At 45.2% G+C, this 57,671-nt stretch carries 50 protein-coding genes, 1 tRNA gene and 1 other RNA gene (2 of these 52 running past the window's edge); 49 read left to right on the top strand and 3 right to left on the bottom strand.

What is annotated here, in order from left to right:
• From Q9R46_RS23025 to Q9R46_RS22950, 16 genes are all read left to right on the top strand, one after another.
• Positions 1 to 392, top strand: partial view of an ATP phosphoribosyltransferase regulatory subunit gene (locus tag Q9R46_RS23025; RefSeq protein WP_311281945.1) — the 3' portion only. Its footprint begins 802 nt before the window's first position; the window shows 392 of its 1,194 coding nt (coding positions 803–1,194); its start codon lies off the left edge, out of view; it ends in the stop codon at positions 390 to 392.
• 1 nt (position 393) lies between these two features.
• Positions 394 to 1,053, top strand: coding sequence for an ATP phosphoribosyltransferase (gene hisG / locus Q9R46_RS23020; RefSeq protein ID WP_311281944.1), 660 nt, complete (start codon positions 394 to 396; stop codon positions 1,051 to 1,053).
• Between the two features lie 63 nt (positions 1,054 to 1,116).
• Positions 1,117 to 2,421: a histidinol dehydrogenase gene (hisD, locus tag Q9R46_RS23015; protein ID WP_311281943.1), complete on the top strand. Its 1,305-nt coding sequence runs from the start codon at positions 1,117 to 1,119 to the stop codon at positions 2,419 to 2,421.
• A complete protein-coding gene (hisB, locus tag Q9R46_RS23010) occupies positions 2,414 to 3,055 on the top strand; it encodes an imidazoleglycerol-phosphate dehydratase HisB (protein WP_090924772.1) in 642 nt (213 codons plus the stop codon). The genes hisD and hisB overlap by 8 nt, the downstream gene beginning before the upstream one ends.
• A gap of 3 nt (positions 3,056 to 3,058) precedes the next feature.
• The gene (gene hisH, locus Q9R46_RS23005) at positions 3,059 to 3,679 is read left to right on the top strand and encodes an imidazole glycerol phosphate synthase subunit HisH (RefSeq protein WP_311281942.1); all 621 of its coding nucleotides are present in this window, start codon (positions 3,059 to 3,061) and stop codon (positions 3,677 to 3,679) included.
• 161 nt (positions 3,680 to 3,840) lie between these two features.
• Positions 3,841 to 4,575 carry a 1-(5-phosphoribosyl)-5-[(5-phosphoribosylamino)methylideneamino]imidazole-4-carboxamide isomerase gene (hisA, locus tag Q9R46_RS23000; protein WP_090924774.1) on the top strand — a complete coding sequence of 245 codons (735 nt, stop codon included), beginning with the start codon at positions 3,841 to 3,843 and terminating at the stop codon, positions 4,573 to 4,575.
• A gap of 30 nt (positions 4,576 to 4,605) precedes the next feature.
• Positions 4,606 to 5,367: an imidazole glycerol phosphate synthase subunit HisF gene (hisF, locus tag Q9R46_RS22995; RefSeq protein ID WP_311281941.1), complete on the top strand. Its 762-nt coding sequence runs from the start codon at positions 4,606 to 4,608 to the stop codon at positions 5,365 to 5,367.
• Positions 5,360 to 6,106, top strand: a complete 747-nt coding sequence (gene hisIE, locus Q9R46_RS22990) for a bifunctional phosphoribosyl-AMP cyclohydrolase/phosphoribosyl-ATP diphosphatase HisIE (RefSeq protein WP_397386406.1) — start codon at positions 5,360 to 5,362, stop codon at positions 6,104 to 6,106. Before hisF ends, hisIE begins: the two co-directional genes overlap by 8 nt.
• A gap of 14 nt (positions 6,107 to 6,120) precedes the next feature.
• Complete coding sequence (gene hisJ / locus Q9R46_RS22985) at positions 6,121 to 6,960, top strand: histidinol-phosphatase HisJ (RefSeq protein WP_311281940.1); 840 nt, start codon at positions 6,121 to 6,123, stop codon at positions 6,958 to 6,960.
• Positions 6,961 to 7,049: 89 nt separating this feature from the next.
• Complete coding sequence (locus Q9R46_RS22980) at positions 7,050 to 7,997, top strand: ribose-phosphate diphosphokinase (RefSeq protein WP_311281939.1); 948 nt, start codon at positions 7,050 to 7,052, stop codon at positions 7,995 to 7,997.
• A 268-nt stretch (positions 7,998 to 8,265) separates the two neighbouring features.
• Positions 8,266 to 10,527 carry a helix-turn-helix domain-containing protein gene (locus Q9R46_RS22975; protein ID WP_311281938.1) on the top strand — a complete coding sequence of 754 codons (2,262 nt, stop codon included), beginning with the start codon at positions 8,266 to 8,268 and terminating at the stop codon, positions 10,525 to 10,527.
• 496 nt (positions 10,528 to 11,023) lie between these two features.
• Positions 11,024 to 12,625 carry an extracellular solute-binding protein gene (locus tag Q9R46_RS22970; RefSeq protein ID WP_397386405.1) on the top strand — a complete coding sequence of 534 codons (1,602 nt, stop codon included), beginning with the start codon at positions 11,024 to 11,026 and terminating at the stop codon, positions 12,623 to 12,625.
• Between the two features lie 113 nt (positions 12,626 to 12,738).
• Positions 12,739 to 13,638: an ABC transporter permease gene (locus Q9R46_RS22965; RefSeq protein ID WP_311281936.1), complete on the top strand. Its 900-nt coding sequence runs from the start codon at positions 12,739 to 12,741 to the stop codon at positions 13,636 to 13,638.
• A gap of 73 nt (positions 13,639 to 13,711) precedes the next feature.
• Positions 13,712 to 14,584 (top strand): carbohydrate ABC transporter permease, encoded by an 873-nt coding sequence (locus Q9R46_RS22960; protein WP_311281935.1) that lies wholly within the window; start codon positions 13,712 to 13,714, stop codon positions 14,582 to 14,584.
• A gap of 55 nt (positions 14,585 to 14,639) precedes the next feature.
• On the top strand, positions 14,640 to 15,593 hold the full coding sequence (locus tag Q9R46_RS22955) for a sugar phosphate isomerase/epimerase family protein (RefSeq protein WP_311281934.1): 954 nt from the start codon (positions 14,640 to 14,642) through the stop codon (positions 15,591 to 15,593).
• A gap of 134 nt (positions 15,594 to 15,727) precedes the next feature.
• A complete protein-coding gene (locus tag Q9R46_RS22950; protein ID WP_311281933.1) occupies positions 15,728 to 17,470 on the top strand; it encodes a hypothetical protein in 1,743 nt (580 codons plus the stop codon).
• 128 nt (positions 17,471 to 17,598) lie between these two features.
• Here the strand turns inward: Q9R46_RS22950 and Q9R46_RS22945 are convergent, their stop codons facing one another.
• Positions 17,599 to 18,015, bottom strand: a complete 417-nt coding sequence (locus tag Q9R46_RS22945) for a hypothetical protein (protein ID WP_311281932.1) — start codon at positions 18,013 to 18,015, stop codon at positions 17,599 to 17,601.
• Between the two features lie 415 nt (positions 18,016 to 18,430).
• On the opposite strand from Q9R46_RS22945, the gene Q9R46_RS22940 reads away from it, so the two are divergent.
• The 10 genes from Q9R46_RS22940 (at position 18,431) to Q9R46_RS22895 (ending at position 29,665) form a co-directional block, all read left to right on the top strand.
• The gene (locus Q9R46_RS22940) at positions 18,431 to 20,173 is read left to right on the top strand and encodes a tetratricopeptide repeat protein (protein ID WP_311281931.1); all 1,743 of its coding nucleotides are present in this window, start codon (positions 18,431 to 18,433) and stop codon (positions 20,171 to 20,173) included.
• A gap of 191 nt (positions 20,174 to 20,364) precedes the next feature.
• A complete protein-coding gene (gene trxB / locus Q9R46_RS22935; RefSeq protein ID WP_311281930.1) occupies positions 20,365 to 21,324 on the top strand; it encodes a thioredoxin-disulfide reductase in 960 nt (319 codons plus the stop codon).
• 164 nt (positions 21,325 to 21,488) lie between these two features.
• Positions 21,489 to 22,520, top strand: a complete 1,032-nt coding sequence (locus Q9R46_RS22930) for an AI-2E family transporter (protein ID WP_311281929.1) — start codon at positions 21,489 to 21,491, stop codon at positions 22,518 to 22,520.
• Between the two features lie 410 nt (positions 22,521 to 22,930).
• The gene (locus tag Q9R46_RS22925; RefSeq protein ID WP_123066169.1) at positions 22,931 to 23,881 is read left to right on the top strand and encodes an ROK family glucokinase; all 951 of its coding nucleotides are present in this window, start codon (positions 22,931 to 22,933) and stop codon (positions 23,879 to 23,881) included.
• A gap of 52 nt (positions 23,882 to 23,933) precedes the next feature.
• Positions 23,934 to 24,833, top strand: a complete 900-nt coding sequence (gene rapZ, locus Q9R46_RS22920) for an RNase adapter RapZ (protein ID WP_090924789.1) — start codon at positions 23,934 to 23,936, stop codon at positions 24,831 to 24,833.
• 13 nt (positions 24,834 to 24,846) lie between these two features.
• Positions 24,847 to 25,833, top strand: coding sequence for a gluconeogenesis factor YvcK family protein (locus Q9R46_RS22915; protein WP_145335930.1), 987 nt, complete (start codon positions 24,847 to 24,849; stop codon positions 25,831 to 25,833).
• A gap of 6 nt (positions 25,834 to 25,839) precedes the next feature.
• Positions 25,840 to 26,778, top strand: a complete 939-nt coding sequence (gene whiA, locus Q9R46_RS22910) for a DNA-binding protein WhiA (protein ID WP_145335933.1) — start codon at positions 25,840 to 25,842, stop codon at positions 26,776 to 26,778.
• A gap of 219 nt (positions 26,779 to 26,997) precedes the next feature.
• On the top strand, positions 26,998 to 27,267 hold the full coding sequence (locus Q9R46_RS22905; protein WP_090924792.1) for an HPr family phosphocarrier protein: 270 nt from the start codon (positions 26,998 to 27,000) through the stop codon (positions 27,265 to 27,267).
• A gap of 173 nt (positions 27,268 to 27,440) precedes the next feature.
• The gene (locus Q9R46_RS22900; RefSeq protein WP_311281928.1) at positions 27,441 to 28,196 is read left to right on the top strand and encodes an SIMPL domain-containing protein; all 756 of its coding nucleotides are present in this window, start codon (positions 27,441 to 27,443) and stop codon (positions 28,194 to 28,196) included.
• A 371-nt stretch (positions 28,197 to 28,567) separates the two neighbouring features.
• Positions 28,568 to 29,665: a stalk domain-containing protein gene (locus Q9R46_RS22895; RefSeq protein WP_311281927.1), complete on the top strand. Its 1,098-nt coding sequence runs from the start codon at positions 28,568 to 28,570 to the stop codon at positions 29,663 to 29,665.
• A gap of 260 nt (positions 29,666 to 29,925) precedes the next feature.
• Here the strand turns inward: Q9R46_RS22895 and clpP are convergent, their stop codons facing one another.
• On the bottom strand, positions 29,926 to 30,522 hold the full coding sequence (clpP, locus tag Q9R46_RS22890; protein WP_090924795.1) for an ATP-dependent Clp endopeptidase proteolytic subunit ClpP: 597 nt from the start codon (positions 30,520 to 30,522) through the stop codon (positions 29,926 to 29,928).
• A gap of 180 nt (positions 30,523 to 30,702) precedes the next feature.
• Positions 30,703 to 30,777 (bottom strand) — tRNA-Arg (locus tag Q9R46_RS22885).
• A 496-nt stretch (positions 30,778 to 31,273) separates the two neighbouring features.
• Here Q9R46_RS22885 and Q9R46_RS22880 point away from each other — a divergent pair.
• From Q9R46_RS22880 to Q9R46_RS22770, 23 genes are all read left to right on the top strand, one after another.
• Positions 31,274 to 32,305 carry a sugar-binding transcriptional regulator gene (locus Q9R46_RS22880; RefSeq protein WP_145335939.1) on the top strand — a complete coding sequence of 344 codons (1,032 nt, stop codon included), beginning with the start codon at positions 31,274 to 31,276 and terminating at the stop codon, positions 32,303 to 32,305.
• 121 nt (positions 32,306 to 32,426) lie between these two features.
• Entirely contained in the window at positions 32,427 to 33,434 is a 1,008-nt protein-coding gene (gap, locus tag Q9R46_RS22875; RefSeq protein ID WP_145335941.1) for a type I glyceraldehyde-3-phosphate dehydrogenase, read from the top strand.
• A 149-nt stretch (positions 33,435 to 33,583) separates the two neighbouring features.
• Positions 33,584 to 34,765, top strand: coding sequence for a phosphoglycerate kinase (locus tag Q9R46_RS22870; protein ID WP_145335943.1), 1,182 nt, complete (start codon positions 33,584 to 33,586; stop codon positions 34,763 to 34,765).
• A gap of 33 nt (positions 34,766 to 34,798) precedes the next feature.
• Positions 34,799 to 35,551, top strand: a complete 753-nt coding sequence (gene tpiA, locus Q9R46_RS22865; RefSeq protein WP_123066176.1) for a triose-phosphate isomerase — start codon at positions 34,799 to 34,801, stop codon at positions 35,549 to 35,551.
• A gap of 1 nt (position 35,552) precedes the next feature.
• A complete protein-coding gene (gene gpmI, locus Q9R46_RS22860) occupies positions 35,553 to 37,097 on the top strand; it encodes a 2,3-bisphosphoglycerate-independent phosphoglycerate mutase (protein ID WP_311281926.1) in 1,545 nt (514 codons plus the stop codon).
• A gap of 243 nt (positions 37,098 to 37,340) precedes the next feature.
• The gene (eno, locus tag Q9R46_RS22855) at positions 37,341 to 38,627 is read left to right on the top strand and encodes a phosphopyruvate hydratase (protein WP_090924800.1); all 1,287 of its coding nucleotides are present in this window, start codon (positions 37,341 to 37,343) and stop codon (positions 38,625 to 38,627) included.
• Positions 38,628 to 38,895: 268 nt separating this feature from the next.
• Positions 38,896 to 39,129 carry a preprotein translocase subunit SecG gene (gene secG, locus Q9R46_RS22850; RefSeq protein ID WP_111270229.1) on the top strand — a complete coding sequence of 78 codons (234 nt, stop codon included), beginning with the start codon at positions 38,896 to 38,898 and terminating at the stop codon, positions 39,127 to 39,129.
• Between the two features lie 588 nt (positions 39,130 to 39,717).
• A complete protein-coding gene (gene rnr / locus Q9R46_RS22845) occupies positions 39,718 to 42,522 on the top strand; it encodes a ribonuclease R (RefSeq protein ID WP_311281925.1) in 2,805 nt (934 codons plus the stop codon).
• A 157-nt stretch (positions 42,523 to 42,679) separates the two neighbouring features.
• Positions 42,680 to 43,162: an SsrA-binding protein SmpB gene (gene smpB, locus Q9R46_RS22840; RefSeq protein WP_090924803.1), complete on the top strand. Its 483-nt coding sequence runs from the start codon at positions 42,680 to 42,682 to the stop codon at positions 43,160 to 43,162.
• Between the two features lie 517 nt (positions 43,163 to 43,679).
• Positions 43,680 to 44,044: a transfer-messenger RNA gene (ssrA, locus tag Q9R46_RS22835) on the top strand.
• 653 nt (positions 44,045 to 44,697) lie between these two features.
• Positions 44,698 to 45,543 carry a ParA family protein gene (locus tag Q9R46_RS22830; RefSeq protein ID WP_311281924.1) on the top strand — a complete coding sequence of 282 codons (846 nt, stop codon included), beginning with the start codon at positions 44,698 to 44,700 and terminating at the stop codon, positions 45,541 to 45,543.
• 2 nt (positions 45,544 to 45,545) lie between these two features.
• The gene (locus tag Q9R46_RS22825) at positions 45,546 to 45,902 is read left to right on the top strand and encodes a hypothetical protein (RefSeq protein WP_311281923.1); all 357 of its coding nucleotides are present in this window, start codon (positions 45,546 to 45,548) and stop codon (positions 45,900 to 45,902) included.
• Positions 45,895 to 46,578, top strand: a complete 684-nt coding sequence (locus Q9R46_RS22820; protein ID WP_311281922.1) for a hypothetical protein — start codon at positions 45,895 to 45,897, stop codon at positions 46,576 to 46,578. The genes Q9R46_RS22825 and Q9R46_RS22820 overlap by 8 nt, the downstream gene beginning before the upstream one ends.
• A 144-nt stretch (positions 46,579 to 46,722) precedes the next feature.
• On the top strand, positions 46,723 to 47,484 hold the full coding sequence (locus Q9R46_RS22815; RefSeq protein WP_311281921.1) for a hypothetical protein: 762 nt from the start codon (positions 46,723 to 46,725) through the stop codon (positions 47,482 to 47,484).
• Positions 47,485 to 47,694: 210 nt separating this feature from the next.
• A complete protein-coding gene (locus Q9R46_RS22810; RefSeq protein ID WP_311281920.1) occupies positions 47,695 to 47,892 on the top strand; it encodes a hypothetical protein in 198 nt (65 codons plus the stop codon).
• Positions 47,885 to 48,457, top strand: coding sequence for an ATPase (locus Q9R46_RS22805; RefSeq protein ID WP_311281919.1), 573 nt, complete (start codon positions 47,885 to 47,887; stop codon positions 48,455 to 48,457). Before Q9R46_RS22810 ends, Q9R46_RS22805 begins: the two co-directional genes overlap by 8 nt.
• 631 nt (positions 48,458 to 49,088) lie before the next feature.
• Complete coding sequence (locus Q9R46_RS22800) at positions 49,089 to 49,589, top strand: hypothetical protein (RefSeq protein ID WP_311281918.1); 501 nt, start codon at positions 49,089 to 49,091, stop codon at positions 49,587 to 49,589.
• A 72-nt stretch (positions 49,590 to 49,661) separates the two neighbouring features.
• On the top strand, positions 49,662 to 50,552 hold the full coding sequence (locus Q9R46_RS22795) for an AraC family transcriptional regulator (RefSeq protein ID WP_311281917.1): 891 nt from the start codon (positions 49,662 to 49,664) through the stop codon (positions 50,550 to 50,552).
• A 104-nt stretch (positions 50,553 to 50,656) separates the two neighbouring features.
• Positions 50,657 to 51,694 carry a linear amide C-N hydrolase gene (locus tag Q9R46_RS22790; RefSeq protein ID WP_311281916.1) on the top strand — a complete coding sequence of 346 codons (1,038 nt, stop codon included), beginning with the start codon at positions 50,657 to 50,659 and terminating at the stop codon, positions 51,692 to 51,694.
• Positions 51,695 to 51,732: 38 nt separating this feature from the next.
• Positions 51,733 to 52,095: a hypothetical protein gene (locus Q9R46_RS22785; protein ID WP_311281915.1), complete on the top strand. Its 363-nt coding sequence runs from the start codon at positions 51,733 to 51,735 to the stop codon at positions 52,093 to 52,095.
• A gap of 253 nt (positions 52,096 to 52,348) precedes the next feature.
• Positions 52,349 to 54,745 carry a histidine kinase gene (locus Q9R46_RS22780; RefSeq protein WP_397386404.1) on the top strand — a complete coding sequence of 799 codons (2,397 nt, stop codon included), beginning with the start codon at positions 52,349 to 52,351 and terminating at the stop codon, positions 54,743 to 54,745.
• Positions 54,733 to 56,352, top strand: coding sequence for a response regulator (locus Q9R46_RS22775; RefSeq protein WP_311281914.1), 1,620 nt, complete (start codon positions 54,733 to 54,735; stop codon positions 56,350 to 56,352). Before Q9R46_RS22780 ends, Q9R46_RS22775 begins: the two co-directional genes overlap by 13 nt.
• Positions 56,353 to 56,490: 138 nt before the next feature.
• Positions 56,491 to 57,671 carry the 5' portion of an extracellular solute-binding protein gene (locus tag Q9R46_RS22770; protein WP_145335964.1) on the top strand. The gene runs 136 nt beyond the window's last position, so 1,181 of the gene's 1,317 nt are visible here — the first part of the coding sequence; the start codon lies at positions 56,491 to 56,493; its stop codon lies off the right edge, out of view.

The following is a 57,671-nucleotide window of genomic DNA, read 5'->3' as shown; positions in this document are numbered from 1 at the left end:
CGATGATCGGGGATTTCTCCTATTACACAGGCATGACATTTGAAGGTTACGCGGCAGAGCTGGGATCACCTGTATGTAGCGGCGGAAGATATGACAATCTGTTGCAGCAGTTCGGGCGAGCTCTTCCGGCTACAGGATTTGCGTTAAAAACAAATCGGATTATTGATGGTGTTCATGGTGTTACTATTGAAGAGACGAAACCGGTACGGATTGAATATAGCCCGGATCGCCGTGCTGAGGCATTGACCGAAGCAGCGAGATTACGCAGTTTGGGTCAAAATGTAGTTACATCGCTTCTTGAAAAGGCAGAGTCGAAACATGGAACATATGAAACGACTGCAGATCAGGTTGAACAGGTCATCATCTATGGATCGAAAAAGGGAGGAAACTGAGATGTCGGATATTCTGAAGGTGGCGATGCCTAAGGGCCGCATCTATAAAAAAGCCTCCAAATTGTTTCGTGAGGCAGGTCTGGACATTCCGGAGGACGTGGACGATACACGCAAACTGGTCATTGAAGTGCCAGAAGCCGGGATGGAATTCATTATGGCTAAACCTGTGGATGTGCCAACCTACGTGGAGTATGGTGTTGCCGATATCGGCATTGTCGGGAAAGACGTGTTGCTTGAAGAGGATCGTGATGTGTATGAACTGCTGAATCTGGGCATTGCCCAGTGCCGTATGTCGGTTATCGGGTTACCGGACTGGAAGGCAGGTATCCAGCAGCGAGTGGCGACCAAATACCCACGAATCGCTTCCCAGTACTTCCGTGAGCAAGGGCAACAGGTCGAGGTAATTAAGCTGAACGGATCAATTGAGCTTGCGCCTCTAATCGGACTGGCTGATCGGATCGTCGATCTGGTGGAGACCGGGCAGACGTTGCGTGAGAACGGACTCGTGGAAATGACAGAAATTCTGAATATCACCAGTCGTCTGATTGCTAATCGGGTGAGCTACCGGATGAAAAATGCACGTATTCAGGCGCTGTGTGATGCACTTCAATCGGTCATTCCAAGTGGGAATGAGGTTTCTGCGGGAAGTGCGAGAAGATAGAGGATAGATAAGAAGGCCATTGACTATAGACAAGAGAAACAGATAGGCGAGGAGGTTGTATGGATGAAGATTGTATCAGCACGGGACTTTGACTTGAAACGGGAAGTGGAGTATGGTACACCGGAGCAAAATGAATCGGTACGGCGAATTGTCGCAGATATTCGCCGGGAAGGTGATGCGGCCCTGCTGCGTTACACGGAGCAGTTGGACCGCACGACGCTGACGGCTGCGCAGTTGCGCGTGCCGCAGGAGGAGCTCCAGGCAGCGTATGCAGCCGTTGAGCCATCTTTTGTAACGGCGATCCGCCAAGCCGCCGTCAATATCCGTGCGTTTCATGAGAAGCAGAAACGCAATTCGTGGATGGACTGGCAGCCGGATGGCAGTCTGCTCGGCCAGATTATTCGGCCGCTGAAGCGAGTCGGCGTGTATGTCCCTGGAGGGAAAGCAGCGTATCCATCGTCGGTGCTGATGAATGTCATTCCGGCACAGGTCGCAGGCGTGCCGGAAATTGTGCTTGTCACACCGCCGTCGACGAACGGCGGTGAGGGCATTAACCCGTACATTCTCGTGGCTGCCGCGGAAGCGGGCGTGAACGAGATGTACCGGGTTGGCGGCGCCCAGGCGATCGCCGCCCTCGCTTACGGCACGGAGAGTATTGCCCCGGTCGACAAGATCTGTGGACCGGGTAATATCTACGTGGCGCTCGCGAAGCGCGAGGTATATGGGGTGGTCGATATCGACAGTATCGCCGGGCCAAGCGAGATTGTGGTGCTCGCCGATGACACGGCGAACCCGGTGTATGTCGCCGCGGACTTGTTGTCGCAGGCGGAGCACGACGAGATGGCATCGGCCATTCTCGTCACGAGTTCGGCCACGCTGGCGGAAGCGGTGCAGGCCGAGGTGAAGCGGCAGCTGGATGTGCTGCCGCGGCGCGATATCGCGTCTGCTTCCGTGGAGCAGCATGGTGCGATTATTGTGGTCAATTCCATCGACGAGGGAATCGATGTCGTGAACCGGCTTGCACCGGAGCATCTGGAGATCATGGTGCAGGAGCCGATGGCTTACGCTGGCCGGATCGAGAATGCCGGTGCCATCTTCCTCGGGCCGTATAGCTCTGAACCGGTGGGCGATTATTTCGCCGGACCGAATCATATTATTCCGACCAATGGAACTGCCCGGTTTAGCTCACCGGTAGATGTGGATGATTTTATCAAAAAATCGAGTCTGATTTATTATAGTAAAGAAGCATTGTTGCAGAACGGAGCGGCCATTATCGAATTAGCCCGTCATGAGGGGCTTGAAGGACACGCTCGTGCAATCGCTGTACGTTTAGAACAGGAAGGAAAGGCGGAATCGGACAATGGATAATCAGAATAAGAGTGCAGAACAGGGTGGAGAGCTTCAAAATAATAGTGCAGTTCGCCAAGCGGATGTCGACCGCAAAACGAACGAAACCAATATTCAGCTGTCATTCAACGTAGATGGCTCAGGACAATCAAATATTGAAACGGATGTACCGTTTCTGAACCATATGCTCGATCTGTTCACAAAACATGGACAGTTTGACCTAAACGTACAGGCTCGCGGAGATATTGATATTGATGATCACCACACGGTTGAAGACATCGGCATTTGTCTGGGACAGACGCTTTATCAGGCGCTCGGCGACAAACGTGGTATTAAGCGGTATGCGAGCGTGTTTGTACCGATGGATGAAGCGCTCGCGCAAGTTATCATTGATGTGAGTAACCGTCCGCACTTTGAATATCGGGCCGAGTACCCGTCACAACAAGTAGGCAGCTTTTCTACAGAGCTTGTGCATGAATTTCTGTGGAAATTGGCGCTCGAAGCGCGGATTACGTTGCATGTCATCGTACACTACGGTCAGAACACACACCACATGATCGAAGCGGTCTTCAAAGCTCTCGGACGTGCGCTGGATGAAGCAACGATGATTGATCCACGAGTAACCGGAGTGCCCTCCACGAAGGGAGTGCTGTAGACGATGGCGATTGCAATTGTCGATTACGGTATGGGGAACCTGCACAGCGTCGGCAAAGCGGTCGAACGTCTTGGCTATGAAGCGCTGGTCACGGGTGAGCGGGAAGCTATTCTTGGTGCGGATGGTGTTATTTTGCCGGGGGTTGGTGCTTTTGGCGACGCGATGGTGCATTTGCGGGAGACGGGTTTGGATGTAGTCGTTAAAGAAGCGGCTGCTGGAACGAAACCGCTCCTTGGCATTTGTCTGGGCATGCAACTATTATTCAGCTCCAGTGAGGAGCATGGTGAGCATGAAGGACTGGACATTTTACCGGGAAAAGTAGTGCGCTTCGCACCAAGTGAGCTGAAGGTTCCTCATATGGGATGGAACCGTTTGGAATTTCTACATCCTGAAAATCCACTCTTTGCTGGCCTGGATGCAGGGCATGTTTATTTTGTACACTCGTATCATGCACTTACCGAGAACAAAGGTGATCTGCTCGCCGTTACGGATTACGGACATCCCGTTACAGCGATTGTGGGTAGAGGCTCGAACTTTGGCATGCAGTTCCATCCCGAGAAGAGCGGTGAGCTTGGCATGAAACTGCTGGGCAACTTCCTGTCTTTGACGAGCTCAGTAGTTTAACATCAATAAAGCCTAACCCTTATCGCGTATCAAGGTTATTCCAGTAAGCTGTATGTACTGTTATACTCATCTAAAACAAAATCAGTTATAAATATATTCAACTTGAAGCTACATGAAAGTTGAATCGAATTTCAATCGAATCCACACTCAGGAGGACTTGTATGTCATCTTTTATCTTATATCCCGCGATCGATATCCGGGACGGCAAATGTGTAAGACTGGTGCAGGGTGATTATAATCAAGAAACGGTGTACAACGATGACCCGGTTCAGGTTGCGCTTAATTGGGAGAAGCAAGGCGGTACATACGTTCATCTGGTGGATCTGGATGGTGCCAAAGCAGGATACCCGGTTAACGATGAGTTGATAGGGCGCATTGCATCCGCAGTGAGTGTACCTGTGCAGGTTGGGGGCGGGCTTCGTACAGTCACTGACGTTGAACGTTTATTGGGACTGGGTGTTAGCCGATTGATTATCGGGACAGCGGCGATTGAGGATCGTGCTTTTACGGAAGAAGTACTGGGACGTTACGGAGATAAAGTAGCGATCGGTATCGATGCGCGGGGCGGATATGTTGCCACTCGTGGCTGGCTTGAAACCTCCGAGGTACAGGCTGAGGTGCTGGCGAAGGAGCTTGCTGCTTATGGAGCGGAAACGTTTATCTTTACGGACATTTCCCGTGACGGTATGATGCAAGGGCCTAATGTTGAGGCGATTGTGTCTCTTGCCAAAGCAAGCGGACGGACAGTTATTGCTTCTGGCGGTGTCAGTGTCATGGATGATTTGCTTCGCTTGAGTCGTCATACAGATGACGGTGTTGGCGGAGCCATTGTAGGTAAAGCTCTGTATACGGGAAGTATTGATCTGGCTGAAGCAGTGCGTTTGGTTAACAAGTAACGGATAATCGGGTAGAGAGGAAGAAACAGTATGCTGGCAAAAAGAATCATTCCCTGTCTGGACGTGAAGGACGGCCGGGTCGTTAAAGGCGTGAACTTCGTCAATCTCCGCGATGCGGGTGATCCGGTAGAGCTGGCGGCACTGTACGACCGCGAAGGCGCGGACGAACTTGTATTTCTCGATATCTCCGCATCGGTGGAGGGCCGTCAAACGATGGAGGAAGTCGTAAGACAGACGGCAGGCGAAATTGCCATTCCGTTTACGGTAGGTGGCGGGATTTCCAAAGTGGAGGACATGAAGCGTATTTTGCGTGCAGGTGCGGACAAAATTGCGGTAAATACAGCGGCGGTACTTAATCCACAGATTATTGCGGATGGCGCACGCCGCTTTGGCTCGCAATGTATCGTGGTTGCTATTGATGCCAAGTATAACGAGGCGTGGGGTGAGTGGGAAGTCTACACCCACGGCGGACGGAAAGCATCTGGCATCAAAGCACTGGAGTGGGTTAAACAAGCCGAAGAACTGGGTGCAGGAGAATTTCTGTTAACCAGTATGGATGCAGACGGTACAAAAGACGGTTTTGATCTGAAGCTGACCGCTGCCGTTTCGGAATCGGTGAGCATTCCTGTAATTGCATCAGGCGGTGCAGGCAAGGAATCGCACTTCTATGATGTATTCACAACAGGCAAAGCGGACGCAGGTCTGGCTGCAACCATTTTCCACTATAAAGAAATTGCCGTACCGACATTAAAACAACAATTACGAGAGCAAGGGGTGGAAATCCGTGACTAAAGTGAGCGATGAAATCAAGGAGCAACTCTCCTTGGAGCAGGTTGTGGAGCATATTCGCTGGGATGAAGGATTAGTTCCTGCCATTGTGCAGGATGTGGATAGCCGTGAAGTGTTAATGATGGCTTATATGAACCGTGAATCCCTCAAGCTATCACTTGAATCCGGTGAGACATGGTTCTGGTCACGTTCACGTCAGGAGTTGTGGAATAAAGGAGCAACTTCAGGCAATGTACAGAAGATCGTTTCTTTGAAATATGACTGCGACGGCGATACACTGCTAGTTGAAGTTAAACCGAAGGGCCCGGCTTGCCATACAGGTGCAGTGACTTGTTTCCATAATGAAATTATCGGGTTGTCCACTAGTGAAACAGAACAAGACAACAAAGAAGAAGCGGGAAGCACTGCAAACTCCAGCGCGACCTCTTCATCTAATGCGGAAAGCCGCTTCGAGGTTCTGGCTGAACTGGAATCCGTCATTGCTGAGCGTGAGCACGAACGCCCGGAAGGTGCGTATACCACGTATCTCTTCGACAAAGGTGTCGATAAAATCCTGAAAAAAATCGGTGAGGAAGCCTCCGAGACGATTATTGCTGCGAAAAATAAAGACAATGACGAGCTTCGTCTTGAAGTCAGTGACTTGATGTATCACTTGCTCGTATTGCTCCAAGAGCGCAAGCTGCCGCTGGATGACATCATGTCGGAATTGAGTCGCCGTCACGAACGGCCACGCCGCGATTAGGAGGCGAACGCTGAATGCGTATAGACTATCACACCCACCATGAACGCTGCGGACATGCTGTTGGCAAGCTGGAAGAATACGTGCAACGCGGGATTGCCATCGGTCTGTCCCAGATTGGGTTGTCTGATCATATGCCGCTCCTGCATGTAGATCCGGCTGAATATTATCCAGAGATGGCTATGCCTATGGATGAACTGCCACGATATGTCGAGGAATGTTTCACCTTGAAGGAACGGTACCGCGGGCAGATTGATGTCCGTGTCGGTCTTGAAGGGGATTATATCGAAGGCTTCGAATCGGAGATTCGTTCGATTATTGAACGTTATCCATGGGATTATGTCATTGGCTCCGTGCATTTTCTGGGTGAATGGGATATTACCGATTTCCGTCAGACTCACCAATGGGAAGGCAAGGATGTCCTTGAAGTATACCGCCAGTATTATGATGCTGTAAGCAAAGCGGCCGCTACAGGGTTGTATGATATCATAGGGCACTCGGATGTAATCAAACGTTTTGGATATGTGCCTTCACCTGAGCAAAATGAGGAACGCATTGCACTGGAGGATGTTGCTTTGCAAGCTATTGCAAAAAGTGGCTGTGCTATGGAGCTAAATGCATCAGGCTTGTCCAAGCCATGTGCAGAGATGTTTCCAAGTCGAAGAATGCTGACCGAAGCGATTCGATTGGGCATCCCTCTGACGATGGGATCGGATGCACATGATCCCATGAAGTTAGGCGATTATCTGCCTGAGGCAGAAGCGCTTTTACATGAACTCGGCTGTAAGCAAGTGGCTGTGTTTGAAAGCCGCCAGCGCTCGTTCATTCCTTTAAATGTAGACAGCAGTGGAGTATAATAAGGGTAAAATAACCTTATATACGAGTTGGAATCTCCAACATAACTATACAAGGAATTATGATCGGGGATAACCCGCGGGAGGGCATTATGCAGCATTCGTTACGTATTTTTTCCGGTTCATCTAACCCTAAGCTTGCAGAGCAGGTATGCGACAAGCTGGGAGTACAACTGGGTAAGATTAAACTGTCCCGGTTCAAGAGCGGAGAAATATACGTTCATTACGAAGAAACGATCCGCAATTGTGATGTGTTTTTGATACAGTCTTTGTCTCATCCGATCAATGAACTGTTTGTCGAATTACTTGTTATGATTGATGCGGCAAAACGGGCTTCGGCGCGCACGGTAAATATTATCGTTCCGTATTACGGTTATGCTCGTCAAGAGCGGAAGTCGGCTCCGCGTGAGCCCATCTCGGCCAAGATGGTTGCAGATGTATTAACGACAGCGGGTGCAAGCCGGGTGGTTACGATTGACCTGCATGCGGCTGCAATTCAGGGATTCTTCAACATTCCAGTCGATCATATGACCTCACTGGACTTGATCAGTGAATATCTGCTTAGCAAAGATATCAAAAATCCGGTTGTGGTTTCTCCTGATGCAGGACGGGCATCCATGGCGGAGAAGCTGGCGAATCGTCTGGATTCACCATTTGCGATCATGATCAAGAAACGTCCAAGTCATAATGAATCGATTATCACGCATGTTATCGGTGACGTTGAGGGACGAACGCCGATTATTATCGAGGATCTGATCGATACAGGTACAACGATTGTAAATGTTGTTGAAGGGTTAAAGGAACGCGGTGCAGAGAATGCATATGTTTGCGCAACGCATGGCTTGTTCTCGGATGGAGCAGTAAGCAAACTAAATCATCCATCCATTACGGAGGTTGTGGTAACAGACTCCATTGCACTTCCGGAGGATCACCCGGATTGTTTTAAAGTATTACCCGTCGCGCCAATGCTTTCACGAGCTATCCGCATCATTGTTGATGGTGGATCTATGGCCACACTGTTTAAGGACTCCGGTATTTAATTTTATGATGAGATAAACGGGGACATCACAGTCCAATCTCGTTTCATGTTCCGTGTCTGAGTGCATTTGCTCAGCACGGTATTTTTGTTTTGACCCCACCGATTCAATTCCGTGCCATGTTGTTTGATAGCTTGTGATATAATAAACATAAAAACAAGAAATGATAGCGTTTTTATATAGATGTATTTGCGATGGATTTGATGTGGAAAATATACAGTAGAACCACGGCTAATGGACGTTGGCATCGTGGAGTGAGGAGTGGGGTCTATTGTCGCGCACGTGGTATTATCGGTTACTCTTTTCATATTTCCCTATATTTTTCTTTACGATGACCATAATCATTTTTAGTGCGTTTGTCTTCATTAATGATATTTCCAAAGAAGAAACCCGGAAGGCTGACCGGATATCCACCAGTTATCTGGCCACCACGCTGGATCATACAATCAGGGACATTGAACTGGCTGTGACAGAGAAAGTGCAATACGAACCGGCATACAGGCTTTATTTCAACGGTAACAATCCTAATAACTCGGATACAGTGTATACTATTGCACAAAGTTTACGGGAGATGATCAATTCATCTTCATGGATTCAATCCATATATCTGTATGACAAGCAACATGAGCGAGTTATAACGCTAAGTGGTTCAAGGGACGTGGCGAATTTCTCAGATAAGGCTTGGATTGATCACATTCTAAGTGGTGCAACGGGTCAAGGCTGGCAACCTGTTCGAGAGATGGAACCAGAAGAATATCAAAGGACACCTGTGCAAGTGTTAAGCGTAAATAAAGAAATGCCTTTACCTTTTGGCTCAGATGGTGTACTGGTCATCAATATCAAGATGAGCAGTATCAAGCAGAGTATCGATAGCATGGTCAATGGAAAACTCTCCTTCCTGACGATAAGCGATCAGGAGGGCAGGGTCGTCTATGATGCTCATTCCGATAATGAGAGTGCTATCGAGGGTACAAAATTAAACGAGTTACCCTTGGAAAGGTTGGGATGGACGCTTACCAGTGGCATCAAAGCAGGCAATTTATTTGGCTGGGTGTCGGTTGTTTCTTATGTTTGGGTATTCATTGCTATCTTGACGGTGATCTGTGCAATTATCTACATCGTGTATGTGACCCGGCGTAACTATAAGCCAATTCAGATCATCATGAACCGGATTGAATCGCAACAGATTAAAGCATTTGAACAATCCGGTGCTCGTATGGATGAGATGAAGATGATTGATGGTGTGCTTGAGAACTTGATTAACCATATGATGGATTATGATAAAAAGAGCCGCGAGAATGTACTTATGCAACGTAGTAAGTTGTTTAGTGCTTTACTTCAAGGTGAGCATGTGGACGATGCAGCTGGCCAGCTGTATGAGGTGTCTCCATTTGATGGAGCCCATGCAGCTTCTCGCTTTATCGTGGTTGTTGGGGATATTAACCGATATGAGAAGGGTTTTCAGGAAAAGTTCACCAGAGGAGAGCAAAATACACTGAAGTTCGCCCTGATGAATGTATTACAGGAGCTATCTAGGGATACAGAAGTGCAATGTTGGACGGAATGGATCAGTGCGGATCGGATTGCTATTCTTTTCTTTTCGAAAGAAGACGGGCAACAAGGTCAGGAATTGTCTAAGCAGATTCGAGTGGTTGCTGAGGAATGTAAGTCATGGGTGGAGCAGAACCTCCGTATATCCCTCAGCTTCGGCATTGGTCCTGTTGCTGAAGGAATTGAAGCGATACATCACTCGTTTACTGCCGCTGAAGCAGTGATGCAGCGCAAGTTGCTGATGAATGGCGATGTGGGTGAAGCAGAGACCAGCGAGATCCAACATCCATTGCTAGAGACATATACGTATTTGCAGATGATTGCCGACTTTGTCAAACGGTTTAGAATGTCGAGTGGGCAGTGGAGAGAGCAATTAGAGGATATTTTTAAGGAATTTGAGCGAAACAAACTACCGGATGATGAGATCCGTTCCTTAATTGAGGCTATGCTACAGATGCTTAGCCGGGAAGTCTCCATGATGTCAGAAGGATTGCAAAAAGAACTATCGGAAGAGAATATTAACGATTGGCTGAATGCGATGGAAGAAGCAGAATCGTTAGAGGATGTTAAAGTGCTGTTGTTTGACAGTCTTACCGATCTGTTCCGTACGTACGTTGCTGTAACGGAAACGAAGAGTTATAAAGCTATGGTTAATGAAATGAAAAAGTATATCGAGGAGCAGTTCACCAATCCAGATCTGTCGCTTAAACATCTGAGTGACCGTTTCCAGATTTCCGGAAAGCATGCCAGTTATCTGTTTAAAACTGAATTCAATATGAAGTTTGTTGACTTTGTGACTGAGCTTAGGATGAAAGAGACTGAGAAGTTGTTGCTGGATACAGATCATTCCTTACAAGATATAGCTTTGAAGGTTGGCTATGCGAACGGAATTACACTCGGACGTGTGTTCAAGCGGGTCACAGGGATTACTCCTGGAGATTATCGCCGAATGAATAAAGACTCAAAGGAAACGGATGAGTGAGCTGGGTCAGCATTTCAGAAGTTAAGATCAAATGGACTTGTCAGTTTTTCGCACATGGGGAAAGCATTGATTTCTTAAATCAGGGTGAATTATTGCAATGAGCCTCCAGAATGTATGGAGATTTCACATGCAATGGTTCACCTTGTTTTGTTTAATTAACAACCCAAAAATGAAAGCGCTTGAAAGTTTTTGAAATATACATGATTCTTTCATCGTTATGTCAGAAGATCTTCCATAGTTACATCGGCATGTTATTTACGAATTTAGTCAGTGTGGGAAAATGGTTTATCCATACCTTACACACAAAGAGGGAAGGATTAATGCCGAAGCCTGATACCATAGGGTTTTCGGGCATTTTGGCAGTATGCGAAAATAGGCATAGGAGGCAAACTGAAACTCTTTTATTGATGTAACCGAATTTAGTCAGTTGTCGGAGATCACAATAGTATGGAATACTCAGGGCAAGCTTTAAAACATTCACGTAAAGCCAAAGGGGATGAACAGAATGACAAGAAAAGGGAGTCTAAAGAAGTTGATGGGTTTGGCACTTACAGCAGTAATGGGTGTCTCACTACTTGCGGGGTGCGGATCTTCAGATGACAAATCATCAGAAGGGGGAGCAGCTGGTGATGGAAAACGTGTCACATTAAAGGTGGAGCTTTTTGACCGAGGTAATACTCCTTCGCCTTACACGATCACGAACAGCTATCTCACAAAGATGATTCAAGAAAAGTTCGGCGATCCCAACAACATTGATGTACAATTTGTTCCTGTTCAACGTTCCGAGGAAGTAACGAAGCTGAACGTCCTGATGGCAAGTGCTTCAGATGTTCCGGATGTTGTCTTTGTTTATGACTCTACTGTGTTCTATCGCTATGCACAGCAGGGAGGACTTACAGATGTAGGTGATCTGATTAATCAGTATGGACCGAATCTGAAGAAATTCCTGGGTGAGGATACTTTGAAGTTTGGACAATTAGAAGGAAAGCAGTTTGCTATTCCCGGTAAACGCGCCATCACAGGCCGTTACAGTTCTTATATCCGTCAAGACTGGTTAGATAAGCTGGGAATGCCAGCACCTAAGACAACGGATGAGCTGTATACAACTTTGAAAGCATTCAAGGAAAAAGATCCAGCGAAACTGGGAAGTAAAAACATCCCTATGGGCTTTGCTCTTGCACCGGCTCAGTATGAGACACTGATCTACTCCTTTATCAAACCTGTAAGTGGTGACAAGACATACGGCCAACGTTATGAATTGCCACTCCACGAGGGATTCAAAGAATCTATGCAATTCCTGAACAAACTTTACAATGAAGGTTTGATCAGTAAAGATTTCAGTTTGGATAAAGACAAAACGCAACTGAACAAAGATATTCAAAATGGTAATGTAGGCTTCTGGTCTGAAGATGCTGATGCAATGTTCGGTAAAGAGGCGACAATGGATCTCATGCGTAAAAACGTAAGCGACGGCAAAGTTCTGCCATTAGATGCTTATACTAATCCGAACGCAGATAACAAACACATCAAGTCACGTTACGGTTCAAATGGTTTGTTCATCATGATTCCGAAGAGCAGTGAGCGTGCAGTGGAAGCAGTTAAATACCTGGATTGGATGGCCTCTGACAACAACCTGATGGATATCATCAGCGGTGTGAAAGGCGAGAACTATGATCTGGTAGACGGTATTCCGGTTGCAAAAGAAGATACAGCTCAAGATGCAGCAGATCGTTTCTATAACGCAAATGACTTTGCAATTATCTCCAACGGTAAAAACCTCGGAGATCAAGCTACAAACGAAAAAGCATGGATTCTGGGTTACCCTAAAAACAACCAAGAACTGTTGAAGCAATCTCTTGAGATTGCAAACACCGATACAGTAGGACCGATCATCTTTGATAAACCGATTGCTGCAGAGATGAAATATGGAACCACACTCAATGATAAGCTCGATGTCATTATCGTAAAAACAGCTATGGCAAAACCGGCTGATTTCGACTCCGTATATGAAAAGGAAATGGCTGATTACATGTCCTTGGGCGGTAACGATTTGAAGAAAGAGCTAGAAGAAGCTCTTCAGAGTATGGGTGCAAAGTAACCTTAGTATGCTTGGATAATAATAAAAAAACCATACAACTGTTTCAAATTAGAAAGGAACGTGTGCCGCCGAATAGGCGGCACAAACGTTTCTTATGATAGGAGGAAACCGTCTTGAACCTCACATACTTGAAAAGATATTGGCAATTGTACGCACTGATTTCCCTGCCTATAATCTACTTTTTAATTTTCCGTTACGGACCGATGTACGGTGTTCAAATTGCATTTAAAGATTTCAACTTGTTTCAGGGTATCAACGGTAGTGAATGGATCGGTTTCGATGCTTTTCGCGAAGTATTCGCCATGCCCGATTTCTACACTACATTACGCAATACGTTTATGCTGAATTTTCTTGATCTGATCGTTTCATTCCCTGCTCCAATTATTCTGGCGATTATGCTCTATGAGGTGAGATTCAAATGGTTTAAGAAAATCTCACAAACCATTCTGTATATTCCTCACTTTATCTCCTGGGTTATCATCGGGGGGATTGTGTACCAATTGTTTGGCAATCAATCAGGTATGGTAAACAATCTATTGCAGAGCATGGGATTTGATTCCATCCCGTTTTTGACAGAAAAAAACTCATGGCTTGTTACCTACCTGTTCACAGGTGTGTGGCAAAGCGCTGGGTGGGGAACCATCTTATATCTGGCTGCATTAACCGGTGTGAACAAGGAATTGTTCGAGGCAGCTGAGATTGATGGTGCAACGCGGCTGAAGAGAATCTGGCATATTACAATTCCAAGTATTAAACCAACGATTATTACCTTGCTTATTCTTAACCTTGGAAATATGGTCAGCATCGGTTTTGACCGGCCTTATGTTATTGGTAATACGGCTGTTCGTGAATATTCCGATGTACTTAGTACCTTTGTATACAGAGTTGGTATACAGTCTGGACAATACACACTCGCAACCGTTGTCGGCTTATTCCAGGCGGTTGTCGGATTGATCTTTGTCCTCGGTTCCAACTATCTCTCCAAGAAAACAACAGGTGAAGGAATTCTATAATTCCCGATCAATAGTAAAATGTACGCCAAGGACTGGTTGTACGTATAACCATCAGTAAAGGAGTTGTGCACAGATGAGTGATCGCACCTCGAACCGAATTTTTGACATTGTCAATGTCACCTTTATTACATTGTTTGTGCTATTCTGTCTTGCTCCGTTCTTACACACGATTGCAATATCACTTAGTTCGAACCGGGCTATTACGTCAGGTGAAGTAACGATTTTCCCAAAAGAGTTCTCTTGGGATGCATATGGTCAAGTATTTTCGGATAACTCCATGCTGTATTCACTAGGATTTACAGCACTTCTTACGGTTGCAACAACGGTACTCTGTCTGTTGTTTACCATTGCTGCAGCATACCCTTTGACGAAGAAAAATTTAAAGGGCCGCAAGTTGTTCATGTACATCATCATCATCACGATGTTCTTCAGCGGCGGGATTATTCCTGAGTATCTGCTGATTCGTGACCTGCATTTGATGAACTCGGTATGGGCATTGATTTTACCTGGGTTGGTTAGTCCATTTAACTTGATTATCCTGATCTCCTTCTTCCGTGGAATACCGGATAGTCTGGAAGAGTCCGCCGAGATTGATGGAAGTTCACATGTTCATACGCTATTCAAAATCATTTTGCCGCTGTCTATGCCGGTACTTGCTACACTTGGTCTGTTCTATGCGGTTGGACGGTGGAATGGCTTCCAGGATTCTCTGATGTACATCACAAATCCGAAGTTATATCCTTTGCAACTAAAGCTCTTCCAAATGGTACAGAACAACATGATAACTGACCTCACATTACTGGAGGGCGCTAGCCGCACAAGATTGACACCAGAGAGTCTGAAAGCTGCAGCGGTTGTCTTTGCAACAGTACCGATCCTGCTCGTATATCCATGGTTGCAAAAGTATTTTGTTAGTGGCGCAATGCAAGGAGCAATTAAAGGTTAATTCGTAGTCCCCATACAGGCAAACATCACAACCGGGGAAGGAGAAGGAATGTATTATGCAGGGAATTGACAAGGGAGAATACTCATTCTCGACATGCTGGAATATCAGGAGACATCCTGTAGGTGAGGACATGATTCGGGAAATTGCAGGGCTCGGCTTTCGCCGAGTGGAGCTTAATTATAATGTAACGAAGGAAATGCTCACGACAATTGAGCCGATGATCGAGCGCGGAGAGATTGGGGTGTCCAGTGTACACAATACATTCCCCCATGATCCCGATCCTGATTACGGAACAGATTCTGTGCTGCTCGGCTTCGAAGATGAAGTCAAGCGGAAGCGGGCCATTGATCTTCTGGTTGGATCGGCTGAATATGCACATCGTTACGGAGGGGAAGCTGTCGTTGTACACCCAGGCGAGGTACCTTTCCCACATGATATCAGCAAGGATCTGGAAAAGCTGTATCGTGAAGAAGGAACGGACTCCTCGCAATATCAGAGCAAATGGGCAGAGTTCATGGAGCGGCGCGAGGCCCTGAGTGCAGGATATATTGAAAAAATCATCGTCAGTCTGGATGAAGTTTGCAACCGGGCGTTATCCAAGGGACTGGACGTTCGTTTTGGGATCGAAACTCGCTCAAGACCGCAACAGATTCCCACGCTTGCTGAAGCGAAAACGATCATCCAGGCTCTCGAGGGTGCTCCAGTCGGGATTTGGTACGATACGGGTCATGCAATTATGATGGATCGATTGGGACTGTACGACAGTGTAGGTGAGATGCAAGGCCTCATGGATGATATCGTCGGTGTTCATATCCATGAAACATTGGGATTATCCGATCACTGGTGTCCATACGTGCATAGTAAAGATATGCACTTCTATGATGCATATCTTCCAATGATCCGTAAAGCACAGGTGAAAGTGTATGAATTGAAGTCAGCCTGTGAACCGGAAGCAATTCACGAAAGCCATGATCTGCTAATGCAGAAACTTGCAAGTTTAAAAGCATAGATTGACAAAGCGATAAGATCGGTTGGCTCGGGCTGTTAAAGCGCACGGCCTGCTGATCTTATCTTTTAAATAGGACTGGATTTATATAGTTGACGTTATTGAATGGATGGATAGATGGATGGAGGGGAACGTAGATGTATAGACAAATGGTAGAAAGCAATGACAGAGCTACTGAACGAGGTATAGAGCGGCAGGTGCTTGATTCGGAAAGTCGTTACTATGGTGGAACAATTGACCCTGTTTCAGGTGTGGCTTGGGTTAACCATACAACGGGAACACCTACAGATATGTGTTTTTGGGGGGCAGCCCTTTCTAATCCAGACTCAGCGTATTATCGCGACGAGACTCTGTTAGAGAGACTTCGGTTAGCAAGTGAGTTTGTGTTGCGTCATCAACACAGTGACGGATCGATATCACCTGGCTGGACGAACTATCACTCCCCGCCAGACACTGCTTTTGTTGTTGTAGGGTATTCGCAGTTATTTCAACTCTTGAATCAACAGGATTGGGCACCGCTGAAGCCTGTACTGGATAATATGCGACTGTTTCTGGAACGGACAATTCCAGTGATGTTAACAGGAGGTTGTCATACACCAAACCATCGTTGGGTGTTGTGTGCAGCACTTGGTTTTCTGCATGAGATCTTCGGTATAGAGGAAGCGGTACAGCGTGCGGAGCAATGGCTGGCGGAAGGGATTGATATTACCCCTGATGGGGAGTGGACCGAACGTAGTAACGGGATCTACAATGCGGTGAGTGACATTATGCTGATTCATGCCGCAAGGTTGTTGAACCGTCCTGAACTGCTCGAACCGGTACGTTTGAACCTTCGAATGATGGTATATCTCGTACACCCTACAGGTGAGATTGTGACCGATTATTCAGGCCGGCAGGATCTGGGCAGTAAGCACGGCTTGTCTTCGTATTATTTGCCTTATGCGATCATGGCCAAACTGGATCAAGATCCAATTTTTGCAGGTATGGCTGCTTGGGCGGACAGCGATTTGACAGACCCTGGCGTGTGTTCGGTGAATGCGCTCGTGCGATTGTTGCTGGAGCCCGAGCTTCAACAGACTACCGGGACAACGGATGCGCTCCCGAGCCAATATGAAGTTATGCTTAATGAGCATTTTGCGCGGGAACGTTATGTGAGCCAAATGGGAAACGTAGGCCATTATGGACGAATCTCGCACAGTCGGATGCATACGGATTTTGGTGCTCCTGTTGCCCGAGTCCGTGATGGAGAAACCAGCGTGACGGTTATGACGGAGGTAGCTCCATTTTTTGCACTTCGTCATGGTGAGGTACGTCTGCTCGCTGTTCAGTTAGCGTCTTACTTTAATCCCGGATATGTACCGATGCAAAATATGACTCGTCTCCCTCAGGGATATCAATTGACTGGTGAACAGAAAAAAGGCTATTACGGTCCTGTTCCTTCGGCCGATTTACCAGCTACAGCTTCTTCATCCATCAGCCCGTGGTATCTGCTACCACATCAGACTCGTACACTTACACATGAGCAGACATTCCGTGTCGGTGCCGAGGTACTGCAGACAGATCACGGCTGGACGATGCACTTGACTGGTGAGGAACCGCAGGACATCATGATGCAGTTATCCTTTGTATTTGGAAGTGAAGGAGAACTTAGCTGTGAAGATGGCATAGAAACCAGTGATGGAAGCATTCTGTGGAAAGGCGGCAAGCTTCGTTATAGTTGCGGAGAAGATTGGCTTGAGATTGACGGAGGCGAGATGGGACATCTGGCGGCAACGGTGCGTGAAGCCAAAATGCCTGAGAATTGCAAGATTGTACTGGTTAATTTCATGACTCCATTCGATAAAACAATAGATATAACGCTTTCTCCGTCACTAGTATGATGAGAAATCTCAGTGAACTTCTTAGCTAAGTATTTATAGAATGAAGTAAACGGCGTGTACCGATATTCACTGGTGCACGCTGTTTTATGTTTTCTTGAAATTATTTATGGTAATAAATGATATTTATGTTATGAATTTAGTTGTTCTAACGCAGCTTCAATTGCTTCATTCATTAATGGATGATCTGTGCTGTTACTCCAGTAAATAAGGAGAATATTTTCTTTTTCGTATAGGGCAGGAAACGTTGTGGAATTAGTGTTTTCTGTAATTTTGTTGAATTCTTCAGCTCCTTGTAAACGATCTTTTTCTGAATTGAAGATATAGAAATGGATAAATTCGTCGGTATTACTGTCTTCTTCTTCGTCTGACGTCTTGACTGAGTATACTTCCGGTATAACATTATTTAATTTCATGGGATATCCGGTTATACCAAAAGGCTCCAGTTTCAAATTTTGTGATTCAAGTGCAGTTAACACCTCATCCAAATTTAACTTGTTTTCATTCTCTTTGGAACATCCGGTTAAGGCAACGAAGCACATGATCATGATTAAGAGCAACTTTGTTTTTGTAATATTCAGATGGAATCCCTCCCCTAGGATAATATCTGCTTATTTTCGTCATAATTTTTTAGCATGTAAAATGGAGTAAAAGTGACGTACTAGGCGATTTATATGGAATATTATTTAAAATTAGTATTCCAGTAAATATATAAACTTATTTTACCATGAACAATTTATACCATCCAGATTCCCATAAATGGAGAGTGTTATATAGGGTGTGAAATTTAACTATCTATGAAGCTCCGGACCGATAGTATTTCACTCATAATCGGGATGAAATGCCATCTTGATTATTTGTATTATTTTCATAAACGACATGAAACTACATATAGCGAAGAGCGCCTAAAGATGTGGTATACTGAAGAGTATGAATGAAAACAAAGAGGAGGTGCCTTGCGAGATGAAGGGCAAGCTAGTGCGGACCGAGGGTCACCTTGCCAATATTATACCGATTCACTTGGATGCTTCTTTCTTTTTTGAAAGAGCTGTCCGCTCGCTGGACCGTAATCATGTCGACAAGGCATTGAAATATTTTCGCAAAGCTGTTGAGTACGAGCCGGAAAATCCGGTGAATCATTGTAATATGGCGGGTATTTTATCAGAAAAGGGAGACTATAAAGCTTCCAATGCCATTCTGGCTCATGTGCTGGATGTGGTTGACCCGTCGATGACGGAATGTTATTTCTATATGGCAAACAATTATGCCAACATGGATCAATTTGAGGAAGCCGAACGGGCGCTGGTCACCTATTTAGAGGAAGATACGCAGGGGCAGTTCATGACGGAAGCAGAAGAGATGATGGAGCTTTTGTATTATGAGCTGGATCGCCCGGCCAAATTAAATCGAATCAAGTCACGCCAAGGGGTCGTGGAGCACGATCAGGCACGTGAGTTGCTGGAAGAAGGGAAGTTTGCCCAAGCTGCAGAACTGCTCGAAGGCATGTCGCCTGATTATCCGGATTATCTTGCTGCCCGTAACAATCTTGCTCTCGCCTATTATTATATGGGACTGTTCTCCAAAGCAAAAGAGACTATTGCTGAAGTACTGGAACAAGAACCAGGCAATCTGCACGCGCTTTGCAATCTGGCGATCTTTTATCAAAATGAGAATCGGACAGACCAAGTGCTGTTGTTGATTAAAAAACTGCTTGCGATCGTGCCATTCCAGCACGAACAGGTGTACAAGCTTGCTACAACAATGGGGATTTTGGGCCAGCATGACTCGGCCTATATTCATTTCCGCCGTTTGCTCAAGGGTGAAGAGACCGCTACTGATCCGGCACTGGCGCATTACGCGGCAGTAGCAGCGTTCAACACAGAACGGTATGACATCGCAAAGCGGCTGTGGCATCACGTGAACAAGCTTGACCCAGGTTCTGAGGTAGCTCGTTATTATTTGGACGGCCTTGATGCGGTAATTCAAGGTGTGCAGGAGCCGAGTAAGTTAAGCTATCACTACCATCTGCCCTTCGACGAGCAGTTCAAGCAATGGGAGGATTACGGTAATGGCATTCCGGAGGAGATGAAAAATGATCCGTTGATTCGCTCATCGTTCTTCTGGGCTTTACGTCACGGAGATCAGGCAACCAAGCTACAGGTTATTCATGCGCTTGGCATGATTGGTGATTACGAGGTGCAACAGGCCTTGCAATTGTTCATTAATGAACCTGGTGAAGAGCCTGCCTTGGTCAAGGCGGCGGAAGCCGTTTTGCATGATCTGCAAAGGGTTGAACATCCTGAATTGAACACTGAAGTTTCTCAACCACTTACCCCGGAGGCCTTAAAGACCATACCTAAGGTGAGTAAGAATGAAGTCGCAGGGATTCGACTCGGGAAAGAGACATCCCCCCATTGGCAGGCTGTTGTTGATCGTGCGCTTCAGATGTCAGAGGCGAGAGCCGAATTACAGCAAGAGATGGAGCGGATCTGGACAGATTATGTTTCCAGGGTTCGACCGGATCTATCTGGTTCCAAACAGATCGAAGGATGGGCTGCAGGACTGGAGTATCTGGCTTCCAAAAACCGTAACCGGCCCGTTACGTATCAGAGTATCGCTGAACGTTACGGTATATCTGCATCTACCGTCAGCAAATATGCGAGGCAGCTCAATCAGATCTGTAGTGTAACTCCGCCTAACGGGTAGAATTCAGAGATCTAGGCTCTGTAAAACGTGGCAATTCAAGCTTGAAACATGGTTGTCCCTGAGAGAAGGATACATTAACCGGGAAAACGGGTAAACTTAACGAATAGGTCTAAAAATGCCTGTAGATATCATCTTGGCAAGTTATTCGCGACCATTACACATCTTAACCTGATGAAGGAGGCAGTATCTATATGTCTAAATACAGAACGATTGTGATCGGAACCGGACCTGCGGGTCTGACAGCAGCGATATACCTGGCTCGTGCGAATCTGAAACCGCTGGTGATTGAAGGTCTTCAGCCAGGTGGGCAATTGACAACGACTACAGACGTCGAGAACTTCCCGGGTTTCCCGCAAGGGATTATGGGGCCTGAGTTGATGGACAACATGCGTAAGCAAGCAGAACGTTTTGGGGCTGAATTCAAGAATGGCTGGGTGGAAGAGGTTGATTTCAGTAAGCAACCTTTTAAAGTAAGTGTGGGGGGCATTGGTGAATTGGAGGCAGACTCCATCATTATCTCCACAGGTGCTTCGGCTCGTTATCTCGGTATTCCGGGTGAGCAGGAAAACGTAGGACGGGGAGTAAGTACGTGTGCAACATGTGACGGATTTTTCTTCCGCGGCAAAAAGATTGTTGTGGTGGGCGGTGGCGACTCCGCTATGGAAGAAGCGAGCTTTTTGACTCGTTTTGCTACAGATGTTACGTTGGTTCACCGCCGGGATGAACTGCGCGCATCCAAGATTATGCAGGATCGGGCCCGCAGCAACGAGAAGGTGAAATGGGCTTTGAACCGTACACCTCTTGAGGTTGTACCTGAAGCAATGGGTGTCAAAGGGTTGAAGGTGCGCAACAATGAAACTGGTCAGGAAGAGTTGCTCGAAGCAGATGGTGTATTCGTTGCCATCGGGCACACGCCGAATACTGGATTTCTTGGCAATGCCATTGCACTGGATGAGCATGGGTATGTTGTGGTGAAGCCAGGAACAACAGAAACCAACATTCCGGGTGTATTTGCATGTGGTGATGTTCAGGATACGAAATATCGTCAAGCCATTACAGCTGCAGGATCAGGTTGTATGGCTGCGATGGATTGTGAAAAGTTTCTGGAGGGAAGTATCGTGCACGATTGGAGCGAAACGCTGGATAAGTAATACGCATGACAGCCCTATGGTTTGGAATAAACTAGCATAAGAGACAACGGGAAGTCTCATGAACTGAGAGAAGCCGGAGGGCTTCTCTTTTTTTGAAACGATGATGGGCATGATTTCGTATACATAAGGGGTATATTAGCTGTGAGGTGAAGAAGTTGGGGGAAATGATAAAAGATTGGCTTCAGAATGCAACGGTTAGACGTTTTTTGATCCTGCTGTTGTTCTGTTTAATTTTGTTCAGTATGGGGAGTATGCTTCATATGATTCTGCTGTTGTTCCTGGTGACTTATGTCATGAACAGGCTACAGCATCTCATTACAAAAGGTTTGAATCGCTTTTTTCCAATCGACTATAAAGTCGTGGTCATTCTGCTGTATATGATTGTGATTGCCGGAATTGTACTTGGGATATCCAGATATTCACCACGGATTGTGGATCAGGTTGTGCAGTTAACCAACGAGATTATGAAATTTCTCGACACGGCTGATGGTGATAATTTTGCCTCCAAGATCGCTGGTTATCTGCAGTCCTTCGACATTAAAAATTATACCAACGAAGCGCTGAAATACATTTTTGCCTTTAGTAAATGGCTGGAATTCATCCTGCTGGTTATTATTTTGAGTTTGTTCTTCCTGTTGCAGAAAAAAGAAATATATAAGTTCACGTCCAAGTTCAAAACAAGCAAAATCGGTTGGTTCTATAATGAAGTGGCATACCTGGGCGACAAATTTGTATCTTCTTTTGGTAAAGTCATTGAAGCGCAGCTGCTAATTGCCGTATTTAATACGGTGCTGACGATGCTCGGATTGTGGATCTTAGGTTACCCTTACCTATTCGCGTTAACGATTATGGTCTTCCTGCTCAGTCTGGTGCCTGTTGCAGGGGTTATGATCTCCCTTGTGCCGCTCTGTCTGATCGGGTATCAAATGGGCGGACTGCAGATGGCCATCATCGTGATCATTATGATCGTCATTATTCATGCGCTGGAAACATACTTCCTGAATCCGAAGCTGATGGCACACAAGACCAAATTGCCGATGTTCTACACCTTTATCGTGCTGATTCTGTCGCAACATTTCCTTGGAATCTGGGGCTTGATTATTGGTATTCCGATCTTTGTCTTCATGCTGGATATTCTGGATGTGAACAAGATGGAGAAGACTGAGGAACCTGTGCGCGTCGAGTCGAAGTTGTAATTGATTCTTGAGAGTTCCTAAATTGTGCGAAAAAAGAATAAACGCCTCCAGTGCTTCGCTGGAAGGCGTTTTTTGTTATACCTACACCTGAGGTGATAGGTATCATGGGTGATTGTGTTAACAATGTCATGATCGTCTGATGACCAATGTCATTTTTTATGAATGGAACGAGGGATAATGAAATATCATGAGTTGAGGCTACCCTTTCTATCAGGGAAGGAGGGAGCATGGCGTTTTAATAGATTAAAATCAGGTTGTATACGCATTCAAAAATGGTGTGTGATGTCGTTCACAACCCTGCCAAGGCATGTTGAGCGTGAGGTCTTCTCGTCTTGACCCCGGCGTATCCTTCAATTATAGTTGGTACGTAGGACTTAAACTATTTTAGATAGATAAAGGTGGCTTGCAGCATGTCTGAGAAAATCTACGTTGGGGTCGATCTCGGCGGAACAGCAATCAAGGTCGGTATATGTGATGATCAAGGTCAGCTTATGCATACGTATGAAGGACCGACTGAAGTGGACCAGGGCGTTGACACGGTTATCGCCAACATCGAGAAGTATGTCCGTCATATCGTAGCCGAATCGCCATACAGCTGGGAACAGCTTGAAGGTGTTGGTGCAGGAGTTGCCGGTTTCACGAATGTACGCGAGGGGATTATTGTTCATGCTCCTAACATCGGATTTCGGAATGTAGCCATTCGTTCGGTTCTGGAAGAGCGTCTGGGCAAGCCTGTCAAAATAGATAATGATGCGAACGTTGCTGCTTTGGGTGAAGCTTGGGCAGGAGCCGGCAAGGGCGTAGACAATTGTGTATGCTTCACACTCGGTACAGGCGTTGGCGGTGGTCTCATCCTGAACGGTAAGATCTATCAAGGGTTTTCCGGCATGGCAGGGGAACTGGGCCATATCAGTGTTGTGCCTGATCTGGAAGCGATCAAGTGTGGCTGTGGTAAAATGGGATGTGTAGAGACGGTATCATCCGCAACAGGTATCATTCGTATGGCGAAGGATGCTGTAGAGCGTGGTGATCATACGTCCCTTGCCTTGGTAGACAAAATTGCGGCCAAGGAAGTATTTGATGCGGCCAAAGCCGGCGATGAAGTGGCACTGCGGATTGTAAACCGTGCGGCTTATTATTTGGGCAAATCCATGGCAACCGTAGCAGCTGTACTGAATCCGGAATTATTCATTGTTGGCGGTGGTGTATCGAAGGCAGGCGACTTCTTGTTTGATGAGATTCGTACTGTGTTTGCTCAATTAACTCCAGAGCCGTTGCAACAAGGTGTTCAGATTTTGGAAGCTACACTGGGCAATGATGCAGGTATCGTAGGCGCGGCAGGTCTCCTCTTACGTTCGTAGTACCTTTGTAACACGATATATCCGACATCAATATGATAAGGAGGGGACATTTATGCTTGACGGTGAAGGCTCACCAGGCACAGGCGCCACGCTCATTATCATTACGGGCATGTCCGGAGCGGGTAAAACGATAGCTGTGCAGAGCTTGGAGGATCTAGGGTTTTTCTGCGTAGATAATTTACCGCCTGTTCTAATTCCTAAATTCGCGGAGTTGATCGAACAGTCGAATGGCAAGATTGGCAAGGTAGCGCTGGTCATCGATCTTCGGGGACGTGAATTTTTCACGGCATTATCCGAGTCTCTAAACTATATCAAGGATCATTTTACGATCCATTGCGAAATTTTATTTTTGGATGCAACCGATTCGGTTCTGGTCCAACGTTATAAAGAGAGTAGACGCAGACATCCGCTTGCTCCGGAAGGGATGCCGCTGGACGGCATCAAGCTGGAACGCAAGATGCTGGAGGAACTTAAAAATTCGGCAACTCAGGTGCTGAATACCAGCACGATGAAGCCTGCTCAATTGAAGGAGCGCATCATCTCGCGGTTCTCTCACTTGGAGAGCCAGATGTTATCCGTGAATATAACGTCCTTCGGATTTAAATACGGTATTCCGATTGATGCGGATCTCGTATTTGATGTTCGTTTTTTACCGAATCCGCATTATATTGATCATTTGCGGCCGAATACGGGACAGAATAGTGAAGTGTACGAATATGTTATGAAATGGCCGGAAACGCAAGCGTTTCTGACCAAGCTGCTGGATATGCTGCATTTTCTGATTCCGCAATACCGGAAGGAAGGCAAAAGCCAGGTTATTATTGGAATCGGCTGTACCGGAGGCAAGCATCGTTCGGTAGCAATATCGGAATATTTGGGCAAAATGCTCGGAAGCAGTGAGACTGAAGCTGTTACCGTAAGCCACCGCGACGCTGACCGGGACCGTCATTGAAGAGGGTGAAGGGATGAAAGAGGCCGGACCACGGAGAGAACGTCCGAGAATCGTTGTTATGGGCGGCGGAACCGGATTATCTGTGATGTTACGCGGTTTAAAAGAGAAACCGATGGATATCACGGCCATTGTTACGGTTGCCGATGACGGTGGGAGTTCAGGGATCCTGCGCAGTGAGTTGCAAATGCCGCCTCCAGGAGACATTCGTAACGTGCTCACCGCGCTGGCAGATGTTGAGCCACTGCTTTCGGACATGTTAAAGTATCGTTTCAATACAGGTGCGGGGCTTGCAGGCCACAGCCTGGGCAATTTGATATTGGCTGCAATGACGGATATATCAGGCGACTTTGTGACCGCTGTGCGGGAGCTTAGCCGCGTGTTTGCCGTTAGGGGTCAGGTGCTTCCGGCAGCGGGTCAAGCTGTTGTGCTGCATGCTGAGATGGAGGATGGATCAATTATTACTGGCGAGTCCAAAATCCCTGAGGCAGGCGGGCGCATTAAACGTGTCTTTCTTGAACCGGATCACGTGGAGCCGTTGCCAGAAGCTGTCGAGGCTATACGCCAAGCAGATGCGATTCTGATTGGCCCGGGTAGTCTATATACGAGTATCCTTCCTAATCTGCTTGTGCCCAAACTGGCAGAGGCTGTCGTTGAAACGGATGCGGTGAAGATGTTTATTTGTAACGTAATGACACAGCCGGGAGAGACCGACAATTATACAGTGAGTGATCATCTTAAGGCAGTGCATGAGCATATTGGTCACCAGCTCTTTGACTACGTGATCGTGAACAACGGTGACATTCCACTACAAGTACAGAATAAGTATGCGGAAAAAGGAGCAAAACCGGTTGTTCTTGATATGAATGTGCTGAAAAGTTCAGGTTATCAGGTTGTCGCAGATACGCTGGTTTTGTTCAAAACCTATCTGCGCCATGATGCCGACAAGCTCAGCCATCATATTTACCAGCTGGTTCAAAATTGGATGTTACGGAAGAGGTGAAGTCCCATGTCATTTGCAGCACAGACCAAAAAAGAATTAACGATGATTGAAAGTGAAGCGTGCTGCGAACAGGCGGAACTTTCAGCCCTCATCCGTATGCTTGGTGCAGTGCAGTTATCGAATAAAAAAGTCATCTTGGATATTTCGACAGAGAATGCTGCGATCGCAAGAAGGGCATACTCTCTGCTTAAAAAGCATTTTCAAGTGCATACGGAATTGTTGGTTCGCAAAAAAATGCGGCTGAAGAAGAACAATGTGTACATTGTTCGTGTTCCGTCTATGGTTCAGGAGATTCTAAAGGAGTTGCATATCGTCTCCGAAGGGTTCCTGTTTACTCCTGGCATTAATGAAGAGTTACTGGAGAAGAATTGTTGTAAGCGAGCTTATCTTCGTGGTGCATTTCTGGCAGGTGGTTCCGTAAATAACCCGGAGGGCTCCTCATATCATCTGGAGATTGCGTCCATGTATGAAGAGCATTGTCAGGCACTGGTGGATCTGGCCAATGAATTTCATCTTAATGCCCGGTGTATAGAAAGGAAAAAAGGATTCATCCTATACATTAAGGAAGGCGAGAAAATCATTGAGTTGCTTAGCATCATCGGTGCTCACCAGGCCTTGTTCAAGTTTGAAGACGTTCGAATTATGCGGGACATGCGTAACTCGGTGAATCGAATTGTCAATTGTGAGACAGCTAATCTGAACAAAACGATTGGAGCAGCGGTTAGACAAATCGACAATATCCGTTTACTGCAAAAGGAAGTGGGTCTGGAATCTCTTCCGGATAAGCTACGTGAAGTAGCGGAGGTGAGGCTTGCTCATCCCGACATTAATCTGAAGGAAGTAGGCGAATTGCTAAAAGGTACGGTGAGCAAATCTGGTGTGAACCATCGCCTTCGGAAGATTGATGAGCTTGCTGAGAAAGTGCGCGCGGAACGTTATAGTTGAAGGTTAAAATGAATCATTTAGGTTTAAGGTATGTTATGACCTTACCAAGTCGTGTTGGGTTACTCGTGCGGGTAAAGGAGAGGCTTCGGTTCTGGATTTTTGCCTGAGCTCGAGGGCTAAGTTTTTTCTTCTAGTGTCCTGCACGGGTTAATGGTATAATGTTGTATAAATATAATTGTGTATTTAATGTCCAGATTTCATAATAGGGGGTAAGTTTCTATGACAAAGCACCCGGTAGTTGTCCGTTTGAAAACGGGTCTCCATGCCAGACCTGCAGCACTGTTCGTTCAGGAAGCGAATAAGTACTCATCTGAAGTGTTCGTCGAGAAGGACGATAAAAAAGTAAACGCTAAAAGTATCATGGGAATCATGAGCCTTGCGATCAGTACAGGTACAGAAATCCATATTAGTGCTGAAGGCGCGGATGCGGATCAGGCTGTAAACGCTTTAGTTAGTCTGGTGAGCAAGGAAGAGCTTGAGAACCAATAAGCTTCATGAACTCAATTCAATCTATGAAGAAGTCCCGCAAGGGGCTTTTTTGCGTTTTATATAAATTTTATTAACCGTGCCCGTCAAGTGCAACATTATGGAATTTGTCCCGTCTGTTAAGGTATCAAATCGCTTCAAGTTTGAGAAGTTAACATATGAGGAGGTTATTCGTAATGGGTAAACAATGGATGAAACCGTTTGGTGCAGTGCTGGTGGCAAGTTCGTTGCTGGTCGGAGGAACGGCTTATGTAGCCCCAGGAAACTATGCTTATGCTGCCGAAGTTCAGGGCGTACAGCAAAATGTAATCAATGTCGTAGGTAAAGGTGAAATTCAAGTGAAACCGGATATTGCCTATCTGTCCATCGGGGTGAACAGTACTGCCGATACTGCGGCGTCAGCCCAGAAGGCAAATGCCGCCAAGATTCAAAAGGTTACTAACTTGCTGAAAAACACATGGAAGATCAGTGCAGATGATATTCAAACCAGTCAATTCTATGTGCAACCGAACTACACGTATAGCGAAAAAGATGGACAGAAAATTAAAGGTTACACAGCACATCACACATTGACAGTAACATATCGTGATATGGACAAGATTGGTGAACTACTGGATGCAGCGTCACAAGCAGGTGCCAACAATATCGAAAATGTACGCTTCACGGTAGAAAATCCGGAGAAATATGAATCCGAAGTCATTGCTAAGGCAGTAGCTAATGCAGATGTGAAGGCAGGAGCAATTGCTAAAGCAGTTAAACGTCAACTGGGTACTGTCCTTTCGGTAAGCCAGCCGGATGCTAATGTTCCTGTGTTCTATGCATCAGAGTCTTTGATGTCGCAAGCGAAGAGTGATTCGAACGCAGGTACACAGATCGAAGCAGGTCAAGTTAAAGTGAGCACCGTTCTTAATATTACGTATGAGATGAAATAAGGAATGCTATATCAATACGAGCTAAAATGATTAAATATTAAACATTTAAAATAATGACAAAAACACTGTCTTATCAGGCAGTGTTTTTTTGTTGCACATGTGGGCTTTGAGGAAGTAAGGGATAGAAATTACTTATATGGTCGGTTGTAGTGCAGCGCGAATAATGTCGTTTTTGTATCGTTTTTCATGACAAAACGTTCATTTTCTGTTGTTTTTCCCTTTTGATTTTCATCAAGATTGTAACTGGAGCTGTAAACCATTCCGAAAACGGGTTAATTATAATTAAGAGGTGAGCGTATGGCATGTGTAGTAACGTTCGTGATTACATACGCAATGAACCTAATGGTAAATAAAAGAGAGGAGTTTTATAGATGAAAACATGGAAAAAATGGACGAGTGCATTATTGGCGGCAGGTGTAATTATGGGGGGGAGCACAGCGTGGATGGATCAATCGGTTCAAGCTGCATCCGTATCTTCCAAAGTAACGGCACCGGCTGAAGTAACGTTGAAATCAGGCGGTAAAACACTCACGCAAAAAGGCCTCCTTCAAGGTGGATCTACATGGGTGTCGCTGACAGCGGTCAAGGATGTAGCGGGCGGTACATTGAAATATGATGCAAAAACGAAGTCGTATACCGTAACTGCAGCGAACAATGCAATGACTGTTAGTTTGATGGATGGACAGCCAAACGTGTATATTAACGGTTTTTATCCTCAAGTGGAGGCAAAATTGATCCAGGGTCGTTTGTACATCCCGTTCTCTGCAATGAGAGATTATTTGGGTGTACAGGGCAGCTGGGATGCCAAAACCAAAACGCTGACCCTGAGCAAAGTAAAACAAAATAACGTACAGGTGAAATCAACTAAAGCCAACGTGACCGTGAAAAACGCTGAGGTGGATGTACAGTATCCTCAAGTAAGTGGACTAGCGAGCAAAGAGGCTGAGACCACGATTAACAAAGTGCTCAAAGATGAAGTAGACACGGCTGTTGCTGCCTTCAAAAAACAAACGTCTGAATTCGGTGGAGCAACCGCAAACCGTCCATATGCATTCGAAACATCTTATGTGGTGACGTACAATGAGAATGGTGTGCTGGGTCTGATTACTCAACGTTATGAAGACTATGCAGGAGCACATGGCATGACGTATCGGACGGGTCACACATTTGCACTCGATACAGGTAAAGAGCTGACACTGGATGATGTGTTGCAAAACAGCAAATCCATGCGTGAAACGGTCAGCAAAAAGGTTGGTGAGCAACTGAAAGCGAACACGGGATACTTGAGCGGCTACAAAGGGCTGAACAAAGACCAAGACTTTTACGTGACGCCAACAGGCGCTGTTGTGTTCTTCCAGTTGTATGAGTACACAGCGTATGCAGAGGGCTTCCCAGAATTCAAGTTCACTTACAAGGAAATTTTGCCTAAAGGAACCACACCCTTCAGCAACGTAGCTTCTGAGAAGTAAGTTCGGTTTGGGGTAGATGAAATCATAAAATAAATTAAATTCAAGTCAAGAGCACTTATACCGTTTATTCGTGAAAAATAATAAACCAGAAGCCTCCGTCAAAGCAAGAATGACGGGGTTTCTGGTTTATGCAGGCAATATCAACACCCTAATGCAGGTTGTTGATATTGCCTGTTTGCAACTAATAAGCGCAGGGCGTGCTCACCTAGATTCAGGTGATGCCCGCCCTGCGCTTATTTACGTTGTCTCCAGGCTATAGCTTAGATGCCTTGGGAGCCTACGTTTTGGATTACTTTATCGATGATACCGTAATCGGCTGCTTCAGCAGCACTCATGAAGTAATCACGATCTGTATCTTTTTCAATACGCTCCAGTGGTTGACCTGTGCGCTCGGAGATGATGCGATTCAAGGTATCACGCATTTTGAGAATGCGGCGTGCACGGATTTCGATGTCCGACGCTTGACCTTGTGCACCACCAAGAGGCTGGTGAATCATAATTTCACTGTTCGGCAACGCAAAACGTTTGCCTTTTGCACCGGCATTCAGCAAGAATGCACCCATGGAAGCCGCCATACCTACGCAGATCGTAGATACATCCGGTTTAATGAACTGCATTGTATCGTAAATTGCCATCCCCGCTGTGATCGATCCGCCTGGGCTGTTGATGTATAAGTGAATGTCTTTCTCCGGATCTTCCGCTGCCAGGAACAACATCTGTGCCATGATGGCATTCGCAACAACGTCATTCACGTCGCTGCCAAGGAAAATGATACGATCCTTCAGCAATCTGGAATAAATATCATAGGCGCGCTCACCCCGGTTGCTCTGTTCAACGACCATTGGAATATAACTCACGTGAAAAACCTCCTCGGAAATGTAAATGTTAAATGGGTGTTTATATTTAAACTGTTACCGTATTAACCACATCATAAACAATCTCAAACAAAAAGTCAAAGAAAGTCAAACTAAGTTTGAAAAAAAAGAAACCTTTCCGGTTTCGTTGGTTAAATGCATTATGAGCTGTTAAAAATGTAGTGGCGCGCCCGCCAAGAATCGAACTTGGATCTCAGGCTTCGGAGGCCTACGTCATATCCATTGGACCACGGGCGCAAATTATGTGACAGCAATAATGATTATAGCTTATGCACCGGTGAATTGCAAGCAGTTGCTTTGCATGAACATGGTGTAGTTTTCCTTAGTGCGAAAGGGCTCAAGTTCCTCCATGAAAGATTCGATTTATTCCGCAGGTGGTTTGAATTTATTCTGAAATGATCATGATGAATAAGAATGGATAAAGCTTGAATTTCGGTACATGCTATTAGAGGTTTTGGACATGCCCTATAAAAATGAAACATAGCAAGATATAGATGTTATGTTCAGGCTTCTTCTATATATGGTGTGAGATCCTCGCTTTCTTATCTCGATGTGTAGAGGTTGTGAAAATAGGCGCGTACAAACGCCTGCGAACCTGTCGAAATAGGCAATCGAAACACTTGCATCTCGCGTCAGTTTTAGGTAGAATGAACGTGGGACTTAAAAAGTTAACCCGGGACATTTTAAGGCCATGCAGAAAGCTTGGAACATGAAGCTTGCGGGAGTGGAAAGCATGCGAACGATCTTGGAAGTGCAAAAGCAGCTTCTGCCCGATCTCATGGATGTCTTGAAGAAACGCTATACGATTTTGCACCAGATCATGTTATCGGATGTGATTGGGCGGAGAACGTTAGCCAATTCCATGCAGATGACCGAGCGGGTTCTGAGAGCTGAGACCGATCTGTTAAAGGCTCAGGGACTTATCGAAATTGACAGCGCGGGGATGAAGATCAGCGAGGCGGGTTATAATCTGCTGCAGCAGTTAGAACCTGTCGCGAAAGAGCTGTTTGGATTATCCGAGCTGGAAGAGCGAATCAAGCAAGCCTACGGTCTGCAAAAGGTAGTTGTGGTTCCCGGCGATTCGGACGTATCTCCTTTTGCCAAGAGGGAACTTGGAAGAGCCGGAGCGAAGGCTCTCGGCAGTATTATGAATGACAACGACGTTGTCGCCGTTACAGGCGGATCAACAACGGCAGGTGTTGCAGAACAACTCACACCGCCTACTTCGCTGAAGGGTGTCTGGTTTGTGCCAGCACGAGGCGGATTGGGAGAAAGCCTGGAAATACAGGCGAATACGATTGCGTCCACAATGGCAAAGCGGGCAGGGGCTCAGTACAAACTCCTGCATGTACCGGATTTGCTTAGTGACCATGCCTATGAATCGCTGATCCAGGACCCGGGTGTTCAGGAGATTTTACAGCTAATCAGGCAATCACGCATCGTAATTCATGGCATTGGCGATGCTGTGGAGATGGCGAAGAGACGCAAGCTTGCACCGGAGATCATCGACGAACTTCAGGAGCAGGGGGCCGTATCGGAGTCCTTCGGGTATTACTTCAATGATCAGGGTGAGGTGGTACATACCATGCTTACACTGGGTATGCGGCTTCAGGATATCGAACGCACCGATGTGGTTATCGGTATTGCGGGCGGCAAAAGCAAGGCAGCTGCCATTCATTCCGTACTGCGGTTTGGGCAGGAGGATATTCTGATTATTGATGAGGCTGCGGCCGAAGTCATCGTCGCTGACATGGAAAACATCTAATTTTTCAGAGATGAAATGGTTTTATTTTCAACATCACTCTTGTTGTCTTGACGGACTTCACCGTCTGTCTTGAATATATAGTTTCATAAAAAACTAATCAAAACTTGGGAGGAACTTACTCATGATTAAAGTAGGTATTAACGGTTTTGGACGTATTGGTCGTTTGGCATTCCGCCGTATTCAAAATGTAGAGGGCATTGAAGTTGTAGCAATCAACGACTTGACTGACGCTAAAATGCTGGCTCATTTGCTCAAATATGATACAACTCAAGGTCGCTTCGATGGCGATGTTGAAGTACATGATGGTTTCTTCAAAGTGAACGGCAAAGAAGTTAAAGTTATCGCTAACCGCAACCCTGAAGAACTGCCTTGGGGAGACCTGGGTGTAGATATCGTTCTGGAATGTACTGGTTTCTTCACAACGAAAGAAGCTGCTGAGAAACACTTGAAAGGTGGAGCTAAGAAAGTTGTTATCTCCGCACCAGCTACTGGCGACATGAAAACCATCGTTTACAACGTAAACCATGACATCCTTGATGGTACTGAAACTGTAATTTCCGGCGCATCTTGCACAACAAACTGCCTGGCTCCTATGGCAAAAACACTGCAAGACAAATTCGGAATCGTTCAAGGTTTGATGACTACAATTCACGCTTACACTGGCGACCAAAACACATTGGATGCTCCACACCCTAAAGGTGACTTCCGTCGTGCTCGCGCAGCAGCTGAAAACATCATCCCTAACACAACTGGTGCTGCTAAAGCAATCGGTCTGGTTATCCCTGAACTGCAAGGTAAATTGGATGGTGCAGCACAACGCGTACCAACACCAACAGGTTCCCTGACTGAGCTGGTAACTGTTCTGGGCAAAAAAGTAACAGCTGAAGAAGTTAACGCAGCAATGAAAGAAGCTTCCGATCCACAAACTTTCGGATACACAGAAGACGAAATCGTATCTTCCGACATCGTGGGTATCACTTACGGTTCCTTGTTCGATGCAACTCAAACTAAAGTACTGACAGTGGGCGACCAACAATTGGTTAAAACTGTAGCTTGGTATGACAATGAAATGTCCTACACAGCTCAATTGGTTCGCACATTGGAGCACTTTGCAAAAATGATCAAGTAATATCTGTAATAACATAGAGCGGAAACAGATTGTTATTGTTTCCGCTCTTTATATATGGATATTTAGTTAATTTCTCATGAACACCAGAACTGACAAGGGATTCAGCTCTTGAAAGGTTCACCAAATACATGGGTGCGGAGGAAATAGAGATGAACAAAAAAAGTGTACGTGATATCGAATTGAATGGAAAACGGGTATTCGTGCGTGTAGATTTCAATGTGCCGCTCGAAGATGGTAAAATTACAGATGACAAACGTATTCGTGCAACACTGCCTACGATCAACTTCCTGATCGAAAAAGGTGCGAAAGTGATCTTGGCGAGCCACATGGGACGTCCAAAAGGTGAAGTTGTAGAATCCATGCGTTTGACACCAGCAGCTGAGCGTTTGTCTGAATTGCTGGGTAAACCGGTTACTAAAGCGGATGATTCCGTGGGCGAAGCGGTTAAAGCTCAAATCGCGGCAATGAACGATGGCGACGTATTGTTGCTTGAGAACGTTCGTTTCCACGCGGGCGAAGAGAAAAACGATCCGGAACTGGCAAAACAATTTGCTGAACTCGCTGACGTATTCGTTAACGATGCATTTGGCGCAGCTCACAGAGCACATGCTTCGACCGAAGGAATCGCTCACTTGCTTCCAGCAGTGTCCGGTTTGTTGATGGAAAAAGAGCTTGAAGTGTTGGGTAAAGCCATCTCCAACCCTGAGCGTCCTTTCACAGCAATCATCGGTGGTTCCAAAGTAAAAGACAAAATCGATGTGATCGACAACCTGCTCAACATTGCAGACAACGTAATCATCGGTGGTGGTCTGTCTTACACATTCATGAAAGCTCAGGGCCACGAAGTAGGTCAATCCTTGCTGGATGAGTCCAAACTGGATGTAGCACTTGGCTTTATCGAAAAAGCAAAAAAACTGGGCAAAAACTTCTACCTGCCAGTGGATATCGTAATCTCTGACGACTTTAGTGCAGACGCAAACACAAAAATCGTTGAAGTTGGCGACATTCCTGCAGATTGGGAAGGTATCGACATCGGTCCTAAAACACGTGAGATCTATGCTGACGTTGTTAAAAACTCCAAACTGGTTGTGTGGAACGGACCTATGGGCGTATTCGAAATTGAGCCATTCTCTCACGGTACTCGTGCAGTAGCAGAAGCTTGTGCTACAACATCTGCTTACACAGTAATCGGCGGCGGCGACTCTGCAGCAGCAGCTGAGAAGTTCAAATTGGCTGACAAAATGGACCACATCTCCACAGGTGGCGGTGCATCGCTCGAGTTCATGGAAGGCAAAGTGCTTCCAGGCGTAGTTGCATTGAACGACAAGTAAGCTTTAAGCTATAGCATGAAGGAGTTGAAACCAATGAGAACACCAATTATCGCGGGTAACTGGAAAATGTTCAAAACGGTTTCCGAATCCAATGACTTCATTCAGGAAGTTAAAGGAAAAGCGGAAGTCGCAGGCGTAGAAACGGTAATCTGCGCACCTTTTACAAACCTGCCATCCCTGGTAGAAGCTGTGAAAGGCACTAACATCAAAATCGGTGCACAAAATCTTCACTTCGAAGACAACGGTGCATTCACTGGTGAAATCAGCGGTGTGATGCTGAAAGAACTGGGTGTAGATTACGTGATTATCGGTCACTCGGAGCGCCGTCAATATTTTGCGGAAACCGATGAGACTGTCAATAAAAAGTTGCATGCAGCATTCCGTCATGGATTGACTCCAATCTTCTGCCTTGGTGAAACGCTTGAAGAGCGCGAAGCAAACCAAACAAAAGATGTATGCAAAGTACAAACTGAAGCTGCTCTGGCTGGTCTGACTGCTGAGCAAGCAGCTCAAGTGGTTATCGCTTATGAGCCAATCTGGGCGATTGGTACAGGCAAATCCTCTACATCCCAAGATGCGAATGAAGTTATTGCTTACATCCGTACATTGGTGAAGGATCTGTACAATGAGCAGGTTGCAGATGCGGTTCGTATCCAATACGGCGGTAGCGTGAAACCGGAAAACGTAACAGAATACCTCGGACAAAGCGACATCGATGGCGCACTTGTTGGCGGTGCCAGCTTGCAACCGGCTTCGTTCATCGCGCTTGTTGAGGGGGCGAAGTAAGATGACAGCTCCAAAACCTGTAGCACTGATCATTATGGATGGCTTCGGTCTGCGTAACACGGTGGAAGGCAATGCGGTAGCGCAAGCCAAAAAACCGAACTATGACCGTTTTATGAGCCAGTTCCCACACACAACGTTGACTGCATGCGGTGAGGCTGTAGGTTTGCCGGAAGGCCAAATGGGGAACTCCGAGGTAGGTCACCTGAACATCGGTGCCGGCCGGATCGTATATCAGGATTTGACCCGTATCTCCAAATCGATTCGTGACGGCGAGTTCTATGACAATGAAACACTTGTCAAAGCGGTGCGCGAAGCGAAACAGAACGGTAAAAAGCTTCATCTCTACGGCTTGTTGTCCGATGGTGGCGTACATAGTCACATCGACCACTTGTTCGCGATGCTGGATCTGGCTAAAAAAGAAGAAATGAACGAAGTATATATTCATGCCTTCCTGGATGGCCGTGACGTTATGCCGGACAGCGGTAAAGACTTCATGCAGAAGCTGATCGCCAAGATTGACGAAGTGGGTGTAGGTAAAATCGCAACGGTTCAAGGCCGCTACTATGCTATGGACCGTGACAAACGTTGGGAGCGTGTAGAGAAATCCTACCGCGCTATCGTTTATGGGGATGGACCGAAATACACTGACCCACTCAAAGCGGTTGAAGAATCGTATGAGAAATCCGTATTTGACGAGTTCGTTGAACCAACGGTTATCGTTCAAGCGGATGGTGAGCCGGTAGGTCTGGTAGAGAGCGGCGATTCCGTCATCTTCCTTAATTTCCGTCCTGACCGTGCAATTCAGTTGTCGCAAGTATTCACGAACTCCGATTTTCGCGGCTTTGATCGTGGACCGAAGTTCCCAGTGGGCTTGCACTTTGTGTGCCTGACGTTGTTCAGCGAGACGGTTGAAGGTTATGTGGCTTATGAGCCGAAGAACCTCGACAATACGCTGGGTGAAGTGCTGGTACAGAATAACAAAAAACAACTGCGTATTGCAGAAACCGAGAAATACCCGCACGTAACCTTCTTCTTCAGCGGCGGCCGTGATGTAGAGCTTCCAGGCGAAACTCGCGTACTGATCAACTCACCTAAGGTGGCAACGTATGACCTGCAACCAGAGATGAGCGCTTATGAAGTAGCCGATGCAGCCGTTCGTGAGATTGAAGCGGATAAACACGACGCGATTATCTTGAACTTTGCGAACCCTGACATGGTTGGACACTCCGGCATGCTGGAGCCTACCATCAAAGCGGTTGAAGTGACGGATGAGTGCATGGGTCGCGTTGTAGACGCAGTACTTGCCAAAGGCGGCGTAGTATTGATCACAGCGGATCACGGTAACGCGGATATGGTATTTGATGAGCAAGGACGTCCGTTCACAGCTCACACAACGAACCCGGTTCCATTTATCGTGACAGATCCAAATGTAACGTTGCGTGAAGGCGGAATTTTGGCCGATATCGCGCCAACCATTCTTGACCTGATGCAATTGCCACAACCGGCAGAAATGACGGGAACATCCGTTATTGCTACCCGTAAATAAGTTGCACAGCCAACATATATGAAATTGGGAAGTTTGGCGTTTACCCCTGAACGAAGGTAGCAGAAATGGTCTGAAGAAGCGTAGCGTTCGCCTTTATCACAGGATTCCAACTTATGAGAATAAGTTCTAAAGGAATCCGGGGATAACAGCGATCGTAAGACGATTCTGCTGACGTAGTGGATAAGGGGAAACACAAGTGGTCCTAATTTTTAATAAATTCAAAATCAAAGGAGATTATCACTCATGACTATTATTTCTGACGTGTACGCTCGCGAAGTCCTCGACTCCCGCGGTAACCCTACAGTTGAAGTTGAAGTATACCTGGAGTCCGGCGCAATCGGACGCGCAATCGTTCCATCCGGTGCATCCACTGGTGCCCACGAAGCAGTTGAGCTTCGCGATGGTGACAAATCCCGTTACCTCGGTAAAGGCGTTCTGCAAGCTGTTAAAAACGTAAATGAAATCATCGCTCCAGAAGTCATCGGTATGGATGCTTTGGATCAACTGGGTATCGACAGATTGATGATCGCTTTGGATGGTACGCCAAACAAAGGTAAATTGGGCGCAAACGCAATCCTGGCTGTATCCATGGCTGTAGCTCGCGCTGCTGCTGATGCTCTGGAATTGCCACTGTATGTTTACCTGGGCGGATTCAACGCGAAAGCATTGCCTGTACCAATGATGAACATCATCAACGGTGGTGAGCACGCGGACAACAACATCGACGTACAAGAGTTCATGGTATTGCCAGTTGGCGCACCTAGCTTCAAAGAAGCTCTTCGCGTAGGCGCAGAAATCTTCCACAACCTGAAATCCGTACTGAGCTCCAAAGGTTTGAACACAGCTGTAGGTGACGAAGGTGGTTTCGCACCAAACCTGGGTTCTAACGAAGAAGCAATCACTACAATTATCGAAGCAATCGAAAAAGCAGGTTACAAACCAGGTGTTGACGTATTCCTGGGTATGGACGTTGCTTCCACTGAGTTCTACAAAGATGGAAAATACACTTTGGCTGGTGAAGGTAAATCTTACACTTCCGCTGAGTATGTTGACCTTCTGGCTTCATGGGTTGAGAAGTACCCAATCATCACAATTGAAGACGGTATGTCCGAAGATGACTGGGATGGTTGGAAATTGCTCACTGAAAAATTGGGCGACAAAGTACAACTCGTTGGTGACGACTTGTTCGTAACGAACACGGAGCGTCTTGCTAGAGGTATCGAGCAAGGAATCGGTAACTCCATCCTGATCAAAGTAAACCAAATCGGTACATTGACTGAAACATTCGATGCAATCGAAATGGCTAAACGTGCAGGATACACAGCTGTAATCTCCCACCGTTCCGGTGAGTCCGAAGACAGCACAATCGCTGACATCGCTGTTGCAACAAACGCGGGTCAAATCAAAACGGGTGCTCCTTCCCGTACAGACCGTATCGCAAAATACAACCAATTGCTTCGCATTGAAGATCAATTGGATGAGCTTGCTCAATACAACGGTCTTAAAGGATTCTACAACCTTAAAAAATAAGCTGTGTACACAGCTTTTCGGGCAAGCCGGGTAACCGGCTTGTCTTTTTTATGATTATGCGGAACACGTAAGGGATGTGGTCTAGTAGATAGACCAGTTATTACGTGGATAACTCTGATAGGCCAGCTATTCAAAAGTTATACGATGGCGGTCTTTATTGGAAATTGCATGCGTTGTACTACTTGTAGTACAACCATAGCTGTGCTACAATTAAAGTAACTGTTTTTATGGTGAGATGTGATGCCCACATGGGTAGGAGGTGGAAAGAATGGATATTGCTTTGAAATTGCTGCTCGTTGTTTTCTCGATCGGTCTAATCACTGTAGTATTGCTGCAGCACGGGAAAAGCGCTGGTTTGGCGGGTGCCATCTCCGGTGGTGCGGAACATCTTTTCGGTAAAACGAAAGCGCGCGGATTGGATCTTTTCTTGCAACGTGCAACAGTCGTACTGGGTGCAGGATTTATGATCTTGGCTATTATTGTTACGGTGGTTTCCAAGTAACTTGGTTCGAACCTTCGAATGAATCGAATAGCTGAAGCCAATGGCTTAACGGATAAACCTTCGTTTCGTGCAGAAACGGAGGTTTTTTAATAGAAATTTATTTCTCCAAAGTTTGCCAATTATATCGCTATATAGCCACCGAATTCTTCTTGAACTTGATGGAACTGCATTTTGCTTGTGACTTCTGTTCGATTCCCCCTTACTGTTTTAGAGACCCATTTCAGGCAGGTATGCCACGGCGAGATATAAAATTCCTGTGATTAAGATTTTCAAATGTATAGATAAGATTCGTGATGCAACTTATTTTCTAAATGCTAATTTAAATCAGGTCGGGCATATCACATACTGCATAAACTGTTTGAAGGAGCGGACTCAAACGGCCAACTTGTTACGTTAAGAGACCAAGGGGCTTTTTTGGGTAGCTACGGATGGGCTGGATTGAATTCGTGTATACTAGGGTATGAGATAGTAAGGGCGCGATAATCATACGCATTTTACTATATGGCATCTGTACGAATACGGCACGAATTCCGATACATAAAGAGAAGAGATCAGACTATACTCTTACGTTTCCCGAGGTGAAAACTAATGATAACCGAACAACAATTGCTTGACTTCATGCGGGAGACCGCCTATAAACCGATGACTTATCAGGAGTTGGAACAGCACTTTCAGATTGAGGATGCTGCTGATTTCAGATCCTTTTTGATTATGCTGAACACGCTGGAGGAATCCGGCCAAATTTTGCTAACAAGTAACAACCGCTACGGTATGCCTGAACGTATGAATCTGGTACGTGGGCGTCTTCAAGCGCATGCGAAGGGTTTTGCTTTTCTGATTCCAGAAGACCGAGAGCACCCTGACGTATATATCCATGCCAATGATATGAAAAGTGCAATGAATGGGGATATTGTGCTTGTGAAAGTAACTTCCCAAGGGCCGTCCGGCGGTCGCCTGGAGGGTGAAATTGTACGGATTGTGACGCGTGCGATCACACAGGTTGTGGGTGTTTTCCAGAGCCACGAAGTGTATGGATTTGTCATTCCGGATGATAAACGGATTAATCGTGATATTTTTATCCCGCGTACGAATTTTGCTGGTGCTGTAGATGGACAGAAGGTTGTTGCCAAGATTGTCAGTTATCCGGAAGGCCGTGCAGCGGCTGAGGGTGAGATTATCGAGATTTTGGGTCACAAGGATGAGCCGGGCATTGATATTTTATCGGTCATCCGCAAACACCAGCTGCCTGAAGCTTTCCCGGATGAAGTGATGCAAGAAGCGGAAAAAGCACCGGACTCCATTACGGATGAAGAGATTATTCAGCAGGGACGCCGCGACTTGCGTGGTCTGAACATCGTTACGATTGATGGAGAGGATGCGAAAGACCTGGATGATGCGGTTAACGTGGAAAAACTGCCGAACGGCAACTACCGTCTGGGCGTGCATATTGCCGATGTGGGTTACTACGTGCGTGAGAACTCCAAGCTGGATCAGGAAGCATATAACCGCGGATGCAGTGTGTATCTCGTGGATCGGGTTATTCCGATGTTACCACAACGTTTGTCCAACGGGATTTGTAGCTTGAATCCACAGGTGGACCGTCTGACATTATCCTGTGAGATGGAGTTTAACGACCAGATGAAGGTTGTGAAGCACGATATTTTCACAAGTGTCATCAAGACTAAAGAACGCATGACCTATTCCAACGTTCGCAAAATTCTGGAAGGCGAAGAGCCGGAATTGCTTGAACGTTATAAAGACTTGGTGGATGACTTCCACCTGATGAAAGAGATTGCCTTGAAGCTACGTGCGATGCGTATGCGCCGCGGGGCGGTTGATTTTGATTTTGAAGAGTCCAAAATCATTGTCGATGAGAACTGCAAACCGGTGGATATCGTGAAACGGGAGCGTTCCATTGCAGAACAAATTATTGAGGAGTTCATGCTTGCAGCCAATGAGACTGTAGCGGAGCATTTTCACTGGCTTAAGGTACCGTTCATCTATCGCGTGCATGAAGACCCGGATCAGGAAAAGTTGCAAAACTTCCTCGCTTTTGCGGCGAATTTTGGACATCACGTCAAGGGACGTGGCAATTCCGTTCATCCAAGAGCACTTCAATCTCTCTTGGAGGACATTAACGGTACGAAGGAGCAGACAGTCATCAGCACCATGATGTTGCGTTCCATGAAACAGGCGAAGTACGACTCTGAAATGTCTGGCCACTTTGGTTTGGCGGCAGAGTTCTACAGTCACTTTACATCCCCGATCCGCCGTTATCCCGATCTGGTCATTCACCGGGTCATTCGTGAAGTGATCGAGAATAACGGTGCATTACCGGAGAATCGCCAAGAGTATCTGGCAAGCCGGATGTCGGATATCGCCCAGCAGTCCTCAGAACGCGAGCGTGTGGCGGTGGAAGCGGAGCGCGATACGGAGAAAATGAAAAAGGCCGAGTACATGCTCGACAAGGTCGGCGAAGAGTTCGAAGGCATCATCAGCAGCGTGACCAGCTTCGGTATGTTTATTGAGCTGGAGAATACGGTAGAAGGTCTGATTCGTCTTAGCGCGCTGACAGATGATTATTATCATTTTGATGATCAGCATATGGCTCTGATTGGTGAGCGTACATCCAAAGTTTTCCGCATTGGCGACGAAGTGAAAATTCGCGTAGCACGTGTGAGCATGGAAGAGTACACGATTGATTTTGAGATGGTTGATATGAAACCTCGCCGAGAACGGGATGGCGGGTTCGATCGTGGTGCTCGCGGTGGTAAAGGTGGTCGTCCTGGTAGCGGCGGCCGAGGCGGAGCCAAAGGTGGTTTCGGTGGAGGCCGTGGCGGTAAAGGCGGCGCTGCTGGAGCAGGCGGTAAGCGTGATCGCGGCGGCAGATCGGCAGAAGAGAGCAGTAAAGGTGCTCGCGGTGGTCGTGGCGGAGCGGCAAATGCCGGAGCAGGTGCAGGCTCATCAGCGGGTGGGTTTGCTGGTAAAGGCGGAGGCAGACCGAAAGGTGAACGTCGTGCGAGTGATGCAGGCGCAGGTGCTTCGGGTAGTCGTGGTAAAGGTGCGGTAAGCTTTGGTTTCGGTTCGGGCAAAGGCGGGTATAGCTCTGCCCCGGCTGGTCAGGATAGTGGATCAGGTGAACGTAGCCAAGGAAGTAGCCTCAATGGTAGCGGCCGTGGAGAAGGAAGCTTCAAATCCGGTAAGGGCGGTAGCGGTAAAGGTGGCAAAGGCGGAGGTAAACGTAAGAACACCTCACCTAGCGGTATTTTTATCGGTGAAAATGCTACACCGGGCGGCGTGCAAGAAGGCGGAGCATCTCGCCGCAAACGTAAGAAAAACAAAGGCGGGGCCGGGAATGGGACAGCCGCTTTTGTTCGCAAGAAAAAGAAGTAAGTGAGAAGCCAGGAAGGGGCGGCGCAGGCCGCCTCTTTCTTGATTTTAACAGCCGTCCTTGCTACAATTAAGGTCTGGCACAGGTTTTTTGGTGCAACATGCATGCTATGCTGGTACAGCATGGTACGGGTTTATTTTACGAAGAAGGAGTGAGGACATGGGCAAGAATGATGGGCAGAATAAAGTGCTTGCACAGAACAAAAAGGCTTCCCATGACTACTTCATTGAAGATACGTATGAAGCGGGCATGGTGCTGACGGGCACAGAAATCAAGTCGATTCGTAACGGCCGTGCGAACATAGGAGACTCATTTGCAACGATTCGTAACGGCGAGATTCATATTCACAATATGCATATTAGTCCTTTTGAACAAGGCAATCGGCATAATCCGCTCGATCCTACACGCACACGTAAGTTGTTAATGCATAAGGTACAGATTCATAAGCTACTTGGATTGTCCAAGCAGGATGGATACAGCATTGTGCCGCTGAAAATTTATATTCGTAATGGCTACGCGAAGCTGCTACTTGGTTTGGGTAAAGGTAAGAAGCAGTATGATAAACGTGACACTGCCGCGAAGCGGGATGCTCAACGTGATATCCAGCGTGCACTGCGCGAGAAGCAGAAGGTTGCGCGTTAAGAGAGAGCTACGTTTTGTTAACGTTAATTCGCGTCGATTCGCAATGGTGTAGGGATGTATGCTTACGGCCCAGCTGGTCAATGGCAGAATACGATAAGCGGAGAATGATTGGAAACTCGGAATCGATGGAGCCTCGCAGTTTGCCTATGTATAGGTGAGTGTGAGGCTTTTTTTTGTAGGTTGCGTAAATTTGTGCATCGGTGGGTAAATTAATTAAACCGACGGTTGTAGCTGGGTAAACTTTACTTCCGATGAGTCACGCGGTATAATATGTAGACGATTGAGCCTGATGGCGTGGTTAGTTGGCTAGTTTGGATAACCTTTCATCTGCGCTCAGTAGACTGGATTGCTTTCCAGCAATCTGCACTATATCGGTGATTCGGGCTGTGATATGATTATTCATGTAGCAGACAGGAATGCCGAGTATGTAAGAAACATCTTTTCACCTTGGAGGGATTAGATGTGCAGCACCTTTGCTCCGTATTCACGGATTAATCCTGGAGCCCTTCTTATATGAGGGGGCGTTTATGGATTCGACGGGGATAGTTCGAGCATGGGTAGCGGGTAGTGGGGACGCGTCCGCTTTATCAACGCTAAAGCCTATTAAACGGCAAACAACAAACAAACTACGCTTTCGCAGCCTAAGAAACTGTGTGCGTGCTTCTACCCTGCATCGCCCATGTGACAGGACTAGGGGCTAACAAGTAGTGGGATACGCTGTCACATCTCCGCCTGGGGTGTGCTGAAGAAGACAATCAGGCTGACCCAACGTATAGCCGGTTACAGGGCGATACTCGGGTGACATCAAAACTGTGACTACACCCGTAGAAGCTTATGTGTCGTTATCTTCGGACAGGGGTTCGACTCCCCTCGCCTCCATTAGTAGCATCAGTGAGACCGCCTATTTAGGCGGTCTTTCTTTGTTTTCTGCGGTTTAAATAATTTTTACGAAGAGAAATGTTTTACTTAACAATTCTATGAGCTATTGAATATAGTAGTGGCAATCCAATCTGCAGAATGTAGCTGAAAAATAATAATGCTTTGTTGAATAGGACCATAGTAGTATAAATATAGTTCATTAGTATCAAAAAAAATATACGACTACCTTTACAGACTTTGGGCAATGTGAGAACATGTGTATATAGAAAAAAATGTTTCAATTAGCGTGTAGCTGAACCTTCGTATAAGTAATTGCTGGACCCCCTGACCGGGCAATTAGAGAACAGATTGGATTATATTTCCAATGGTTATGGAAATGAGCATAGAGGCAATTAGTTGAATTGCAGGGAATGTTACTCATCTCTAGTTTGGAAGTTATTAAGTTATATATAGATGGGAAGTAAAAGAAGGGAATGGCATCATGCCGGTACTTACAGGGTGGTTATAGAAAAAAAACATTTTTTATACATAAATAGGTCTACAGAGTTGCTGAGGCTGGCATTGGCTTTTAATATGGTCCCCTCTCCGTAACTCCAAAAGCGTAGTATCATGTACTTAAATATACAATCACACTATTTAAAAGTGAGGCGAAGTAAGTGAGTAGTTTAAAAAACGGTCAAATAATATCTTTTATTAATATGAAGGGTGGAGTCGGTAAGACTACTCTAAGTATTGGGGTTGCTGATTACCTAGCTAACGTTCATGAGGAAAAGAAGAAAATACTCATTATTGACGTTGATCCACAGTTTAATGCAACTCAGGCACTGCTTGATGCCTATTATAGTGGTGATTATTTTGCCGATGTGTTACCACTTGAAAAAACAATCAATAAGCTATTTAGACCTCAAGTCGATTTTAGAGAAGGTTATTCATCCCCTACTAAGGATAGTTTAATTATATCACTGACAGAAAATCTAGATATTATTTGTGGTGATTTAAATCTCGTTCTGGCGAATAAATCTAGTGATTACACACATGTTAAGAGATTGCGTAGATTCATTAATGATAACCGTCTTAGAGAAATATATGATCTTATTATTATTGATTGTCCCCCTACTTTAACAATTTACACAGACAGTGCTCTACTTGCATCTGATTATTATTTGATACCTAATAGAATTGATAGATATTCTATAATTGGTATATCATCTTTACAAAAGGCAATACGAAATTTAACAAGAGAAGAAGAAAAAGAGTTGAATTGCATTGGTTTAGTATATACGATGAGGGAGGATACGTTGTCTCAGAAACAAGAGAGAATGAAGGCTAGTTTTGAGGAAAAAGAAGATGTCGAGGGGGTACATATCTTCACTGGATATTCATGCATAGTAAAAGACTTGCAAGTAGGGCTACAAGGACCTATACCTACAAAATATAAGCGATCTTTAGAGGATATTCGAGCAGTATCGTATGAACTATTACTTAGATTGAAAGGGGAATAGACATGGAGGGTCAGTTTCATTTATATCAAAGTGAACTTCGATCAAAAAATATTCCTCGATATAAAATGACGGGCATTGTTACGGAGATTCTCCTTTCGAAAGATGTATTTCCCAGAAACGAGGATATTTCTGCGTTTCTGAAGAATGTTTTTGATATCGCATATAAGGAATATGTATTAAAATCAAGAACTACTATACTGGCTAGGTGTATCAGAGATATATATATGGTTGAAGAGAACGTTTATGAACAATACCGTAGAAAATTGTTAGACTACATTAAATCTGGCAGTGAGGTTAAACCCATCTCAAAAAAAGTTGAAAACAGCTTGCATAAATGGATGGATGGAATAAATGAATAGAATCTATGACCCTACTTTCGAAGAACTCAGAATTGTTAAAGGTGAGATACAAAGTTTTGTTAATGATAATTTTAAACCTTCGTCAGAGCATCTGAAAAATTATTTTATTAATATATGCAAGAAGATTGTATTAGTTAAATACCTAATAAGACAACTACCAACGGACTACAGATATAGAGCTTTGCTATCTGACTTGTATTACCTCTTAAATAGCATAGAACTGGGCGAACTAAGATATTATTATCTAAATATCCGTTCTATAATTGAGCAATCTATGAGAATAGTTGTAGATATTGCAGATACCACTACCATAACTTATGTCGAACTTATGGAGAGTGTGTCTGGCTTTAGAAATACTATTAACCATATTAGAGAGGTTAATATAGGGATTATTCAAGACGAATACAGTAAGGCATGTCTGTACGTTCATGGGAATTCTAACGCACAAATGGGCCTAGCTGAATATTACAATACTTCTTTTCGGACAACAAAAAGTATTGAGGGATTAGATACAAAATTAAATCAATTGGTGGGGCTATTAAAGTCAGTATTCAGTCTAATAATACTTAGTCAAGCGGGAGTTACGGATGCAGCATTTCATAGGAGAAAATCCATATTAAGATATCTGATAAGCGATGATGATCTGGTTAATTATGTGATCTTACAAGATGCCTAAAAGCTGTGAATTACGGATCAATTGCGATGCGTCCGCTTCATTAAGACGGAAAAAGATAAGATCGAGTTGTTTTGAATAGAGCTGAGTCTTTAATTGAAATAAATAAAAACAGTTTGAGTCGATTGCTAAAAAAGGAGAGTATGCATGAGTAACAATTATAATGAAGTTGAATCAGATAATGTGGTAGGAAGACTGTATAATTTGATTGCTACACTTAAACAAACTAGTAAAACCAATGCCGAAGGTGCATTTAGTAAGGTTTTTTCATTAGAAGAGAATGATAGAGTTTCAATCTATACTAATTACGCTGAGTTATTCAAAATGTGCAATATTGGAATAAATGAGTTAGAAAGATTAAAACCGAAAAAATTAGAAAAATATAAAAATACTCTTGGTCAGACCAGTGAAGGAATTGCTAAAATTTATTTTAATGCAAATCCATTAACAGTTAATAATGGAATGGATAAATTTAAGGAGCATTTTTCAAATAGTTTAATGCAATCACTTGAGAGTTGTGCAGATTATTTATCTGAAAACAGTTCTGAAGAGATTATTGGAAATGAAAAAATTCTTGAGTTACTTAAAGAGGTCTCTGAACTTGAAGAATCTATAGTTAATAGTAAATTACAGGTTGATCTAGAGAAAGTACTTATATATCAACTAAATAACGTTAGAGAGTCATTATTAAAATATAAATTCTATGGCACACAGGGCATTATCGACAGTATTGCAACAACACTTGGAACAGTAATTATGAATCGTGAGAAAATTGGAAACAATGAAGATAAAGGTAACATCGAACGGCTTTTCAAACTTGTCGCAAGAATTAATTCGATTTTTAGTTTTAAGGATAATAGTGTTAAATTAGTAGGTGAAATTTATAGAAAATTAACTGGTGGGGAATAAAAATAGATACTGAGATGACTCGTAAGCGATACTCGGGTGACATCAAAACTGTGACTACACCCGTAGAAGCTTATGTGTCGTTATCTTCGGACAGGGTTCGACTCCCCTCGCCTCCATTAGATTCAAGTCAAAAGCCATCAACCAGTGTTCTGGTTGGTGGTTTTTCTGTTTATGATATAATAAGCATAAATTTAGATTGGGGGACTCCAGATGTTTGAAACTCGAGAACAGCTCCAAGAAATTTTAAAAAAGGCGAATCAACATGCGCGGAAACAAGCTAAAGAATCAGGTGCCTCTATTTATTATATAAAGAACAACAAACGCGTTCGTCAGGATGCTGAAGGCAATAAATTCGAAATTAAATTTGATGCTACTGGGAAACGCCAGGAGTTTGAGTATCATGAGTGAAATCAGACCAATCATGACTGTGTTTGCTGGAACCAATGGAGCAGGGAAAAGTACACTCAGCATGCAGATGAGAGAGTGGCTTGGTGAACTGGTTGATCCGGATCAAATTGCTAGAGAGTTGAAGCCAGAGAATCCACGGAGTGCTGACCTATCTGCTGGTAGGGAAGCTGTAAAAAGGATCAGATCTCTCATTAAAAGTGTTGTAAACTTCGCTATTGAAACGACATTGTCCGGATCATTTGTTTTAAAACATATGGAAATTGCAAAAGAAAACAGTTACGAAATTGTTGTTTACTATATCGGCCTTGAGGATGTTCAACTGCATATAGATCGAGTTGCATCTCGTGTTGAACAAGGTGGACATTGGATTGCAGAAGAAGACATTCGTTATCGATATGGTCAGTCATTGAAGAATCTTACACCAGCTCTAGCCATTGCGGATCAAGTTATCATCATTGATAATACATACGAGCCTTTAATTGTTGCGGAAATCAGACAGGGTAATTTGCTCTATTGTGTTGAGTCCATACCTGCATGGGCTAATTCTGTTCTTAAGGATCACTGATACTCGGGTGACATCAAACTGTGACTACACCAGTAGAATTGTATGTGCCGTTATCTTCGGGACAGGGGTTGAACCCCCTCGACTTTACTATTATAGTCAAGAAACCATCAATCAGTGTTTGATTGGTGGTTTTTCTGTAGATTAACGAAGTACATTAAAATATAAAGAATGGAGCCCGAATTGATGTTTATACGATACTTTAAAGGTGCAGGCAGTTCATTATTCATAAGCATTCTAATTTATCTATTATCGGTCCCAATCCACTATGAGTATCTCAGATTTCAACTTGGAATGATCGCTTTATACGTTTATGTTAGTTGCATATTGGGGGTCATCTTATACTCAATCCTTGTTAAGTATAAAAAAGAGGCAAATTATATATTTTGTTTCTTGTTATATATCCTATTAGGAGGTTTGGCATCTATAGCCTACTGGCCGCTATTTTTCATTTTTATAGCAGGTTCCGTGGTGTTTTATTTAGTTCAAGTAGTACAAAAAAATAAGTTCCCTATATTGTTGTCCATATCGGGGCCCATATTCTTAATTATAATCCTTTTCATTTATTAATGTCTAAAATTAGGTATGGTAAGATTATATTTCATAAATAAAGAAAATGAGAGGAATATACTTTATGAGAAAGGGGAGTATTCTTTTCGTCACTCTATGTATTGCTGTGGTAATTATGGGGATGGGTACACAAAAAACTAAAACGGAGAACCTTGAAACTGGGGTATCTAGTTATCCTGCTACTCGTCCTGTTGTTGCAGATCAGGTGACAAGTCGATCGATTAATCCTACTCGAGGCTCCAATGGGGAGAACGTAACTGGAGGAGCAGTTGTGCAGAAGCACTTTACTATAAATAAGGGGTACGGCCATATTGAACTTACTATGGAAAACTACAGTAGCCGAGCCGTCTCCATTAGTCTGACACATAACTATACCGGAAAAGTATATTTTTCTAGAGAAATACCCGGAATGGGAGCATTGACTTGGAGAAATTTTGAACAAGGTTACGAAATAGGACTACGTGGAGGAGACTATACACTTCAATGGAGTGGAGGCGGAAGTGAAGTGAATGGGAAGTTCAATGGGAGAACCAGTTCATCCGTTGCCGAATTTACTATTCAATAAGTTCGATATCTGACTGGAAGCGAAAGGGGGGGGCTACATTTCTCAGGATGTAAAAAGAGTGGGGAGGTTACCATGGACTATTTCCTAAATATTCAGAGATGCATTGATTATATAGAAATACATCTAAACCAGGACTTGGACGTTAATGAAGCCATTAATAAAACACATATGTCCAAATTCCATTTTTATCGTCTCTTCAAATCAGTAGTGGGTGTAACGATCCATGAGTACATAAAACGAAGAAAATTAAGTGAAGCTGCTGAACATTTATTTCGTACCAATGATGATGTGCTGACAACAGCAGTCACATATGGTTTTCATTCACAGGAAGTTTTCACACGTAATTTTAAGAAATGTTTTGGGTATCCTCCGGCTCAATTTAGAAAGTTAAAGCCGGAGAATTGGCAATTGCTCGCTACAAAAAAGATCCGTGTTGATGCATTGCGACTAGACGCCAAGGCATATAACGGGAAGGTAATCATTCTGGAACATGTGGATTACATCCGAAACCTAACTTTAGTTGGTGTAGAGCGAGTGACAACTAACGATGAAGGATCAACCGTTACAGAAGCGATGTTACATTTTCTAGATGTTGCAGAAAAGATCACTAATCGAGCGGACAAAACAATATATCGTCTATGCTATGATATCCAAGAATTAGATAAGAATGAGACCTATAAAGAGTTAATTGCCTATGAGGTAAGAGATGCTTCACACGTTCCAGATGGAATGAAAATAAAACATATCGATGGTGTGAAAGTTGCCACCTATACGCATCATGGATTTTTGTTTAGCGAAGAGGAAAAGAAAATCATAGATACATATCAGTTTTTATATCGCTATCGCATTCCTTTCGCAGAGCATGACTTAACAAATGATTTCATCCTTGAGAAGTATGGAGCTGATTTTAAAGGTCCATTTCATCAAGATTCGGTCCTGCATATTTCTTTTTCTATAAAGTGAAATGTAGCAAGGAGTATCAAACGGGAGCAAGCATATCTCTGATAGGATAAGTCGAAGGAGAGAACGGGACTCCATCAGGCACAATTTATATCGGAGGGATTCGAATGTGTACTACTTTTATTCTTCAAAATGATCATTCTATGTTGCTAGGACAAAACTATGATTTTTATTATGGTCATGGGCTGATTGTAGTGGGCAAACGCGGTGTTCAAAAAGAGTCACTGAAACTAAAAGGACAAAAAAGTAAAACGTGGATTTCAAATTACGGAAGTGTTACGTTTACACAGTTTGGCCGAGAGCTGCCGATCAGTGGGATGAATGAAAAGGGATTAACTGTTGCAATGTTGTATCATGATGAGGGACAATTACCTGAAGAAGATGAACGGGCTGTGATGAATGAATTGCAATGGATGCAATATCAACTAGACCAATTTTCAACGGTAGCAGAAGTAGTTGATCATCTGGAGGAGATCAGAATTGTAAAATCGTTATATGCGCTGCATTATACGCTTGCTGATGCACTAGGAAATGTTGCTCTGATTGAGTTTGTTCATGGTATTGCTCAAGTTATTCATGATGAGAGTTACTTTGCTTTATCTAATAGTAGCTTCAAAATATCTAAACAATATGCCGAACAGTTCCTGACAATACCAATATCCAAGCTTTCCCAAGAAGTGAACTCTCTTGATCGATTCACGCTGGCTTACCGCCATGTTGAACGGGTAATATCAGATGCGCAACAAGCCCCGATCTTAACGGATGAAGCTTTTTATGTGTTGAAAGAGTTATCGGTATTACCATCTTCTAACGAAGATTGGGGATGGGTTGGTGAGCAAAATCCGCCAACGTTAACCTTTTGGAGCGTTGTATTTGATTTAAAACATGCTGAGATACATTATATAGATAATAACAATAAGAACATCCGTACAATTCAATTGAATTCAATGAATTTCTCAAAAACGGAACCAACGTTATGTCTTCGATTAGACAATGAATTGATGGGGTGTGTTAATAATGCATTTAATCCATATACCACTCAAGAAAATGAACGGATTATTCGTTTAAGCTTTAAACCCATTAGTGATATGATTCCTTTAGATGAGCAGTTGGAGCTAGCGGTGTATCCAGATCAGTTTAAGTGAAGAAGAACAAAAATATTAAATGAAGTTGGTGATTCCAAATGACTGAAAAACACTGGCTTGTCGTGCAATACCCGCTAAAGAGTGCCAATGGCAGCAAACGTGATCAGTGGTTGAAGGAAAAGGTCATGGAATATCTTGAAACTGCTCTAACCCAGCATGAACTGGGTGAAGTGGATGGATGCGACATAGGAAGCAGCGTGGCTGATCCGAAGAAATACGTGATGAACATCTTCTGTGTGGTGACGGATGAAGAGCAGGGCATTGCATTGGTCAAAAAAGTACTTCGAGAGAGTCGGCTGGATTACACCCGCATCCTCATTGCAACCATGCCTTACGGCACTGAAGGCAGCTACACGCTGAAATTTGCCTCCAAAAAGGGTGTCACTGAATTCTCGCTATAATCTGAACTACGTATTCAATATGAGCGATCTTCACAGTTAACCGTGGAGGTCGTTTTTTTATGCCGAATAAGGCACATCCATATCGAGTTCAGCTTTTTTCCACCTAACGCCCAACCTCTCTACCAATACAAACCAGCACAATGCGATAAAAGGTGTTGAGGCTCTTCCAGATCCAGGCATATAATATACAATTGTATGCAGTCCGAGGGAGCGTGAATCTCTCGGAAATTTTAGAAGAATGGAGGGTCCTGTATTGAGCAGGAAGTTAAATCTGATGTTACGTATAAGAGAGTTTATGCAGCGGAAACCCAAAACACTCGCCTTTAAAATTCCCTTTGCGTACTTTGTTATTATTCTGCTAACGGTGGCGTTTAGTGCGCTGGTGTTGAACCGTATTTCGGAAAATGACGCGCAACAGAAGATCAACGAAGCATCTCTGCAGACGATTACGTCGATCCAGACGAATGTAAATCTGATGATCGAGAATGTGAACAATTATTCGAAAATGATTTTCTCCGATCAGAACCTGCAGAACCTGCTAAGGCAAGGCAATGTATATTCTAATTTGCAGATGCAATTCAAGGTTAGTTCGTATTTGACTAATCTTATGCAAGCGGTTCCAATTATTGATTCGGTTTACATTTACGACAACTCGGGACACCGTTTTTCGGTGGGCACACAGCAGTGGCCAGCTTTTCTCGAAGCGAATGTGAAGGATGCACCGTGGTATGAGCAAGCTCTGAATTACAAAGGGCGATACCTGCTCAGGCTGAATGGCGGTGACAGCAACGAAAAGGAAGCCGGAGTCGGAACGGTGGCAGAGAACATTAACAACACTGTATACACACGGGCAGATGTAAAAGAAAATAAACGTCAAAACGCTCCTAATCATGAATTTGTTAACAAAGTGACGAGCAAGAACTCGAACAATAATGATCGAGGTACTGAGCAACTTAATAGAGAAATTCATGAAAACGAAAATACTAACAACATGGACAGCATAAATACCAACAGTATAACCCACAGTCAAAATGTCGGCATGCCCCCGGCCAACGGTAGAAGTTTAGAAATGGAGACGGAGAAGGAAACAGAACAGGGGAAAGAAAAAGAGAAAAAAAATGAAAATGAGAAACAAAAAGAGAAAGTGGTCTCTTTTATTCGTTTAATGCGCGACCTGGATGACACCTCTCCACTCGGCTTTCTGGTCATGAACATCAAAGAGAAGTCCATTGCGCAGGCTTACGCCAACCTACCGGCATCCGATTCATTTCAGGTAGCCATTCTGGACGAGCATCAGCAGATTATTGCATCGAATGCCACTAAAAATACGGCAACAAACACCATGACGAATAAGGAAAAGATTACCGCATTAGATGCTGCAACAGCTACAGTATCTACAACTTCTTCGATATCTTTAACATCTAAAGCCTTTGCAAAATCTACCGCACATACCGCAACTCCAACAGCTATAGCATCCGAAGAGGCAAATCCATCTGATGCATCCTCGTCCACGGCTCAGAAACAAGCAAGTATGCAAGAGATTCTGAAGACGAATCAAGCGAAGTTAAAACAGGCGTTTCAGGAACAGCCTTCAGGCGTTCTGACTCTACATTCCGGAGGACAAGATTACGCGGTGACCTACCGATCAGCAGGCGAAGATCAGTGGAAATACATCAGCATGAGTCCATACCGTGCAACAGATACCCGCAACACATCTCTGGTTCTGCTTGCTTTCATGCTACTGGCGGTGAATGGATCTGTCTTTTTTGTCAGTTCTTTTATTATCTCTCGTAGCGTCATCAAGCCGATTCATAAGTTACTCCGATCCATGCAAAAAGCACCAAGTGGCAACTTCCGCAAAGTGAAAGTGGAGCTGAACAGTTACGAATTCAAACAGCTGTACAGTGGCTACAATCAGATGATTGAGCAGATCGAGCAGATGCTGAGTCGCATTATTCAGGAGCAGCAGACAATCCGCCGAGCGGAGCTGAACACGCTCCAGGCACAGATCAAACCGCATTTTCTGTACAACACACTCGACTCCATTACTTCCCTGGCGATGTCGGGTATGAACGATAAAGTGTGCGAGATGCTGGAGGCACTCGGAAGTTATTATCGGCTGAGTGTGAGCAAAGGCAATGAGGTCATCACACTACGCGAAGAGGTTGAGATTGTACGTCATTATTTGACCATCCAACAGGTGCGTTATCCGGGTGTTTTTGAGGTGCAGTACGATATCGATCCGGACTGTGAGCAGGTGCTGATTCCCAAACTCGTACTCCAACCCCTGGTGGAAAATTCACTCTATCATGGCATTCGCGCCAAAGGTAGCTCGGGCATTATACGTATTCAGGCACAGCAATCGGGAGAGAGCATTACCCTAACACTTACGGACGACGGTGCGGGGATGTCCGAGGAACAAGTGCAGCAGATTCAGCGCACAGAAAAGGACAACTTCATCCGACCTGTGCAGGAGCAGTCAGAGTCTAACTCCAATGTGAATGCAAGCTTTGGTCTGTGGGGAACGATGGAGCGGCTGCGTATTTTTTATGACCGCGAAGATGTATTGAACCTTAAGAGTGTGGTTGGAAAAGGAACCACCATAACCATTACGATCCCGAAGGGAGACGTTGGAACATGGAACCATTAAAAGTACTGCTCGTGGATGACGAGTATCTCATCCGAAATTTACTACGTATGCGCATCGATTGGCAGGAAGAAGGCATGCAAATCGTTGGCGAAGCCTGTGATGCGGCAGAAGCCTTAGAGCAGGTAGAGTTGCTACAACCGGACATTGTATTTACGGATATTTATATGCCCAAGATGGACGGCATTGAGCTGAGCGGTATCATCTTGAAGCATTACCCGAACATCAAAATTGTAGTGGTGACGGGACATGATGAATTTGAATATGCACGTCAGAGTGTGAAGCTGGGCATATCCGATTTTATTTTGAAACCGATTCGAGCTGATGAGTTATTACAGGTTACCACGAAGCTGCGATCAGCTATCGAGCAGGAGAGAGGAAGGGAATATGAGCTGTCCAAGCTGCGGGAGGAGATGAAGCGCAGTCTGCCGTACCTCAAGGAACGTTTTGTGAATCAGTGGCTACAAGGCGTGTTGCATGAGGAAGAGGTGCGGGAACAGGTGCGTTTCTTCGACATTCCAATCGCTGCGGACAACCCGCAGTCTCGCGTAGCCATCATTGAGGTACAGGTTGCGTTATCTTCACAAGCGGAGACTTCTACAGAGGAAGCTCAGATCCTGATGCGTATGAATGGTTTGAAGCACGTACAGGCCTATTACCAGCAGGATATATACAAAATCATTGTCATGGACACACACAATCGTATTGTCATCCTTGCGACCCACCCTGATGCCAAGCTAACCGAGCAAGCTGAGCAAATTCTGGGAGAACTTCGATGTCTGCTGAAAGTTGACGGTTCCGAGGCAGACGTAACAATAGGGATTGGACAGCTGTACTCCGGGTGGGAGAGAGTCTGCATCGCTTACCGTGAAGCATGTCGTGCTCTGGATTACCAGACGTTTGTGGGGAAAAATCAGGTCATCTGCTTCGAGGATCTCGTGATCGAAAGCAATAAACGAAGTCAGCCGTATCGCTCGGATAAAGGGCTTCTAGAGCAGCTGCAATTCTGCATTAGCGTTGGTGCGGGAGAGGAGGCTGTGTCTTTACTTCAACAGATCCTTGCTACCCCATTTTCCAATCCAGCACAGTTCCGCATGGCGGCTATGGATGTAATTACCGAATGCCAACGTGCAGCCATGGAGCAGCAACTTGAGGGTGAGCAGGTATTCAACCAGGAAGCTGTTGCCATGATGCTGATGTCAGAGCATTTACCAGACTTGAGGGCGATGCTGGAGCAACATGTCCGGGCCATATCAGGTGTGATTAAAGCTAAACGGCAAGCGAAGGAAGTCAATTTAATCGATCAGGTCAAGGCGTATTTGGAAGAGCAGATGAGCAATGCAGAGGTGGGGCTGTCGAGTACAGCCGCGGCTTTTTACGTAAGTCCGGGTCACTTGGGGCGTTTGATGAAAAAAGAAACCGGGCAGACGTTTGTCGAATATTTAACGCAGCTTCGTATGAAAAAGGCCGAATCCTTGCTGAAGCAGACGGATTTGAAAGGGTATGAGATTGGGGAGCAGGTAGGCATCCCGGACCCGCACTATTTCAGCGTATTATTCAAAAAACAGTTCGGTCGCTCCATGAACGAATACCGGAACGTGCGAAATTAACCCTTTACATTTCGAAATGGTCGCGCTTTCAATTGTGTTCGAATATTACAAGTCGATGCCTGTTTTCTAAATGGAGCGCAGTGCGAACCACTACTAAAATATGGATAGAACCAATAAAAAGATCAGGGAGGTCATATGATGAAAGCGCTATTAAAGAAATCTTTAAGTCTATTTCTGGCTGTGGGACTTGCAGGTAGTTTAGCAGCTTGTTCGTCCGATTCATCCGGCGGAGCACAGGGGGAAAGCAACGGTAAGATCAAGCTGACGCTGTGGGATCAATCGGTTGGTACAACAGACCCGTCAGCCAAACTGCTACCTGAGATTGTGGAGAAATGGAACAGCGAGCATCCCGATATCCAGGTTGAGCGTACAGGCACAACAGGTGAACAATACAAAACGAAAGTGAAAACATCCATCGCAGCTGGTGAGTCACCAGACCTGTTCTACGGAATGGGCGGGGGCAGCTTCATGCAGCCTTATATTAAATCCGGTAACGTACTGGAGATTACAAGTTATCTGACGGACGATATCAAGGAACGTATGGGTCCAGGGATGGCAGAAGCGATTAATATGGATGGCAAAATCTATACCCTGCCTGTGTACACACACATTGCCAACCTTTACGTGAATACAGAACTGTTCGAGCAGGCAGGTGCCAAAATCCCGACTACATATAACGAGCTGCTGGATGCGGTCACCAAACTAAAAGCGGCAGGAATTACCCCGGCTGTGATTGGTGAGAAAGACCGCTGGCCGGGCATGTACTGGTACGACATGATTGCGATGCGCCAAGCGGGGAATGCGGCGGTGATCGAGGCGTTCAAAGATCCGTCCAAGTGGGATTCACCAGACTTTGTCGCGGCGGCGACCAAGATGCAGCAGCTGGCACAAGCCGGAGCATTCAACAGCAGTATGTTCAGTATGAGTTATGACGAGATGCTTGGGGCATTTAATGCAGGTAAAGGAGCAATGATGTTCCAAGCCAACTGGGTGAATGCAGGTATTGAAGACCCGTCTGCTTCGGCAGTCAAAGGCAAAGTGAAGGTGATTCCGTTCCCGGTATTTGAGGATGGCAAAGGCACCAGCACTGAAATCTTCGGCGGAGCAGTGGATGGTTTCTATATCAGCCAGACGACCAAGCATCCGAAGGAAGCTACGGAATTCCTCATGTATCTGAGCGAGCAGCTCGGCACACAAGGTTTCCTGGCGGGAGCGGGACTGCCAAGCTGGAAAACCGATTCACTCGACACCTCCAGCTTGTCTTCACTCGATCTTTCCGCGGCGGACATTATGAAAACGGCCACCTCGTTTATCGCTTG

The sequence above is a fragment of the Paenibacillus sp. RRE4 genome, assembly GCF_031844205.1.
In the GTDB taxonomy this organism is placed as follows: domain Bacteria; phylum Bacillota; class Bacilli; order Paenibacillales; family Paenibacillaceae; genus Paenibacillus; species Paenibacillus xylanexedens_B.
The sequence above is the reverse complement of the archived record's forward strand: the minus strand, read 5'-3'. Positions and strand labels throughout refer to the sequence as shown.

Bases quoted from the DNA above. Each gene is read 5' to 3' on its own strand.
- hisG (WP_311281944.1), top strand. From the start codon at position 394: ATGTCGGATATTCTGAAGGTGGCGATGCCTAAGGGCCGCATCTATAAA.
- hisD (WP_311281943.1), top strand. From the start codon at position 1,117: ATGAAGATTGTATCAGCACGGGACTTTGACTTGAAACGGGAAGTGGAG.
- hisB (WP_090924772.1), top strand. From the start codon at position 2,414: ATGGATAATCAGAATAAGAGTGCAGAACAGGGTGGAGAGCTTCAAAAT.
- hisH (WP_311281942.1), top strand. From the start codon at position 3,059: ATGGCGATTGCAATTGTCGATTACGGTATGGGGAACCTGCACAGCGTC.
- hisA (WP_090924774.1), top strand. From the start codon at position 3,841: ATGTCATCTTTTATCTTATATCCCGCGATCGATATCCGGGACGGCAAA.
- hisF (WP_311281941.1), top strand. From the start codon at position 4,606: ATGCTGGCAAAAAGAATCATTCCCTGTCTGGACGTGAAGGACGGCCGG.
- hisJ (WP_311281940.1), top strand. From the start codon at position 6,121: ATGCGTATAGACTATCACACCCACCATGAACGCTGCGGACATGCTGTT.
- Q9R46_RS22980 (WP_311281939.1), top strand. From the start codon at position 7,050: ATGCAGCATTCGTTACGTATTTTTTCCGGTTCATCTAACCCTAAGCTT.
- Q9R46_RS22970 (WP_397386405.1), top strand. From the start codon at position 11,024: ATGAACAGAATGACAAGAAAAGGGAGTCTAAAGAAGTTGATGGGTTTG.
- Q9R46_RS22960 (WP_311281935.1), top strand. From the start codon at position 13,712: ATGAGTGATCGCACCTCGAACCGAATTTTTGACATTGTCAATGTCACC.
- Q9R46_RS22955 (WP_311281934.1), top strand. From the start codon at position 14,640: ATGCAGGGAATTGACAAGGGAGAATACTCATTCTCGACATGCTGGAAT.
- Q9R46_RS22950 (WP_311281933.1), top strand. From the start codon at position 15,728: ATGTATAGACAAATGGTAGAAAGCAATGACAGAGCTACTGAACGAGGT.
- Q9R46_RS22945 (WP_311281932.1), bottom strand. From the start codon at position 18,015: ATGATCATGTGCTTCGTTGCCTTAACCGGATGTTCCAAAGAGAATGAA.
- Q9R46_RS22940 (WP_311281931.1), top strand. From the start codon at position 18,431: ATGAAGGGCAAGCTAGTGCGGACCGAGGGTCACCTTGCCAATATTATA.
- trxB (WP_311281930.1), top strand. From the start codon at position 20,365: ATGTCTAAATACAGAACGATTGTGATCGGAACCGGACCTGCGGGTCTG.
- Q9R46_RS22930 (WP_311281929.1), top strand. From the start codon at position 21,489: ATGATAAAAGATTGGCTTCAGAATGCAACGGTTAGACGTTTTTTGATC.
- Q9R46_RS22925 (WP_123066169.1), top strand. From the start codon at position 22,931: ATGTCTGAGAAAATCTACGTTGGGGTCGATCTCGGCGGAACAGCAATC.
- rapZ (WP_090924789.1), top strand. From the start codon at position 23,934: ATGCTTGACGGTGAAGGCTCACCAGGCACAGGCGCCACGCTCATTATC.
- Q9R46_RS22915 (WP_145335930.1), top strand. From the start codon at position 24,847: ATGAAAGAGGCCGGACCACGGAGAGAACGTCCGAGAATCGTTGTTATG.
- whiA (WP_145335933.1), top strand. From the start codon at position 25,840: ATGTCATTTGCAGCACAGACCAAAAAAGAATTAACGATGATTGAAAGT.
- Q9R46_RS22905 (WP_090924792.1), top strand. From the start codon at position 26,998: ATGACAAAGCACCCGGTAGTTGTCCGTTTGAAAACGGGTCTCCATGCC.
- Q9R46_RS22900 (WP_311281928.1), top strand. From the start codon at position 27,441: ATGGGTAAACAATGGATGAAACCGTTTGGTGCAGTGCTGGTGGCAAGT.
- Q9R46_RS22895 (WP_311281927.1), top strand. From the start codon at position 28,568: ATGAAAACATGGAAAAAATGGACGAGTGCATTATTGGCGGCAGGTGTA.
- Q9R46_RS22880 (WP_145335939.1), top strand. From the start codon at position 31,274: ATGCGAACGATCTTGGAAGTGCAAAAGCAGCTTCTGCCCGATCTCATG.
- gap (WP_145335941.1), top strand. From the start codon at position 32,427: ATGATTAAAGTAGGTATTAACGGTTTTGGACGTATTGGTCGTTTGGCA.
- Q9R46_RS22870 (WP_145335943.1), top strand. From the start codon at position 33,584: ATGAACAAAAAAAGTGTACGTGATATCGAATTGAATGGAAAACGGGTA.
- tpiA (WP_123066176.1), top strand. From the start codon at position 34,799: ATGAGAACACCAATTATCGCGGGTAACTGGAAAATGTTCAAAACGGTT.
- gpmI (WP_311281926.1), top strand. From the start codon at position 35,553: ATGACAGCTCCAAAACCTGTAGCACTGATCATTATGGATGGCTTCGGT.
- eno (WP_090924800.1), top strand. From the start codon at position 37,341: ATGACTATTATTTCTGACGTGTACGCTCGCGAAGTCCTCGACTCCCGC.
- secG (WP_111270229.1), top strand. From the start codon at position 38,896: ATGGATATTGCTTTGAAATTGCTGCTCGTTGTTTTCTCGATCGGTCTA.
- rnr (WP_311281925.1), top strand. From the start codon at position 39,718: ATGATAACCGAACAACAATTGCTTGACTTCATGCGGGAGACCGCCTAT.
- smpB (WP_090924803.1), top strand. From the start codon at position 42,680: ATGGGCAAGAATGATGGGCAGAATAAAGTGCTTGCACAGAACAAAAAG.
- Q9R46_RS22825 (WP_311281923.1), top strand. From the start codon at position 45,546: ATGGAGGGTCAGTTTCATTTATATCAAAGTGAACTTCGATCAAAAAAT.
- Q9R46_RS22820 (WP_311281922.1), top strand. From the start codon at position 45,895: ATGAATAGAATCTATGACCCTACTTTCGAAGAACTCAGAATTGTTAAA.
- Q9R46_RS22815 (WP_311281921.1), top strand. From the start codon at position 46,723: ATGAGTAACAATTATAATGAAGTTGAATCAGATAATGTGGTAGGAAGA.
- Q9R46_RS22810 (WP_311281920.1), top strand. From the start codon at position 47,695: ATGTTTGAAACTCGAGAACAGCTCCAAGAAATTTTAAAAAAGGCGAAT.
- Q9R46_RS22805 (WP_311281919.1), top strand. From the start codon at position 47,885: ATGAGTGAAATCAGACCAATCATGACTGTGTTTGCTGGAACCAATGGA.
- Q9R46_RS22800 (WP_311281918.1), top strand. From the start codon at position 49,089: ATGAGAAAGGGGAGTATTCTTTTCGTCACTCTATGTATTGCTGTGGTA.
- Q9R46_RS22795 (WP_311281917.1), top strand. From the start codon at position 49,662: ATGGACTATTTCCTAAATATTCAGAGATGCATTGATTATATAGAAATA.
- Q9R46_RS22790 (WP_311281916.1), top strand. From the start codon at position 50,657: ATGTGTACTACTTTTATTCTTCAAAATGATCATTCTATGTTGCTAGGA.
- Q9R46_RS22785 (WP_311281915.1), top strand. From the start codon at position 51,733: ATGACTGAAAAACACTGGCTTGTCGTGCAATACCCGCTAAAGAGTGCC.
- Q9R46_RS22775 (WP_311281914.1), top strand. From the start codon at position 54,733: ATGGAACCATTAAAAGTACTGCTCGTGGATGACGAGTATCTCATCCGA.